Here is a 57,441-nt window from a genome sequence, read left to right as displayed (position 1 = left end):
CGCGGTAGCCGGCCGTCATATCGCGGATCGGCACATCGAGCAGCAGCCGGGAGTACGTACTGCCGCCACGGGAGATGAACTCGCGGGACTTGGGCCAGTTGACGATGCGGCCGCCGGGCACCCAGCGCGAACCGATCACCAGATCCGCCCCCTTGAGCGCGGTGAGCAGCCGGGGCAGCTCCTCGGGCTGGTGCGAGCCGTCGGCGTCCATCTCCACGAGGACGCCGTAGCCGTGCTCGATGCCCCAGCGGAAACCGGCCAGATAGGCGGCGCCGAGGCCCTCCTTGCCCTTGCGGTGCAGCACATGGACATGGTCGTCCTCGACCACGAGCTCGTCGGCGACCTTGCCCGTGCCGTCCGGGCTGTTGTCGTCCGCGACGAGGATGTGCGCGTCGGGCACGGACTCCCGGACCCGCCCGACGATCAGCTTGATGTTCTCCGCCTCGTTGTAGGTCGGGATGATCACCAAGGTCGTGCCGAGCGGACCGTACTTCCGCTGACCACCGTCGTCCTGGCTGGTGCGGCGCGGCTCCGGATCCATGCCCTCGGTGCCCGGCTGCTCAGCCTCGGTGCGCGGCTCCCCCGCCTCGCGTGCGTCGCTCACGGCTACTGCCCCTTCTCGTCCGTACGTCCCCGACGGCCGATCATGATCGCGGCCGCGCAGGACAGAACGCCCACCATAGCGAGCACCCACTCGGGGATCGCACCGACGCGGTCGGCGAGGGTCGTGCCGTCACGCAGCGGGATGCGCGCGGTGAGCACATCTTGCGTGAATTCTTTCGTCCGCTGCTCGATCGTGCCATCCGGCGAGACGACCGCGCTGATACCGCTCGTGGCCGCCGTGATCACCGGACGGCCGTGCTCGATCGCCCGCAGCCGGGACATGACCAGCTGCTGCTCGGGCTGGCCGCTGCGCCCGTAGGTGGCGTTGTTCGTCTGGACGACGATCGCGCGGGCGCCCGCGTTGACCGTGTCGCGGACGATCTCGTCGTACGCGACCTCGAAGCAGATCACATCGCCCAGCCGGGCCGGGCCGACCTTCAGCAGACCCGTGTGGTCGCCGGGGTAGAAGTCGCGCGGCACCCGCTGGAGCCGGGTGATGACCTTGCTGAGCTCCTGGCGGAACGGCACGTACTCGCCGAAGGGCACCGGGTGCTGCTTGGTGTACGAGGCGCCGGGTCCGCTCTTCGGGTCCCAGACGATGCCCTGGTTCTCCACATAGCCCTTCTTGGCGGGGTGGTCCACCAGGGCGCCGACCAGCACCGGGACGCCGAGTGCCTTCACGGCCCCGTCGATCCGGGCGTAGGCCTCCCGGTACTCGAAGGGATCCAGGTCGGAGGCGTTTTCCGGCCATATGACGAGGTCGGGCTTTTTGATCCGGCCCGCCTTGATGTCCTTCGCCAGGCCGAGGGTGGCGTCCACATGATTGTTGAGGATCTTCATGGGGCGGCCCAGAAAGTCCATACCGGCCTGCTGCACATTGCCCTGGACCACGGCGATGTCGACCGAGTCGTCGGCGGCGGTGGGGATGGGCACGGCGTACCCGGACACGGTCACGGCCGCGGCGGCGGCCACCGCCCCGGCGGCGGGCAGGGCGCCGCGCGGCGAGAGGCCCCCGGCGGCGCGCAGCCGCCACAGGGTGAGCGCGGCGGCGGCGAGCGCCCCGCCCGCGAGCGCGACGCCAAAGCTGACCAGCGGGGCGCCGCCGAGCGCCGCAAGCGGGGTGAAGGGCGACCCGGTGTTCGCGAAGGCCAGCCGCCCCCAGGGGAAGCCGCCGAAGGGCACCCGGTCGCGGGCCCACTCCTCGGCGACCCACAGACAGGCCGTCCACAGCGGCCACAGGGCCCGCACCGGCAGCCGGGAGACCAGGGCGAGACCGGCGCCCATCAGCGCGAGGAAGGCCGCCTCGATGACGGACAGGCCCACCACCGCGTCCCATCCGACGACGCTGAGCCACTTCAGCAGCAGGACGAAGAACGGCACCCCGAAGGCGAAGCCCGTCCAGGCGCCCTGGCGGGCGGTCCGGCCGTGGGTGAGCAGGGCGAGGGCGGCCACGGCCGGCAGGGACAGCGGCCACACCCCGAACGGCGGGAAGGCGAAGCCGAGCGCGAGACCGCTCACGGCCGCGAGCGCGCTGCGCCGCGCCTCACGGCAGGCCAGAGCGCCCAGGCGGCGCAGCCGGCCGGGCCGCTCCCCCTCGGGGGACGCGGGCGCGGCGGCGGGCCCGGACGCGGACCCCGCGGCCTCCCCGCCGCCGTCGCGGGGCGCGGCGGCGGGCCCTGGCCGGGCGGCCGGGCGGTCTGCGGCCGGCCGGCCTGCGTCCGGTCCGGACGAGGCGGCTTCGGCGGTGGTGTCGGAACCCGAGGGCACGGTGCGGCCTTCCTGCAAGTCGTGCTGTGGTGAGGTGACCGTATAACGCGGGCCCGAAGGTCCCGCCCCGAGGTGCGGAAAGTGGTCTCGGGGTGCGGAACGCTTCGGCCGTGGCGGGGGTTCCCGGACTCGGCGGCGCCGCACCCGCGACCGGGGGCGGTCCGCCGTGTGCGCGTGCGGAGTGGGGGCCCGACGCCCTTCGGGCCGACCTGGGACCCGCCGGCTGCGGGTCGACCGAGAGCCGTTGTCTACTGAGCGTCCGGGCCCCTCCCGGGTCGCACCTGCCGACCCGGCGATCCCTCCCTCGCCCCCGTGCGCTGGACCTGGCTCCCAGTGGTGGCGCACCGGTGTGGCGCGTCTCCCTCTGGCCCAGCGGCGTTCGACGACTGCGTGAAGACTCCCCGGTCGGGCGTCCAGTGGTGGACTCGGCCGAACCTACCGGCCACCGACCGCACCCTGTCAACAGCCGCATGACCTGCGCCGTTTCCTCAAATGACCAGGTCAGTACGGACGGTGTTCAGATGGCACAACAGGCCGGGGGATCATCGTTCGGCGGTACGAGGGACCCGCGCGTCACTCGTCCGGGCGGAGATGGACCGTACGCCCGGACACCACCGTGCGCACGCACACGGGCAGTTGACCGCCGGGGGTGAGGTCGGGCAGACCGGGCGTGCCCGAGCGCGGATCGGTCGACCATCCGGCGACGCGCGTGTCGGGGACCTGGACGACGAGCTCGCCGCTCCGCCAGATCGCGTAGTCGGCGGGCGCGCCGGGCACCAGCACACCCCCGTCGTCCCGTCCGATGGCCCGCCAGCCGCCGCGGGTGTGGGCGGTGAAGGCGGCGCGTACGGAGATCCGGTGCTCGGGGGTGCGGTGGAAGGCGGCGGCGCGCACAGTGCCCCAGGGGTCGAGCGGGGTGACGGGGCTGTCGGAGCCGAGCGCCAGGGGCACACCGGCGCGCAGCAGCGCCGCGTACGGGTTGAGGGTGCGGGCCCGCCCGGGGCCGAGCCGCTGGGCGTACATGCCCTGCCCGCCGCCCCAGGCGGCGTCGAAGGCGGGCTGCACGGAGGCGGTGAGGCCGAGTTCGGCGAAGGCCGCGATGGTCTCGGGTGTGAGCATCTCGGCGTGTTCGACGCGGTGCCGGGCGGCGCGGACGCGGCCGAGGCCGACCTTGTCGGCGGCGGCCCGTACGCCCTCGACGACGGCCGTGACGGCGGCGTCGCCGATGGCGTGGAACCCGGCCTGGACCCCTGCCTCGGTGCAGGCGGTGACATGGGCGGCGACGGCCGCGCGGTCGAGATAGGCGGTGCCGGTGTGCGGCGCGTCGGCGTACGGCTGGTGGAGACACGCCGTATGCGAGCCGAGCGCGCCGTCGGCGAAGAGGTCACCGGCCGCGCCGATGGCGCCGAGCGCGCGCACCTTGTCCAGGTCGGCGACGCTGCTCGCGGCCTCGGCCCAGTAGCCGTGGACCCGCGGGCCGGGCTCCTCGGCAGCGAGCCGCAGCAGCCCGGTGAGATCGTCCTCGGAGGAGATGTCGGGGCCCGCGCACTCATGGACGGAGCCGATGCCGAACGAGGCGGCGCGGGCGAGGGCGGCGCGCTGGGCGTCGGTGCGCTGGGTCGCGGTCACGCTCGCGTGGGCGGCGGCACGCACGGCGTGGTGGGCGGCGGCGGTCAGGGGCGCGTCGGGGCGGTAGCCGGCCAGGCCGGTCACGTCCAGGACGAGGTCGAGCAGCGCGGTGGTGACGACGGCGGAGTGCGCATCGGCCCGGCTGAGGTAGAGGGGCCGGCCGCCGGTGGCCTCGTCGAGCTCGGTACGGGACGGCGGGCGTCCCTCGGGCCAGCGGCTGGCGTCCCAGCCCTGGCCGAGCAGGATCCGGTCGGCGGGGCGGGCGGCGGCGTGGGCGCGCACCCGCGTGAGCGCGTCGGCGAGCGTACGGGCGTCCGAGAGGTCGAGGCCGGTGAGGGCGAGCCCGGTCGCGGTGGTGTGCACATGCGCATCGGTGAACGCGGGGGTCACCAGCGCCCCGTCCAGCTGGATCACCTCGTCCACGCCGTCCGCGAAACTGTCCGCGGCGCCCTCGGAGCCGACCCAGGCGATGGTGCCGCGCTCGACGACCATCGCGGTCGCGAACGGATCGGCGGGACTGTGAACCTCACCGCCGCGCAGCAGGACGGTACGGCCTTCGGCGGCGGCGGCCGGCTCGGGGTCGGGGGTCGGGTGGGTCACGGCGGGGGCCTCGCGGGGTCGGTTGTTCAGACGCGCGGCGGGCGCGCCTCGTAGGGGGTGGAGAGGACGACGGTGGTGCGGGTGGAGACGCCGGCCAGCGAGCGGATCCGGCTCAGCAGATGCTCCAGCTCCAGCGGCGTGGCGACCCGCACCTTGAGGATGTAGTTCTCATCGCCCGCGACGCTGTGGCACGCCTCGATCTCGGGCACCTCGGCGAGCCGCTCGGAGATGTCGTCGGGGGCACTGGGGTCGAAGGGTTTGACCGAGATGAAGGCGGTCAGGGGAAGCCCCACGGCCTCCGGGTCGACGACGGCGGCATAGCCGCGGATCACACCCCGCTGTTCCAGGCGGCGGACCCGCTGATGCACGGCCGATGTGGACAGGCCGGTGGCCTTGCCCAGGTCCGTGTAGCTCATCCGCCCGTCCTTGACGAGCAGCTCCACGATTTGTCTGTCCAACTCCTCCACAGCCGATCACCTTATGTGGTCGGGGGCCCTCCGGCACAGCGGGTGGCGCGCAACGGACAGAGGCCCCTGGTTCGGGCGCACCTGCGGCGGGCATGTGATGAACACCACATCTACTCACGAGTGTCCTGGCGGGTGCCACGATTACCTGTACGGCGCCGAGGGAAATGCTTGCTGTGGTCGAGGCCGACGCGCCTGGCCGGCTCACCCGAGGGGGAAACTCATGCCCTATCTTGAGCGCCTCGACGAAGGCGACATGGATACCGACGATAACGAGACCTATGAGATGTTCCGGGTCACCTGCCCGGACTGCGCGCGCCCCATCGCGCTCCTCGCGGACGAGGACGTTCTTCCGGAGCACGCCCTGTGCTCCTCCCCGTGGGATCCGTTCGGCCTCACGGTGTGTGCCGGCACCGGGCGCAAAGCGGCGGACGCCCTGCCCGCGGACGCGACGCTTGACGCCCATGAGCAGGACGCCGCGCTGCTGCTGACGCTGCCGGAGGGCCTGGACTGGCGGATGCAGCCGTTCTCGCACATCGGTGGCCCCGGGGCGCGCCCCCCGCGCCCTTTTTAGGGCTCGGTTCGCCTCCGGGGCACTTCAGCCCCTGTCGACAGTCGACCGTGCACGGCCACTCGTTCCTCGCGGCCTTCGCGCGCTCTCCTTTTCGACCGCGGCGCACCCCCTCGGCTCGCCCCCCAGCACCGCTGGGAGGCGCCCTCAGCCGGGGGGTGACCGATTCTGACCCTTAGCGGCTCTCCGGGCCCGCGATGCTGCGGGCGATGACGACGCGCTGGATCTGGTTGGTGCCCTCCACGATCTGCAGCACCTTGGCCTCACGCATATAGCGCTCGACCGGGAAGTCCACCGTGTAGCCGTATCCGCCCAGCAGTTGGACGGCGTCGGTGGTGATCCGCATCGCGGCGTCGGTGCAGAACAGCTTGGCCATCGCCGCCTGCTTGGAGAACGGCCGCCCCGCGTCCCGCAGCCGCGCCGCCGTCAGGTACAGCGCGCGCCCGGCCTCGATCTGGGTGGCCATGTCGGCGAGCGTGAAGCGCAGGCCCTGGAAGTCGGCTATCGGCCGGCCGAACTGCCGGCGCTGCGCGGTGTACGCGAGCGCCTCGTCCAGCGCCGCCTGGGCGACGCCGATGGCACAGGCCGCTATGCCCAGACGCCCCGCGTCGAGGGCGGACAGGGCGATCGCGAACCCCTGCCCCTCCTCGCCGAGCCGGCGGGCGTCGGGGATCCGGACGCCGTCGAGGTGGATCTGGGCGGTCGGCGAGCCGTTCATGCCCATCTTGTGCTCGGGTGTGGCGGCCGAGAGCCCGGGGGCGTCGCCGGGGACGAGGAAGGCGCTGATGCCACGGGTGCGCTCGGCGCCGGTGCGGGCGAGCACGGTGTAGAAGTCGGCGATGCCGCCGTGGGTGATCCACGCCTTGGTGCCCTCCAGCGTCCAGCCGTCGCCGTCCCGGGTGGCCCGGGTGGTGAGCCCGGCGGCGTCGGAGCCGGAGGAGGGCTCGGAGAGGCAGTACGCGCCGAGCAGTCCGCCGCCCAGCATCGCGGGAAGGTGCTCGGTCAGCTGCTCCTTGCTGCCGTAGCGCGCGAGCGCATGGCAGGCCAGGGTGTGGACGCTGACGCCGAGGCCGACGGTGAGGCGGGCCGCGGCGAGCTCCTCGAGGACCTGCAGATAGACCTCGTAGGGCTGGTCGCCGCCGCCGAACTCCTCGGGGTGGACGAGCCCCAGCAGCCCGGATTCGGACAGCAGGGTGAACAGCTCGCGGGGGAAGCGGCCGGCGGCCTCCTCCTCGGCGGCATGGGGCTTGATCTCCCGCTCGATCAGCTCGCGGACGAGCGAGATCAGGTCGCGGGCCTCCTCGGTGGGCAGCTCGCGTTCCACCGGCTGCGGGCCGTGGTCGGTCATGGCGGCGCTCTCCTCTCCCCTTGTCGGGCGCGGCGGCGGCGTACGCCGGGTTGTGGCGGCGCCGCCGGGTGGTGTCGCACCGCCGGTCCGCCCCCGTCGGGTCTCGAGCGGGTGGTGACCTGCACTGCGGCGGTTGGAGTATGCCCGATCGGGGGCCTTCCGTCACCGGTTGGTCGATCTTCAACCAACTTTGCGGGCGCGGAGCGCATTGGTCCGAACCATTGACCCCACTGGTCTAGTCCTTCTACCGTTTCCCCACCGTGCCCTGCGCGTTCATGTCAAGCTTTGATCAGGTCGTCGGGCACCTCACTCCCCTCACCCCCCACCGAGGAGATTCCATGCTCAGACCACGCGGACTGCTCGCCGCGCTCGCGGCGATCTGTACGGCGGTACTGGCCGCCACTCTGCTCGCGGGTTCGGCCGTGGCCGGTGAACCCCGCGGGGCCACGGCGAAGGCCGCCCCCAAGGCCGGAAAGGCCGCCACGCCGGGCACCAAGGCAGCCGGCAACAAAGTGGTCGGCTACTTCACCGAATGGGGCATATACCAGCGGAACTACCACGTCAAGAACATCGAGACCTCCGGGTCGGCCGCCAAGCTGACCCACATCAACTACGCCTTCGGCAATGTCACCGGCGGCAATTGCGCCATCGGCGACGCCTACGCCGACTACGACAAGGCGTACGACGCCGCGTCCAGCGTCGACGGCACGGCGGACACCTGGGACGCGGGCGCGCTGCGCGGCAACTTCAACCAGCTGCGCAAGCTGAAGAAGCTGCACCCGAACCTCAAGGTGCTGTGGTCCTTCGGCGGCTGGACCTGGTCGTCCGGGTTCGCCGAGGCCGCCAAGAACCCCACCGCCTTCGCCCAGTCCTGCTACGACCTGGTCGAGGACCCGCGCTGGGCGGATGTCTTCGACGGCATCGACATCGACTGGGAGTACCCCAACGCCTGCGGCAACACCTGCGACAGCAGCGGCCAGGACGCCTTCAAGAACCTGATGGCCGCGGTGCGCGCCAAGTTCGGTCAGTCCAACCTGGTGACCGCGGCGATCACCGCGGACGCCTCGTCCGGAGGCAAGATCGACGCCGCCGACTACGCGGGCGCGGCGCAGTACGTCGACTGGTACAACCCGATGACGTACGACTTCTTCGGCGCCTGGGCCGCACAGGGCCCGACCGCCCCGCACTCCCCGCTCACCTCCTACAGCGGCCTTCCGCAGCAGGGCTTCACCACCGACGCCGCCATCCAGAAGCTCAAGGGACTCGGCGTCCCCGCCTCGAAGCTGCTGCTGGGTATCGGCTTCTACGGGCGCGGCTGGACCGGCGTCACCCAGGACGCCCCCGGCGGCACGGCGACCGGCGCCGCCCCCGGCACCTACGAGGCGGGCATCGAGGACTACAAGGTGCTCAAGAGCGCCTGCCCGGCCACCGGCACGGTCGCCGGGACGGCGTACGCGCACTGCGGCAGCCAGTGGTGGAGCTACGACACCCCCTCCACCATCACCGGCAAGATGAGCTACAAGCAGCAGCAGGGCCTGGGCGGCACCTTCTTCTGGGAGCTCAGCGGCGACACCTCCAATGGTGAGCTGATCAAGTCCATCAGCTGACCGGACCCGTACGCCTCGGGCGGGGAGCCGCGATCCGGCTCCCCGCCCGACGGCATGACGGTGCGCGGCCGGTGCCCCGTGACTCCCTTCCGAGCGCGCGGGGGTATCGGTCGCGGAGGCCGTCCGGCTCCCGGCCGCGTCCCGGCGGACCGCCCGGTCCGGCTGCCGTCCGTGCTCGACGACGCCGTACGGGCCGCCGAGCGGCACGGTCACACCGCCGTGCACCTGCCGGTGGAGGCCCGCGCCGAGGCCGTCGTCGCCCTCGGCGACAGCCTCCGCTCCGGCGGCTACCGCACGATCGACCACCTCAGGCGGCTCGGACCCCGGCCCGTCCTCGCGAGCGGCCACAGTGAGGCCGCCGCCCGCTCCGTCGCCGAGCGGCCGGGCATCGCCGAGGCGCACGCCCGTATGACACCCGAGGGCAGGGCCCGCCTCGTACGGACAGCGCGCAGACCGCCGCGAGCACCGTGGCCCGCAGCCCCCGTAGCCCGTGGCCCGCAGCCCCCGTAGCCCGTGGCCCGCTTCCCTGACGCCCTCATGGCCGCACCCGCGCGGCGCGCGGCGACGCCGGGGGGAGCTCACGCGCCGTAAGCCCGCGTGAACGGGGGCCGACCGGGCCCCGTACCTGAACGCGGCTTGTTCTGACTATTGCGGGGCATCCGCCTCACAAGGAAATGTGGCGCACGGGCGGCCCACACCGCCCGGTGCGCATGAACCAAAGGATCGATCATGAGCTCCGAGCAGTGCCCGAGCTGTGGCGGCCAACTCGCCGTCAATCAGGACGGGTGGAAGATCTGTCACTCCTGCGGCTATGCCTCACCGCCCGGCGTCGCACCCGCCCCGTCCCCGCCCACCTGACCGACTCACCCGCCCCTCCGTACCGCTGAATGAGGACCCGTGGTCAATCCCTGGCTGGCGATGGTGTCCGGCGCCGACCCGGCGGAGCGCACCCGCGCCGTTCGCCGCGCCCATGAGGCGTTTCTGATCGAGGGCGCGGTGGGCCCGACGGTGCGCCCCGTGGTGGCGGAGTCCTGGCGGCGTTCGGTCGACGCACGGGTCGCACAGGAGTGCGTGGCGCCGATCGATCTGTCGGACGACGCGTTGGAGGCGTACCGGGCTGAGCATCCGCTGGCCCGGGTGATGCCGCTGTTCCGGGAGCTGCTGGGGACCATCGCGTACGAGGGGGCCCATCTGCTCGCGGTCTGCGACGAGCAGGGGCGCATGCTGTGGGTGGAGGGGCATACGGGGGTACGCGACCGGGCCGAGCGGATGAACTTCGTGGCCGGGGCGCGCTGGGACGAGTCCCACGCCGGCACCAACGCGCCCGGGACGGCCCTCACCGTGGACCATGCGGTGCAGATCTTCGCCACGGAGCACTTCAACCGCAGTGTGCAGCCGTGGACCTGCGCCGCCGCCCCCGTCCACGATCCGCACACCGGGCGGCTGCTGGGCGCGGTGGATCTGACCGGCGGCGACCATCTGGCCGCCCCGCACAGTCTGGCCCTGGTGCAGGCGACCGCGCGCGCCGCCGAGGCCCAGCTGGCCGCGGAGGCGCCGCGGGCGCGGGGGCCGCGGATCTGTCTGACGGCGCTGGGGCGCGATGAGGCGCTGCTGGTCACCGACGGCCGGCGGCTGCGGCTCGGGCGGCGGCACAGCGAGATCATGGTGCTGCTGGCGAGCCATCCGGAGGGGCTGACCGGAGACCGGCTGGCGCTGGAGCTGTACGGGCCCCGGGCGGACCGGCAGTCCCCGGTGACGCTGCGCGCCGAGCTGTCGCGGCTGCGCCGGCTGGTGGGTCCGCTGCTCGGGTCGCGTCCGTACCGGTTGCGCGAGTCCGTACGCACCGATATGGCGGCGGTGAGCGAGGAGTTGGCGGCCGGTGACGCGTATACGGCCCTGCGGGCGTATCCGGGGCCGCTGCTGCCGCTGTCGGAGGCGCCGGGGGTGTGCCGGACGCGCCGGGTGCTGGAGGACGGGGTGCGGCGGGCCGTGCTGTCCCGCGGCGATCCGGAGCTGCTGCGGCGGTGGGCGCAGACGCCGTGGGGCGAGGACGATCTGGAGGTGGCGGAGGCACTGCTGACCGCCCTTCCGCCGCACGCGCCCGACCGGGCCGCACCGGCGGCGCGGGTGCGGCGGCTGCGCGAGATGTACGGACTGGCCGGAGTCGCTCGCCGGGACGCAACGTCCGTGCAACGTAGCGGTGTCTAGCCTCGTCGTCGACAGGGACCAGTGAGGGACCACCACCACGAGAGGGCCGCCCATGACGCGTTACGCAAACCCGGGCTCCGAGGGCTCGGTCGTCAGCTATCAGCCACGCTACGACCACTGGATCGGTGGCGAGTACGTACCGCCCGCCCAGGGCCGCTACTTCGAGAACCCGACCCCCGTCAACGGGCAGCCGTTCACGGAGATCGCCCGGGGCACCGCCGAGGACGTAGAGCGGGCTCTGGACGCCGCCCACGCGGCCGCCCCCGCCTGGGGCCGTACCGCGCCCGCCGAGCGGGCAGCCGTGCTGAACCGGATCGCCGACCGGATGGAACAGCACCTCGAAGAGCTCGCGGTGGCGGAGAGCTGGGAGAACGGCAAGCCGGTGCGGGAGACGCTGGCCGCCGACATCCCGCTGGCCATCGATCACTTCCGCTACTTCGCGGGGGCGATCCGGGCCCAGGAGGGCAGCCTCTCCGAGATCGACGACGACACGGTCGCGTACCACTTCCATGAGCCGCTGGGCGTGGTCGCCCAGATCATCCCGTGGAACTTCCCGATCCTGATGGCCACCTGGAAGCTCGCCCCGGCGCTGGCCGCGGGCAACGCGGTGATCCTCAAGCCGGCCGAGCAGACGCCCGCCTCCATCCATGTCTGGATGAGCCTGGTCGCCGATCTGCTGCCGCCGGGCGTGGTCAACATCGTCAACGGCTTCGGGGTGGAAGCCGGAAAGCCGCTGGCCTCCAGCCCGCGCGTGTCGAAGGTCGCCTTCACCGGGGAGACCACGACCGGCCGGCTGATCATGCAGTACGCGAGCGAGAATCTGATCCCGGTCACGCTGGAACTCGGCGGCAAGAGCCCGAACATCTTCTTCGACGATGTCTCGGCCACCGACGACGACTTCCTGGACAAGGCTCTGGAAGGGTTCACGATGTTCGCCCTCAACCAGGGCGAAGTGTGCACGTGTCCCTCCCGCGCGCTGGTCCAAGAGGGCCACTACCAGGCGTTCATGGACGCGGCCGTGGCCCGTACGGAGAAGATCACCCAAGGCCATCCGCTGGACACCGACACCATGATCGGGGCCCAGGCGTCCAATGACCAGCTCGAGAAGATCCTCTCGTATCTGGACATCGGCAAGCAGGAGGGCGCCCGCATCCTGACCGGCGGGGCGCGCGCCGAGCTCGGCGGTGAGCTGGAGGGCGGCTACTACGTCCGGCCCACCATCTTCGAGGGCGGCAACCACATGCGGGTCTTCCAGGAGGAGATCTTCGGCCCGGTGGTGGCCGTGGCACGGTTCACGGACTTCGCCGACGCGATCAAGATCGCCAATGACACGCTGTACGGGCTCGGCGCGGGCGTGTGGACCCGGGACGGCACGACCGCGTACCGGGCCGGGCGCGCCATTCAGGCGGGCCGCGTGTGGACGAACTGCTACCACGCCTACCCGGCACACGCCGCCTTCGGCGGCTACAAGCAGTCCGGGATCGGCCGCGAGAACCACAAGATGATGCTCGACCACTACCAGCAGACGAAGAACCTGCTGGTCAGCTACTCCGCCCAGAAGCTCGGATTCTTCTGATGGGTGCCCGCGCCGCTGCCCGCACCCCACGCGTCCGGCTCACGCCGGCCGCCGAGGACATGGTGCGGCGGCTGACCGGGCAGCACGGGCCGGTGATGTTCCATCAGTCCGGCGGCTGCTGCGACGGCAGCGCACCGATGTGCTACCCACGCGGTGAGTTCCGGGTCGGCGGGGCCGATGTGCTGCTCGGCCGGGTGGCCGGTGATACGCCGTTCTGGATGAGTGCCGACCAGTACCGGTACTGGCAGCACACCTTCCTCACCGTCGACCTGGTCGCCGGCAGGGGCGGCGGGTTCTCTCTGGAAGCCCCCGAGGGCGTGCGGTTCCTGCTCAGGTCCCGGCTCCTCACCGAGGACGAACTGGAGCACATCACTGCCGAACCGCCGCTGCCGACGGGAGCCGACGTACCAGGATGACGAGCCGCCCTCCACAGGTGCTCAACGGCCACCGTTTGGCGCAGGCGGTGGCGGAGATGAGGCCGGACTGCCTACGGGGGTCCGGCCCCGTCCGTATGGAGGGGGTCCTTGCAACCCGGTGGGAAGTCAGGGCAGGCCAGGGTCTCCGTAGCGTCGGAGTTGACACAGAGCGTGTGTGAGCTCCGGGACCCCCCGGTGAGGAAGCCCGCCCGCTATGAACGCCAGGACTTGCCATCCGCCAGCGGGCCCCGGGAGAGAACGACCGGATCGCCGTCGTCCATGCGCGCCGCCTTGGACCTCGTAAGTCAATCGCTGGGTCATCATCACGACGCCCGGGGCCGATTGGTGGCATGGATATGACGCTCACTCAGCACTGGGGGCGGCCGACTGGTTACGAGCGCGTGGCGATGGTGCTAAGTACCCGTTCGGCGATCTCTTCGACCGGGCCTACGGCGTGGACCTTCACGTGGATCCCGATGTAGGAGTCGAGCAGGGGCGCGGTCTCGTCGCGATAGACCTGTTGGCGGTGCTTGATGACGTCTTCGGTGTCGTCGGGGCGGCCGCGGCCCAGCAGCCGGGCCACCACGATGTGCTCGGGGACGCTGAACTCCAGTACCGCGTTCAGCTCTGCGCCGTTCTCGGCGAGGATGTCCGAGAGCACGTCGACCTGTTGGATGGTGCGGGGGAAGCCGTCCAGGAGGAAGCCCTCGCGTGCGTCGTCTTCCGCGAGGCGGCGGCGGACCATGTCGTTGGTGATGTGGTCGGGTACGAGCTCGCCGGCGTCCAGGTAGCGCTCGGCCTCGCGGCCAAGTGGTGTCCGGTCGTTGATGTGTTGGCGGAAGAGGTCACCGGTGGAGATGTGAGGGACACCGAGCTCCCTGCTCAGCAGGGCTGCCTGGGTGCCTTTGCCCGCGCCAGGCGGGCCGACGAGGACGAGTCGCATCGGATGGTTGTGCCCTTCTGACTGCTGTGTGGTGAGTGGGGCGGGGGGGCTTCAGGAGGTGGTGTCCGCGTTGATCGAGTTCATGACGGAGGCGTCGGCGAGGGTGGTGACGTCGCCGATTTCCCGGTTTTCCGCTACGTCGCGGAGCAGTCGCCGCATGATCTTGCCGGAGCGGGTCTTCGGCAGCTCCGGAACGACCATGATCTGACGGGGCTTGGCGATCGGGCCGATCTCTCTGGCCACGTGCTCGCGCAGCGCCGCGGCGACGTCCGCCCCGCCTTCCGGAGCGCCGTCACGCAGGATGACGAAGGCGACGATGGCCTGTCCGGTTGTCGCGTCCGCCGCGCCGACGACGGCGGCCTCGGCCACGGTCGGGTGGGAGACCAGGGCCGACTCGACCTCGGCGGTGGAGATCCGGTGTCCGGAGACGTTCATGACGTCGTCCACCCGGCCCAGCAGCCAGATGTCGCCGTCCGCGTCGTACCGCGCACCGTCCCCGGCGAAGTAGTAGCCCTGCTGGGCGAAGCGGGACCAGTACGTGTCCCGGTAGCGCTCCTCGTCGCCCCAGATGCCGCGCAACATGGACGGCCAGGGCTGGTCCAGGACGAGGTAGCCGCTGCCGCCCCGGTCGACCGGCCGGCCCTGGTCGTCGACGACCAGGGCGGAGATGCCCGGCAGCGGGGTCCGGGCCGAGCCGGGCTTCGGGGGCTGGGCCGTGGTGCCCGTGGGGAGCGGCGAGATCATGACGGCGCCGGTCTCAGTCTGCCACCAGGTGTCGACGATCGGCGTACGGTTGCCGCCGATGTGCTCCCGGTACCAGAGCCACGCCTGCGGGTTGATCGGCTCGCCGACGCTGCCCAGCACCCGCAGCGAGGACAGGTCGTAGCGGGCCGGGATGTCATCGCCCCACTTCATGAAGGACCGGATCAGGGTCGGCGCGGTGTAGTAGATGGACACGCCGTACTTCTGCACGATCTCGAAGTGGCGCCCCTCGTGCGGGGTGTTGGGCGTCCCCTCGTACATGACGGAGGTGGCGCGGTTGGCCAGCGGCCCGTACACGATGTAGGAGTGGCCGGTGATCCAGCCGATGTCGGCGGTGCACCAGTACACGTCCTGGCCCGGGCGGTGGTCGAAGACGGCCCGGTGGGTGTACGCGGCCTGGGTCAGGTATCCGCCCGAGGTGTGCAGGATGCCCTTGGGCTTCCCCGTGGTCCCCGAGGTGTAGAGGATGAAGAGCGGGTGTTCGGAGTCGAACGGCTGCGGGGTGTGCTCCTCGGGCTGGGCGTCCACCAGGTCGTGCCACCACAGGTCCCGGCCCTCGGTCCAGGACACCTCCCCGCCGGTCCTCCTGACCACCAGGACATGGTCGATGCTGGGGGTCTTCCTGGTGGCCTCGTCGGTGCCGTCCTTCATCGCCACGGCCGAGCCCCGGCGGTACTGGCCGTCCGAGGTGATCAGCAGCTTCGCCTCGGCATCCTCGATTCGGGACTGCAGCGCGGCCGGGGAGAAGCCGCCGAACACCACGCTGTGCGGCAGCCCGAGGCGCGCGCAGGCCAGCATCGCGAAGACCGCTTCGGGGATCATCGGGAGCTGGATGGCGACCCGGTCGCCCGCGGTCAGGCCGAGCGAGAGCAGGGCGTTGGCCGTTCCGCAGACCTCGCGCCGGAGGTCGGCGTAGGTGATCGTACGGGTGTCGCCCGGCTCGCCCTCCCAGTGGAACGCGACCTGGTCGCCGTGGCCGTCCTCGACATGGCGGTCGACGCAGTTGTACGCCACGTTCAGTTTTCCGCCGCTGAACCACTGGGCGAACGGCGCGTCCGACCAGTCGAGCACCTCGATCCACTTGGTGTCCCAGTGCAGCCGTCCGGCCTCCTCGGCCCAGAAGGACTCCCGGTCGGCGTTCGCCTGCGCGTAGGGGTCGGCCGTCGCGCCGGCCTGCGGGGTCGATTCCTCAGCGGACGGGAACGTCATGTCGGGGCCTCCGGGAAAGTGCAAGTGGATGTGGATGGATATGGGTGGGTGTGGATGGGGGGATGGGTTCGGGTGATGGCAGGGCTTCACTGTGTGTGTGGTCGGGTGGGCTCAATGTGGCGTGCGGAGGTTGGTGGAAGGTTGGTGGGGCCCGTCTGCTCGCGCCGAGGACGTGGATGGTGATGTGGAGGGTGGCGTGGACGTGGATGTGGACGTGGACAGGGCGATTCGTGGGATGAGCGGTGCCGCGGTACGGCGGCGCAGGGCGCCGTGCCAGACGCCCCAGCCGTACGCGAGGTCGTCCAGGCGGCGGATCAGTACGTACTCCAGGGGATTCAGCCGGGGGCGGCAGCGTCGGTAGTCGATCAGTCCCTCGGCCAGCGCGCCCGCTAGGAGGATGCGCCGGGCGTGGCGGCTGGACGCTCCGAGGAGTACGGCGATGGGCCAGTGGTGCCGGGTCGCGCAGCGCAGCAGCTGCTCGCCGGTGCCGCGCAGCCCGGCCAGCGTCAGCAGCGTGCCCGCCCGGACCGGGGTGTCCGCGTCCGGCAGCCGGCGGACCAGCCGCGCCGCGGTCACCGCGGTGAGCGCCACCGCGGCGGCAGCCGGGGCGGCCGTGCCGCGGAGCGCCAGCGCGCAGGCGGCGAGTGACCACGGCGCGGCGTGCAGCGGCGGGACCTGACCGTGGTGGCGCAACGCCAGGTCGGCGGCGCCGGTGCCGTAACCGGCCCGCTGGGCAAGCCAGTTGCGCAGGTCGGTGCGGTGCCGGTGGCCCACCCTGGAGCCGGGGACGTAGCTCAGCCGCCAGCCCGCTTCGTGCAGCCGCATGCACAGGTCGACGTCCTCGGCGACGCGCAGGTGCGGGGCGAATCCGGTGCCGACGGCCTCCCGCCGGACCACCACCGTCGCGCTGGGCACATAGGCGAGCGCGGACAGCGGCACGATCGGGCCCTCCCGCGCGCCCATGTCCAGCGGTGACCTGACCTCTTCGTATCGGTCCAGCCGCCCCTGCCGGCGTGCCTGGGCCGAGACCACGCGCGGTGCGGCCAGCGCCACCGAGGGATCGGCGAACTGTGCCAACAGCGGTGCCATCCAGCCCGGTTCGGGCAGCACATCGGAGTCGAGGAAGGCCACGTACGGGGTGGTGGCGTGGCGCAGTCCGGTGTTGCGCGCGGCGGCGGGACCGAGGTTACGGGGATGGACGAGCAGCCGGGCTCCGTACCGGCGGACCGCCGCGGCCAGCTCCGCGGGGCGCGCGGAGCCGTCGTCGACCACCAGCACCGGCAGGTCCGCCGTCTGCGGGTCGGCGGCCAGCCGGGTGAGCAACTGGCGTACCAGGTCCGCCCGGTCGCGTACCGGGATTACCACCGTGGTCCCGCGCACCGGACCGGTGTCCGGGCGGGGATGGACGACGCCGATGTCCAGCAGCCGCCGGGCGAGGGTGCCGGTGGCCCGGTCCGTCACCGTGAACCGGCCGCGGCCGAGCAGGCCCGCGGCGGTCGCGCTCAGCCGCAGCACCCGGGGCGGCGAGCCGCCGAGCACCAGCCGGCCGTCGCGCGAGCGGTGGGCGTCGGGGGCGAGTTCGACGGTGAAGCCATGCGGCAGGCGGGTGTCGGGCGGCGCGGGGAGGGGGTCCGCGGTCATTCGGTGGTCCGCGGTCATCCGGTGAACCCCCCGTCCGCGTGCAGTACGGATCCCGTGACGGCGGCGGACTCGGGCGAGCATGCCCAGGCGACGGCGGCGGCCACCTCGTCCGGTTCCAGCAGCCGCCGTACGAGCTGGTTCTCGGCGAGCTTTTCGACGTCGTCCAGGTCGTAGAGGTCGGCGGTGGCGCGCAGCATGTCGGTCCTGGTGGACCCGGGGGAGACGGCGACCGCGTGCACACCCGTGCCTTGCAGATCGCAGGCGAGTCCGCGGACCAGGCCCAGTACGGCGTGCTTGGCGGCGCAGTAGCCGCCCAGGCCCCACAGCCCGCGGTGCGCGGCCGCCGAGGCGAGCGCGACGAACCGTCCCTGGCGGGGCCGAGGGCCGCGCAGCAGTGCGGGCACGGCGGCGCGGGCGAGATTCAGCACGCCGGTGACGTCCACGTCGAAGAGCGTTCGCCAGTCCGTCTCGGACTGTTCCCAGACCGGGCCGCCGCCGAGGATCACGGCGGCCGCCGCCACGGCCGCGTCCACATGGCCGAACTCCCGCTCGGCCAGCTCGACCGCTTCGGCGAGGGCCGCGGCGTCCCGTACGTCCGCCTGCACGGTACGCACGCGGGGCAACTCCCGTGCTAGGGAGGCCAGTTCATCCGGGCGGGCGAGCGGATACGGCACACCGGGGTCGTCCGTGCAGGAGTCCACCGCGACCACGGCCCAGCCGTCGGCGGCCAGCCGTCGTACGACAGCGGCTCCGATGCCTCGCGCGGCGCCGGTGACCACAGCGACCTGACGTCTCGTCACTGCTCCGCTCCCTGTGACGGCTTGACCCGGCCCGTCGCAGTGGCGCCGGAGCCGGTCGCGGGGGCGCCGAGTCGGCCCTGGTCGTTCACCCGCCAGGCGCGGATGTCCCCGGTGAGCCCGTCCGCCATGGTCTCCAGTAGGTGGCGCCCCTCCGCGGCGTCCGCACCGGCCGGGTCGCCGATGACTCCCGACGGGCTGACCTCCCGGAGGGAATCCGCGATCAGCCGCTCCATCAGGTGCTCGATCGGGTCGGTCGGCCCGGCAACCGCCTGCGCTGTGCGCACCGCCTCGGGCCGCAACCCCAGCATCATCGAGGTCTCGGCGCGCCCCGCGTGCGGGTCGGACCCGGGCGGGACGCAGGGCCACCAGGCGACGTCCCGGCCCTCGTAGCGCAGCCGGGCCACGGCCCTGGCCAGCGGGGCGACATTGCCGCCGTGCCCGTTGACCACCAGCAGCCGGCCCGCCCAGCGCAGCATCGAGCGCCCGGTCTCCAGGATCAGCAGGCCCAGCGCGGTCTGCCCGATGGAGACCGTGCCGGGGAAACCTTCGTGCTCGCCGCTGGCCCCGTACGGCTGGACCGGCGCGACCATCAGGTCCATCTCGTCCCCGAGCCGGGCCGCGGTCCGCCCGGCGACGGCCTCGGCCACCGAGGAGTCGGTGTCCAGCGGCAGGTGCGGACCGTGCTGCTCGCAGGAGCCGACCGGGAGGAGCACCAGCGGCCGCCGGGCCGTCAGTTCGGGCCAGGAGACGTCGGCGAGGCGGGCCGTCATGGCGTGCCGTCCTCGCCGAGGCAGCCGTGGCGGTGCAGATAGCCGAGGAGTTCCTCGACTGCCGCTTCCGGGGCGAGCGGGCCGACGACGGTGGGCGGGGTGCGCTCCACCAGCGCTCCGGTCAGCTCCAGCACCCTCAGGTGCGCCGTGCCGTGCGGGCCGGGGAGCGTACGGGGCCGGGGTCGGTACGGCTGTGCGCCGAGCACCCGCGGCGGCCGTACGCCCGTCGCCGTTGAAGCCGTGGTCACGGCGGTCGCTGTCATGGTCGGTACGTGGGCCTGCCGCCCCGCGAGCACCGCCCGAAGCCCCGCGCGCCGCAGCCGCACCCCTGCGGCCTCGACGGACACCACGGCGGGCCGGCGCACCCGCAGCACCTCGCGGCGGCCGCCGTCCAGCCGTCGCTGCACCCGCAGGGCGTCGGCGCCGTCCGGCTCGATGTGCACGACGCCCAGGGCCTGTTCGGCGTTCAGCTCGGCGGCGAGGAAGGCGGCGAAGGACCCGGTGGCGTCGTCGGCCGGGGCGTCCCCGCACAGCAGGAGGTCGGGCACCCCGTAGCACCGCCGCAGCGCCTCGGCGAGCGCGGCGGCCGACTCCTGGCCCCCGTCCACCATCCCGGACGGATCGGCGCTTCCGGCGCTTCCTGTGCCCGTGGCTCCGATGGCGCCCGTACTGCCCGTACTGCCCGTGCTTCCGGCGCCGGATACGGGCTCGACGCGTAGGACTTCGGCCGCCCCGGCCGCCAGCGCCTCCCGCAGCGTCGCATCGGCCTCGGGCGGGCCGATGGCGACCGCGACGACGCGTACGTCCCACCGTTCGGCGAGCCGCAGGGCCTGTTCCAGCGCCGCCAGGTCGCAGGGGTGGGGGCCGCGGTCGCGGGGCTCGGCGGTCACCGCCCCGGTGAGCGGGTCGACCTCGGTCGCCCGCGTGGACCGTCCCAGTACGCTGACGATCACGCCCATCGCCGCCTCACCCCTTCCGGAACGCGACGCCGTCGCCGCCGTCGGGGTAGGTCCAGCTGATCGCGCCCTCGGCGTTGCAGATCTGGTAGCAGGTACCGCACTCGAAGCACTGTTCGTAGTTGAACAGGATTCCGCCGTCCGCCGTGGGGGCGAACAGATCGGCCGGGCAGGCGTGGACGCACTCCTTGGTGGTGCACGAGCGGCACACCTCGGAGTCCACGGTGATGTGCGCCCGCTCGCCCACCCGGAAGTCGACGGTGGACATCCGGTCCTCGAAGGACACGTCGGGATATCGCATGGAGTCCGGGTACACCGCATCGGGATACCTCGCGGAATGGTTCATCTTTCCCTGCCTCCTCATCCAAAAGTCCGCAGCGATTTCAGACCGTCGCGTGCGAGATCCCGCAGCCGTACGTCGTTGCGACGGGCCGCGCGAAGGAACTCCGCGGCCATGCCCCGCTTGGGGCGCGGGTTGGTCACCGTGAACACTTGCTCGGCGAGGTCACAGACCAGGCCCGGGTACTGACGCTGCATCCGCTCGCCGAGCACCAGGTCAGGGGCGTCGCGCAGCCGCTTGTGGTCGGCGAGGACGAAGGAGTCCGCCAGCCGCCGCCGGTAGCCGGCCAGCCCGCGCGCCGACGTGTCGCCGGCCGCGATCGCCTCCGCCGCGGTCCGCCCGGCCGCCAGGCCCGCGCCGATCGCGAAGTTGACGCCCTCCAGCCACAGTCCGGCTGCCAGGCACATGGCCGCCGCGTCACCGGCGACCAGCATCCCGTCAATGGCCAGCTTCGGAATCGTCCGGTACCCGCCCTCCGGAATGAGATGCGCGGAGTACTCCTTCAACTGCGCGTCCCGCACGTACGGGGCGATGGCCGGATGCGCCTTGAGCCGAGCGATCAGCTCCTCCGGGCGGGTCTTCGCCTCGGCCAGTCCTTCGAGGCCGGCCACCACGCCGATGGAGACCGAGTCCTGGTTGGTGTAGAGGAAGCCGCCGCCCGGGATGCCCTCGGTGCAGCCGAGCATCTCGATGTCCATGCCATGGTCGCCGAGCAGCCCGAAGCGCTCGTCGATCACCGCACGCGGCAGGGCGAGGGTCTCCTTCACACCCAAGGTGGTGTGCTCGGGGCTGGTGCGCGGCAGCAGCCCGGCTTCCTTGGCGAGGAAGGAGTTCACACCGTCACAGGCGATCACCATGCGTGCTCTGATGTCCCCGTCGGGCCGGTCCGTCCGTACGCCCACGACCCGCCCCGCGGCATCCCACAGCAGGCTGCGGGCCACGGTGGAGGCGACGAGCTGCGCCCCGGCCTCGACCGCCTTGCCGGCCAGCCAGGAGTCGAAGTCGGCGCGGTAGGTGGTCATGCCGTTGTACGGCGGCCCGCCCCAGGCGGCGGTACGGAAGTCGACGGTGAGGGCCTGGGAGCCGGTCAGCACCATCGTGCTGCGGCGGGTCACCCAGCGCTGTACGGGCGCCTCTTCCCACCAGCGTGGAACGGCCTCGTCCAGGACCCTGGCGTACACCACTCCGCCGTAGACGTTTTTCGCACCGGGGTACGCGCCGCGTTCGAGGAGCACCACGCTGCGTCCGGCGCGGGCCAGTTCGAGCGCGGCGGCCGATCCGGCCGGGCCCGCGCCGACCACGACGGCGTCCACGGTCGTTGCTTCCTCAGGCATGTCAGCCATGGTTCTCACCCTTCGCCGCCGCTACGGCTTCCGCGGCCCGGTCCACGCCCAGCCGGCGGGCCAGTTCGCCGAGTACGGCGGGGGCGTCGGCCACGATGCCGAGGTCGGCCATGTCGGTCATCGGGCAGGACGGGTCGGTGTTCACGCTCACCACGTGCCGTGGCTGCCCGAGCCCGCCGATGTGCTGCGATGCGCCGGAGATACCGAACGCGATGTACAGGTCGGGGTCGACACTCACACCGGTGGTGCCGATCTGCCGGTCGTAGCCCGTCCACCCGGCGTCGGTGACCACGCGGGTGGCACCGGCGCTCGCGCCGAGCGCGGCCGCGACATCGGCCAGCAGCCGCATGGTGGAGAGCCCGTCCACCCCGGCGGGCACCAGCCCCGCGCCGCCGCCCAGGATCCGCGGCGCTTCGGCCAGGTCCATGGTGCTGGGCTCGGGCTGGAGCACCTCGATGGTCTCGGCGTCCCGCCGGATGTCCGGTGTGTTCAGGGGGAGTTCGGTGATCTCGGGCGGGCCCTGCGGTTCCGGTGCGCCGCGGACGCCGGGGAGCAGGGTCAGCACGGCCGGGCCGCCCAGCGCGACCCGTACCGACAGCCGGCCGTCCAGCCGGGACAGCTCGGCCTCGCCCGGTACGCAGCGCACCGCGCCGGCCAGCAGCGGGCGGCCCAGCTCCACGGCCAGCCGCGGCGCCAGGTCCCGACCGTCCGGCGAGGCGGGCAGCAACACACCACCCACGTCGGCCAGTTCGGGAGCAAGCGCGGCCGCGAGCCGGCCCGGCGCGACCGATTCGCTCTCGACGAGCCACACGCGGCGGGCCGCGCGCAGCGTCCCCGCGGCCTCCCGGGTGCCGGCCCCGGCGAGCAGCGCGAGGCCGCCCGCCTCGGCGACCGTCTCGTCGGCCCCCACGGGGAGTTCGCCGTCGCGCACGGTGATCACGGCGGCCATGCCCAGACCGCGTGGCAGGCTCACAGCGCCTCCCCGACCCGGTTGCCCTCGATCACGGCGGCGTGGGCGCGGCGCGGTGCCAGGCAGTCGCCGATCCGGTGCACTTCGGGCTTCGTGCCATGGCTCTCGCCGTTGCGCAGCTCATGCCACAGGCCGTCCTCGGGCGCCTGGTGGGTCGCGCAGACGACCCAGTCGCAGTGCCGCTCGGCCCCCTGACCGGTGGGGTGGTGGAGGAGGCTCAGCACCACCCCACCGGAGTTCTCGGCGGAGTGCCCACCGGAGTCCTCGGCGGTCTCGCTGCCCGGCCGGTTCGCCGCCGCCATCACCACCAGGTCGGTGGACTGGCGGATGCCCTTGGCGTGCGCACGCACGTTGAACGTCTCCATGTCGAGGGTGATGCCGAGGTCCTGGCCGACGACCATCCCGGCGGTGAGGATCTCCACCGCGCAGCCGCGGTCGGCGAGGACTTCGGCGACGCTGGTGGCCTGGTGGAAGCCGAGGTCGTCGACGACCACGACGTCACCGGCCGGCTGGACCCTGCCTTCGAGCACGTCGCGGACGTCCACGACGCGGGGGTGGCCGCCGGCCCAGTGCGGAGGCTGCGGGCGCGCGCCGGTGGCCAGCACCACGGCGTCCGGCGCCTCGTCCAGCAGCGTCCGCGCGTCGGCCTCGCAGCCCGTTCTGATCTCGACGCCGTGGCGCCGGCACTCGACCTGGAGATTGCGCACCACATCGAGGAATTCGGCACGGGAGGGCACCGACGCGGCCACCGCGACCTGGCCGCCGCTCCGCGGCGCGCGCTCGTACACGGTGACCCGGTGGCCGCGCCGGGCGGCCGTGGACGCGGCCTGGAGACCCGCCGGCCCGCCGCCGACGACGAGCACGCGCTTGCCCCTGCGTACGGGGGTGGGCAGCGGCACTGCGGCGGTGCCGGCACTGATCTCCCGGGTGGCGGCCGCGGGCCGCCGTGCGGCGATCCCGGCCTCCCGTCCCGCGGCCGGGTTCTCGATGCAGCCCAGCCACCGGTTCAGGCCCATCCGGCCCACGCACTCCTGGTTGCAGGACAGGCAGTTGCGGATGTCGCCGGACTGCCCGGCGCGGGCCTTGGCGGTGAAGTCGGGGTCGGCGATCTGCCCGCGCACCACGCCCACCAGGTCGCAGTGGCCCTCGGCCAGCGCCCGTTCGGCCTGTACGGGGTCCTTGATCCGGCCCACGCCGATCACCGGGATGTTCACGGCCTGGCGCATGGCGTTGGCGATGAACAGCGCGTACCCGGCGGGGACGGCCATGGACGCCTCGATCATGAACAGCGTCGCGGTGGCGACCCCGATCGAGGTGTTGATGTAGTCGACCTTCCCGGTGGCCTCCACCAGCCGCGCGACCTCGACGGCCTCGTCCAGCGTGGTGCCGCCCTCGATCAGCTCGTCCCCGCAGATCCGTACGCCCAGCGCCCGGCCGGGGCCGATGGCCTCGCACACCGCGTCGATGATCTCCAGCAGGATCCTGGCCCGGTTGCGCAGCGTGCCGCCGTACGCGTCGGTGCGCTTGTTGGTGGCGGGGGAGAGGAAGCCGCGCACGATGGAGGAGTGCGAGCACTGGAGCTCCACACCGTCGAACCCGCCCTCGGCGCAGTGCCCGGCGACGAGGCCGTACCCCGCGACGATCTCGGCGATCTCGTGCTGCTCGACGGCCTTGGGGACCTCGCGGAACATCGGGTCCGGCACGGGGCTCGGCGCCCACACCGGGAGCCGGGAGAACATCGAGGACGCCTGGCCGCCGTTGTGGTTGAGCTGGGCGAAGATCGGTGCGCCGTGCCGGTGCACCGCTTCGGTGATCCTGCGGTAGCCGGGAATCACCGACCGGTGGAAGCCATGGATCAGCTTCTCGTACGGCCAGTCCGTGGGGTGGGTCGAGTGCTCCTCGGTGATGATCAGCCCGGCCCCGCCCGCGGCGCGCGCCTCGTAGTACGCGGCGTGCTGCTCGCTCGGCAGGCCGTCCTGGGCGTAGTTGGTCAAGTGCGCGGAGAAGACGATCCTGTTGCGTACCGCGACCGGTCCGACCCGCAGCGGGGAGAACAAGTAACGGTACGGCCCGGTCCCGCTCATCGGACGCCTCCTGCCACGGTCAGGGTGTGCAGACCGCCCCGCACACCGGGGCGCTCGCCCGCCGCGCCGACGGCGAGGGCCACCCGGCGCGCCTCCAGCACCGCTTCGTGCACGGTGCGCGGCGCGGTGCAGTCACCGGCGCGCGGCGTGCCGGGCCGGTGCAGATACAGTTCCTCGTCGGGCAGCCGGTGCCCGCAGTGGACGACGAACGCGCAGTCCACGGTGCGGCGTTCACCGGTCCACCGGTCCTCCAGCACCACATGGTCCGCGGCCGCCGCGCGCAGCAGACTGCGCGTCTCCCGTACGACTCCGGCCCGTTGCAGCCGCGCGTTTGCGTCCGCCAGATCACCGGTGATGGCCAGCTGGGTGCCCGCGATCTGGTCCTGTGTGACCAGGGAGGCCGCCCAGCCGCGCGCGGCGAGCAGCTCCGCGACGCCGACCCCCACGGGCCCGCCGACCGGGTCGTACACCACGGCCCGGCCCGTACGCCGCTCCTCCGAGAGCCCGGAACCCACCAGTTCGACCAGCTCGGCGGCCTCGATGACCTGCGCGTCCGCGGCGATCTCGTACTCGCGCGGTCCTGCCACCGATCCGGTGGCCAGGACCACCTGCCGGCCCTCGGCCAGCGCGGCGTCCATCCCGGCCGCCGTGACCTCGTGCCCGAGCCGTACGGACACGCCCAGGCGGAGCAGCTCCTGCCGCCACCACTCCACCGTCAGGCCGAGCCGTTCCCGGCCGTGCACCAGCGCGGCGGTGGCGAGCATGCCGCCCAGCTGCGGCCCGCGTTCGGCCAGTTCCACGCGGTGGCCCCGCTGGGCCAGCACGCGTGCGGTCTCCATACCGGCGGGCCCGCCGCCGACGATGAGGACGTCGTGCCGGACCCGGTCGTTCCCGCCGACCTCGGGGTCCTGCGTCTCGTGTCCGCTGCGCGGCTCCACGACACAGGTGACGACGGGGTTGCGGTTGTCCCGTACGGCGCACGTCTGGTTGCACAGCATGCAGGGGCGGACCCGGTGCGCCTGTCCGCCGCGACATTGCGCCACCAGATCCGGGTCGGCGAGCTGCGCCCTGGTCATCTCCACCAGGTCGGCCACGCCGCCCGTCAGCCAGTGTTGTGCCTGGTCGGGGTCGGTGACGGAGCCCTGGAGCACGACGGGGGCGGTGCCGCCGACGGCGTCCCGGATACGGCCGCACAGCTCCGCGTTGAACCCGGGCCCGGTGTGCAGATCGGGCCTGGTGGCCGGGACCGAGTAGATCGAACCGCGGACCACCACGAGGTAGTCGACCAGCCCGGCGAGCCGCCGCGCCTGCTCGGCGGCGAGGTCCGGGGTGACCCCGGCCCATGGCGCCAGCTCGTCGCAGCACAGCCGCAGTCCCAGTACCCGGTCCTCGCCGACTCTCTCCCGTACGGCCCGCAGCACCTGCTCGGTCAGCGCGAGCTTGTCCTCGCCGTAGCGGTCCTCGCGCAGATTGGTCAGCCCGGAGTGGAACTGCCGCAGCAGGGAGTGCTGACCGGCGTTGATCTCCACGCCGTCCAGGCCATCCGCGCCATCCGCGCCATCCGCGCCGCAGCGCACCGCCAGCGCGGCGGCCGAGGCGAACCCCTCGACCAGCGCGTCGATTTCCGGCTGCTCCATCTCCATGGGCAACTCGCGCGACCCGGCGTCCGGCACCCGCGAGGGCGCCCACAGCACGCTCTGCGAGTACGCGGATGACCCCTGCATCCCGGCATGGCCGAGCGAGGCCACCACCAGCGCCCCGTGCGGGCGGCAGGCGGCGGCCACCTCCGCCCAGCCGGGCCCGCACTCGGCGGCCAGCGGGGCGCGCTCGTAGGGCCAGTCCGACGCGTGCACACTCGCGGTCTCGGTGACGATCAGGCCCGCACCGCCGGCCGCCCGGCGGGCGTAATAGGCCGCGTGCCGGCCGGAGAACGACCGCCCGTCCCCCAGGTTGGTCTCGTGCGGGCCGAACATCACCCGGCTCGGCGCCGGCCGGCCGGCCAGCGTGATCGGATCGGTGATCGCGGTCATGCGCCACCGGCCAGCGGGCTCGCATCGCAGGGCTTCGCCGGGACGCGCAGCGACGGCATGCCCAGCGGCACCGTACGGTGCGAGTGGTCCTTGCCCTGCGGCGGCAGCCGACGGTCCACCGCGCTCAGCGCGGCGGCGCCGTGCCCCTTGACGCACTCGGGGTCCGGGCCGTCCAGCGGCAGTCCGGTGAAGAACTTCGCGGCCATGCAGCCGCCCTGGCAGACATCGAACGCCGAGCAGGAGGTGCAGGCCCCGGAGGACTGCTCGCCGCGCAGCTCCTGGAAGAGCGGCGAGGTCCGCCACACCTCGTCGAACCCGCCGGGCGTACGGATATTGCCCGCCTTGAACGCGTCATGGATGGCGAACGGGCAGGCGTAGACATCGCCCACCGGGTCGATCAGGCAGACCACCCGCCCGGCCCCGCACAGGTTCAGACCCGGGATCGGCGTCGAGCCCAGGGCGTTGAGGTGGAAGAACGAATCGCCCGTCAGCACCCGCTCGCCGTTGCCGACCAGCCAGTGGTACAGCTCCTGCTGCTGCTCGGCGGTGGGGTGCAGGTCGTCCCACACATCCGCGCCGCGCCCCGACGGGCGGAGCCGGGTGATGCGCAGCTGGGCGCCGAACCGGTCGGCGATGGCGGCGAAGTCGTCCAGCTGAGGGACGTTCTCGCGGGTCATGACGACCGAGATCTTGAAGTCCTCGAAGCCCGCGTCGGACAGGTTCTCCATGGCGCGCACCGCCATGTCGTACGAGCCGTGCCCGCGCACCGCGTCATTGACCTCGCGGGTCGCGCCGTCCAGCGAGATCTGTACGTCGATGTAGTCGGTGGCGGCCAGCTGCCGGGCACGCTCGGGGGTCAGCCGCAGGCCGTTGGTGGAGAACTTCACGCCCACCTGGTGCGCCACCGCGTAGTCCAGCAGCTCCCAGAAGTCCGGGCGTACGGTCGGCTCGCCGCCGCCGACGTTGACGTAGAACACCTGCATCCGCTGCAGCTCGTCGATCACCGACTTGATCTCGTCGGTGGTGAGCTCAAACGGGTCACGCCGGCCCGATGAGGACAGGCAGTGGGCGCAGGACAGGTTGCACGCGTACGTCCACTCCCACGTCAGGCAGATGGGGGCGAGCAGGCCGCCCTTGAATTGCTCGACGAGGGCCGGGACGGGCTCGGCGTGCGAGGGTTCGCAGGTGGTGGTCATCACCGGACTCGCTTCCGCTTCACTGAGGAATGATCATGTCGGCGGCGGCCAAAGAGGCCAGTGCGCGCAGGGAGGCGTCGCGCCGGCGGCCGGGAACCTCGGCCAGGGCCTCGGTCACACTGAGGTGCCGCTCGAGCCCGGAGACGAGCTCGACGAGTTCCGGTGCCTTCAGGAACGACAGCCGCCGGTTGCCGAAGTGGTACGCGAGCGCCCCGAAGGGCTCGGGGCGCAGCGCGACACTGGGATTCAGCCGGTAGGGCCGTTCGGCGTCGAACGGGGGGATCACGGTGATCGCCCTTAGTAGACGCCGCACATGCCGTCGATGGAGACCTCTTCCACGAGAAGCTCCTCGACGATCTCGGCGGGGATCGCCGTGGTGTCGGTGGTGACGTCGGCGTCCTGCTGGGCGGTACGGACTTCCTCGGACATCTCGATCCCTCTCTGACGGTGTTCGGTCGTGCTCCTGGACCGGAGCGGTCGTGCTCCTGAACCGAAGTTAGGGGGGCGGTGCGGCGCGTTTCGCCGTGCTTTTGGCTGCCCTCTACCTGTCCGGACGCACAGGTAGGGCCCCGTACCGAGCCCCCGTGGCCGTCGCCGCCGCCCGTACCCCGCCCGCACCCTGTCCGATCGGACAGGTCCGGGGCCGTCCGTTCGTATCGAGCGGCTGCCCGGGTGATCGGGATCGGCCCCGCACGGGTTCCGCGGGGCGGACCGGGCCGCTTACGTTCTCGGCGTCCGAGCTCCACACCGGACAGCTGCGCCGCCGGCAAAGGAGCAGTCGCCGCAGAACACGCGCCGAGTGCGCGGAGAGGAAAAGTGGCCCATGCAGGTCGATGAACTTCTCAAGCCCTTCCCGATCAAGGAGTTCCACCCGTTCCCGCGGGCGCTCCTCGGCCCCGGCGCCCACGAGCTGATCGGCCCCGAGGCGAAGAAACTGGGCTTCAAGCGGACGCTCGTGATGACCACGGGACTCCGCGGCAGCGACACCGTGCACAAGATCGTCGAGTCGATGAAGTACCACGGCCTGGAGGTCGTGCTGTACGACAAGGTCGAGTCCAACCCCAAGGACTACAACGTCATGGACGCCGTGGCGCTGTACCAGGAGAACAAGTGCGACTCCTTCGTGTCGATCGGCGGCGGCTCCTCGCACGACGCGTGCAAGGGAGCGCGGATCTCGGTGGCCCACGACGGCCGCAGCGTCAATGAGTTCGAGGGCTTCAACAAGTCGGAGAACCCCAAGAACCCGCCGCACATCGCGGTGTCCACCACTGCGGGCACCGGCTCGGAGACCTCGTGGGCGTATGTCATCACCGACACCACGACCGACCCGGACAACCCGCACAAGTACGTGGCCTTCGACGACGCCTCTGTGGCCAGCCTGGCGGTTGACGACCCCACGCTCTACTACGACTGCCCGCTGGACTACACCGCGCAGTGCGGCTTCGACGTGCTCGCGCACGCCTCGGAGCCGTACATCTCGCGGCTGAACTTCCAGCCGTCGCTGGGCAATTCGCTGCACGCCATCAAGCTGACCGCCCAGCACCTGCGGCAGGCGGTGTGGAACGGCCAGGACCTGGCGGGCCGTGAAGGCATGATGTACGCCCAGTACATCGCGGCGCAGGCGTTCAACTCCGGTGGCCTGGGCATCGTCCACTCCATCTCGCACGCTGTCAGCGCCTTCTACGACACCCATCACGGGCTGAACAACGCCATCGCCCTGCCGCGCGTATGGGCCTTCAACATGCCCGCGGCCTACGAGCGGTTCGCGGACATCGCCGAGGCGATGGGCGTGGACACGCATGGCATGACCAAGGTGAAGGCCGCCGAGGCGGCGCTGGAGGCGTCTGTCCGGCTGCTGCGCGACGTGGGTATCCCGGAGCGGTTCGTCGATGTCACGCAGGAGTCCTACTCCAAGAACCGGCTCGGCACGGGCCCGACGAAGTACTACGAGCAGGCGTCGGTGATCAAGGGCGATGCCGCTGACGTCGACCGCATCACCCACCATGTCCTCGGCGACGCCTGCACCCCGGGCAACGCCAAGGAGTGCACGTTCGACACGGTCCGGCCGGTCGTCGAGCACTGCATGACCGGTGACCTGGACGACCTGCTCAGCTGAGCGACAGCCGCGGAGGCGGGGCCGGCGTGCGCCGACCCCGCCTCCGCCACCCGGACGGAGGAGCCGTGCCCGATACACCCGATCACCACGCAGCAGCACAAGGGGAGTTCAGCTCGGTCGACGACGTGACCGCACGGTTCGCCGACCACGGCTATATCGCCGACCGCCGGCTGGCGACGACCGTGTTCCTGCTGTCCCGGATGGACAAACCGGTCCTGCTGGAAGGGCCGGCCGGGGTCGGCAAGACCGAACTCGCCAAGACCCTCGCCGCCGCCACCGGCCGACGGCTGCTGCGGCTCCAGTGCTACGAGGGCCAGGACGAGAGCAAGGCGCTCTACGAGTGGGACTACGGCAAGCAGCTGCTGTACACGCAGATGCTCCGGGACAAGATCGGCGAGATCACCGCCGCCGCGCCCGACCTGGCCACCGCGATGCAGCGCATCAGCGAACAGGACAGCGCGTTCTTCTCCGACCGCTTCCTCGCGCCCCGCCCGCTGCTGGACGCGGTACGCGGCGAAGAGCCCGCCGTCCTGCTGATCGACGAAGTCGACCGCGCAGACGAGGCGTTGGAGGCGGTGCTGCTGGAGTGCCTGGCGGAGTTCCAGGTGTCGGTGCCCGAGATCGGTACGTACACCGCGAAGATCCCGCCGTACATGGTGCTCACCTCCAACAACACCCGCGACCTCTCCGCCGCGCTCAAGCGGCGCTGTCTGCACCTGTTCCTGGACTACCCGGACGCCGAGCGGGAGCTGGCGATCCTCAAGGCCAAAAACACCGGGCTGCCGGACGCCGCGGCCGGGCATCTGGTGGAGGTGGTGCGCGGACTGCGCGAGCTGGAGCTGCGCAAGAGCCCCAGCATCTCCGAGACCATCGACTGGGCCCGCACCCTCGCCGTACTCGGCGTACAGGAACTCAACCCCGCGGTGCTCGCCGAGACGGCCAACGTGGTCCTCAAGTACGAACGGGACATGGACCGCGCGCTGGGCGTACTGCCCCGGCTGGTCGACCCCAACGCGGAACTGCCGGAGGCGGGCCACCACGCCCACGGGCACGGCCACGGACACAGCCATGGTCCCGGGCAAGGACACAGCCATGGCCCAGGCCATGTGCACCGGGACCCGGGCCAGGACCCGGACGGCGACGAACCCGACGGCCAGGCCGTCCGCACGGCCAAGGACCTTCCGGGGCGGCACGACGAGGGCTACTACGGAGCGCCGGGGGCCGGCCCGACCCGCCGCATCGCACCTGGCGAGGGCCAGGGCGCCAGGGCGTTCGCCGCGATCACCCGTCGGCGACCGTGAAGGCGGGGTGAGGCGACAGTGGAGACCGGCCTGCACCGGTTCGTGCGCATCCTGCGCCTGTTCGGCCTGCGGGTCTCGGTGTCGGAGGCCATGGACGCGATGCGCTGCGCGGCCCAGCCCGGCGTGCTCGCCGAGAAGGAAACGCTGCGCGAGGCACTGCGCCTGGCGCTGATCAAGGACCGGCGGGACGACGAGCCGTTCGACGAGCTGTTCACGGCGTTCTTCTCGCTGCGTCGGGTGGGCGGCACGGCGGACGAGCACGGCCACAGCCATGAGCACGACGACCTGACCGACACCGGCGAGCTGGAGTCGTTCACCGTCTCCGAGGAGCCGTCGCAGACCCCGCAGCAGGGTCACAGCCACGGCAAGCCGGCCGACATCCGGGACTACTTCGACCAGCAGGACCTGGCCCAGCAGTACAACCTGCACCAGGAGGCCAACAAGATCGACCTGGCCTCGATGACCGATGAGATCGTGCTGTCCAAGGACAGCACGAGCAGCGGCGGCGACAGCGTCCCGACCGTGCAACTGGAGACCGAGCGGCTGCACGGCGCCGGGGCGCCCGGCCAGCTGGCCCCGTCCACCGGCAACCGGATCGACACCGAGCTGACCGTCGCCCAGCAGGACGCCCTTTTCGGGTGGTTCGCCGACGACGCCGAGGACGCCGACGAGCAGCAGCTGGACGCGCTGCGCCGCCGGCTCGCCGGAACCATCGAGAACCTCCCCGAACTCCTCAAGCGGCACCTCGACCGGCTCGCCGAACTGGAGTCGGTCGCTGTGGAGTCACGGATCGCCGCACAGGCCCGTACCGAACGGGTCGGCGAGGACGAGCGCGCCCAGCTGGAGGAGGCGCTGCACCGCGTGGCGCGCTCCCTGCACGGCGCGCTGACCAGCCGCAAGCTCAACACCCCGAACGGCCGCGTGCATGCGGGCCGCACGATGCGCAAGAACATGCGCTACGACGGCGTGCCCTTTCGCCCGGTCACCGTCAGCCGCGCCGAGGACAAACCTCGCCTCGTGGTGCTCGTCGACGTATCACTGTCGGTACGGGCCACCGCGCGGTTCACGCTGCACCTGGTGCACGGGCTGCAGTCGCTGTTCGCGCAGGTGCGGTCGTTCGCCTTCGTCGACGAGCCCATGGAGATCACCGAGCTGTTCGCCGAGCATCCGATGGAGCGCGCGCTCGGCCTGGTCTTCGACGGGCTGCCGGCGGGCGGGCTGCTGGACACCGACGCCAACTCCGACTACGGGCGCACCTTCGAGCTGCTGCGCTCCGAGCACGATTCGGCGTTCAACCGCCGCACCACCCTTCTCGTGCTGGGCGACGGCCGCGGCAACGGCAATGACCCGCGGACCGAGGCCTTCGAAGAGCTCACCCGCAGGGTCCGCCAGACCATCTGGCTGACCCCCGAACCGCGCTACTCCTGGGGCCTGGGCGCCTGCGACCTGCCGCAGTACTCGGAACTGTGCGACCGCGTCCAGGTCGTCGCCGACCTCGCCGGACTGCGGCGCACCGCCGATCGGATCTCCTCGGAGGTGACGGGACGATGAGCGCCCCCGACCGGCTCCGCCTCGCCGCCACCTCCATCGACCCGCTCGCCCCGAACCGGCCGGGCCACTACGCGGATCATGTGGTGCGCGTCGTGCGGGAGGCCCCCTGCGCGGGCGCGTGCGGGCCGAGCACACCGATCGTACGGACCGAGCACTTCTGCCTGCGCCGCCGCGGCCAACGAGTGGAGGTGGGCCACTGGCTGGCCCCGGAAGCGCTGGACAACGACCTGGCCGGGCTGCTCGCCGAGGAACTCTTCGCGCCCGGCTGGCTGTCGGGACCCGACATCTTCGAGCGGGTCTTCACCGGGGTGGTGCGCTCCTGCGTGAACGGGCCCGTGCGGTCCTGGGACAGGTTCTACGTCAACACGCTCGCCCGGATCCGGGAGTGCTGGCAGGACCCGTCCCCGGCCGGCCATTCGTCCATCGCCGGATTCGCCCCGGTGTACCGCAGGACGCTCGAACTGGTCGCCCCCGGCGCCGTACTCGACATGGGCGCCTGCTTCGGATTCCTGGCCCTGCTGCTGGCCGAGCGGGGGCGCAACACGGTGATCGCCTCCGATCTCGCGGCCGGCACCATGCGGCTGCTCGCGGCCGTGGCCGACGCCCGGCGGCTGCCGGTGGAGACCATGACCTGCGACGCGGCGCGGGTGCCGCTGCCGGACCGCTCGGTGGACACCGTGACCGCCATCCACCTGCTCGAACACGTGGACCCGAGCTACGGCGCCGCCGTCGTACGGGAAGCGCTGCGGCTGACCCGGCGGCGGGTGGTGGTGGCCGTGCCGTTCGAGGACGAGCCGACAGCCGCGTACGGACATGTGCGGTGCTTCGACCGCGGCCAGCTCGTCAATCTCGGCCGGGGCACCGGGCTCCCGTTCACGGTCACCGAATTCCACGGCGGCTGGCTGGTCCTCGACCTCCCCTGACGCCGGCCTCCCCGCCGGCGGCTGCCGCTCCGCGGTGACCGGGTCCGCAGATCTCCGGACCCGGTCACCGCCGTTCCCGGATCACGCCCGTTCTCAGATCACGCCCAACTTGCTGGCCTCGTACACCGCCTCCGCGCGGCTGGCCGCGTCCAGCTTCCGCATGATGTTCCGTACGTGGAACTTCACCGTGGTCTCCGAGATGTACAGACGGGAGCCGATGTCGCGGTTGCTCAGCCCGCGGGCCAGCAGCTCCAGCACCTTCAACTCCCGTTCGGTGAAAGAAGGCTGATCGGTGGGCAGGCGCATGGACCGCGCCATCGCGGCGGCCGAGCGGGAGTCGAAGGCACTTTCGTTGCGGGCCACCGCGCGGATCGAGCGCAGCAGTTCGGTGGTGTCCACGTCCTTGACCACATAGCCACGGGCGCCGTGCTGGATCGCGCCCACCACCAGGGAATCGTCCAGGAAGGTGGTGAGGACCAGCACCGCCGGGCCCGGACAGCGCTCGGTGAGCTGGGAGCACAGCTCCAGGCCCTCGGCATCGGCTCCCGTGGACAGCTTCAGGTCCAGCAGCACGATGTCGGGGCGGGCGCGCTCGGTGACGGCCAGCGCCTCGGCGGCCGTGCTGGCCTCTCCGACGATCTCCAGATCCGGTTCGCGCTCCAGAATGGACCGCAGCCCCTGCCGGACGATCGCGTGGTCGTCGACCAGTACGACCCGTACGGCAGACGTGGGGAGCGGCTCGTGCTGCTCAGCAGTCATCCGGGTCCTCCTGATCGACGCTCACCGGCAGCGGGATCTCCACCCGCAGCTGGATGCCTCCCATCCGCGACCGGCGGATGGACAGTGTGCCGCCCAGCTCCTCCGCCCTGGCCAGCATGTTGGCCAGCCCGCGGTGGCGTCCGGACAGGTCGGTGGCCCGGCACAGGCGCAGCGTGCGGCGCAGCTGGGCCGGGTCGCCGGTGCCGTCGTCGGACACGCTCAGTACGACGCTGCCGGGCCGGTAGCGCAGCAGCACCAGCGCCCGGGAGGCGTGGCCGTGCGAGGCGGAGTTGAACAGCGCTTCGCCGGCCAGCCGCAGGATCGACTGCTCGGCCTGCGGCGGGAGCGGCACCGGGCTGCCCTCCACCCGTACCCGCACCTCCAGTTCCGTCTGCAGGTGCACCGAGGACAGCCGCTCCAGCATCACCGGCAGCGGTCCCGACGGTTCCTTCGAGGAGTGGTGCAGTGCGTAGATCGCGGCACGCAGCCGTTCCACGGCCTGCCGGTTAAGGTCCTTGGCGGAGGAGAGCCGCTCGGCGATCTCACCGACGGGCCCGCCCAGCCCTTCCAGCTCGGCGCGGCACACCTCCATCGTCATCCCCGCACTGAGGACGTACTGCGTGACGCTGTCATGCAACTCGCGGGCGATCCGGTGCCGTTCGTCGTCCAGCGCCTGCCGCTGCATCGCCTCGACCAGCCGCCGCTGTGTCTCGGCGAGCTCGGCGCTGCGCGCGGCGAGGTCCCGGGCCTGGCGCTCGGCGGCCTCGGACAGCTGCTCGGTGCGGCCGCGCAGCCGGGTGGCGGCGTGGAAGAGGAAGGAGTTGTGCAGCGCGACGGCCGCCTGGTTGGCCAGCACCCGCAGGATCGCGAGGTCCGTGTCGGCCACTTCCAGCCCGGCACCGGGATGGGCCGCGATCCCGCCGACCGGCTCGTCGTCCAGGGTCATCGGGGCGCGGACCCAGCCGTCGGCGCCGGGGGAGGAGGCGGCTTCCCACGGCCGGGTGCGCAGCACGTCCAGGTGCACGCGTACCTCGGCGGGCAGCCTGGTCTCGTCGTCGATCAGGACGTCGTCGGCGAGCAGCAGAAACCGGGGCCGGGCCGCGCGCAGCGCGCCGTCTGCCACGGCCAGCAGCAGCCAGCGCGCCTGGAGATGCTCGGCCGCGGCCCGCACGACCGCCTCGACCAGGGCTCGCGGTCCCTCTGCCGTACGGACCAGGGCGCGCGAGATGCCGTCGAGCGCTTCCACCGCGCGCTCCAACCGCTCGTTGGAGCGTATATATGCGGGATAGAACGACCGCTTGCCCGAGCGCAGGCCGGTGAGCTCGCCCAAGTTGGCTGCGGCGCGCGGATCGTGACGGGGGACGCTCACCGGGATCGCCTCACAGCGCCGCGCGGAACAATGTCTCGATGTCCAGGAGACCGGCGTCCCTGGGATTGGTGGCCAGGCAGGCGTCCTTGAGTGTCGTGCGCGACAGCCGCGGGACGTCGGCCTCGGTGACCCCGAGGGAGGCCAGGCCCCCGGGGACGCCGACGTCGTCCGCCAGCGCACGGACCCGCTCGGCGAGCATCAGGGCGACCTCGTCGGGCGCCACGCCCTCGGTCGCGATGCCCGCAGCGTCGGCCAGGGCGACGAACCGGCCGGGCTGGATCTGCGCGTTGAAGCGGATGACGTGCGGCAGCAGTACGCCGTTCACCACCCCGTGCGGCGCGTCCAGCAGGCCGCCGACCTGGTGGCTCATCGCGTGCGTCGCGCCGAGGATGGCGTTGGTGAACGCCATGCCCGCCTCCAGAGACCCCTGCGCCATCGCCAGCCGCGGGCTGACCTCCTTCGGCCGGGCCTGGGTGCCCACGAGGTGGCCGGTGATGAGTTTTACGGCGTGCAGCGCGAGGTTGTCCGTAAGGGGATTGTGCGCCCGGGAGACGAACGACTCGATGGCGTGCGTCAGCGCGTCCAGGCCGGTGGCGGCGTTCAGCCAGTCCGGCATGGTGGTCAGCAGGCGCGGATCGATCACCGAGATCTCGGGTACGAGCGTGCGGCTGATGATGGTGATCTTGACCTGCCCGGCCGTGTCGGTGACCACCGCGAACTGGGACACATCCGCGCCCGTGCCCGAGGTGGACGGCACCATCACGGTAGGCGGGATCGGCGCCGCGACCTGGTCCACGCCCTCGAAGTCGAGGATGCGGCCGCCGTTGCTGGCCAGGATCGCCACGCCCTTGGCCGCGTCGATACACGAACCGCCGCCCAGCGCGATGATCACGTCGCTGCCGCTCTCAGCGTACCGCTGGAAACCGGCCTCGACCTCATGGTCCTTGGGGTTCGGCGTCACGTCGTGCCACACCACGGGGCGCAGCCCGGCCAGCCGCAGATAGCCGACCGCCTCCTCCACCCAGCCCGCCTCGATCAGCCCCGGATCGGTGACGAGAAAGGGGCGGCGACCGCCGACGCGCAGCGCGCAGTGTCCCAGCTCGGCGAGCGAGCCGGGGCCGAAGACGACCTCGGGGGCGTGGAACTTGGCCAGGTGGGCCGGCTGGCGGGCCGCGCGGGCGTCCACCCGCTGCGGGCCGGTCAGCTCGCTGTTGCCTGCCTCGCCGCTCCAGTCAGCATCTGGCTCGTCACTGCTGGTCACCACGGCGCCTTGTGGGAGCGGCATGCGGCCTCCTGAGCGGTGAAGTCCGTGAACGGCACGCGGCACGATTGTCGGCCGCTTCATAGATCAATAACACCCCCGTTACATCAGCACAATGCTGGGCGGGCAGGAGCTTCGGCACAGTACCGTCCCTTCGGGACGTCCCCACCTGGTCGATCGGGTAGGTGCGCAGGACGGTGTCCTACGGGACGATTGATGGCTGGACCCTGCTGAGCGACGACGAGGTCGGGAAAGGTCATGACGGTGAAAGGTGACCTCAGGCAGCGCAGAGCCGCACTGGAGGACGAGTGGACCCGCTGGGTGCCGGAGCTGCGAGCGGCCCGGCGGTCACTGGAGGACGACGCGGGGCTGCGCCGTGAGGTGACCGACTCCTGGGTCCGCTCCCTGCATACGGTCGACCCCGGTCTCGGCAGCGCCCCGGTGACCGACGGCGGCGAGGTCAGCCCCCGGTGGGCCGGCTCGCCGCTGCGCCGGCCGGTCAGCGACCTGGCCGAGGAACTGAACAGCATCGCCGACGACGCCGGGTTCATCGCCGCCGTCACCGACGAGTCCGGGACCATCCTGTGGACCTGCGGCGGCCGCGTCATGCGGCGGCGGGCCGAGCGGGTCAACTTCGCCCCCGGCGGCCGGTGGGACGAGCAGGCCATGGGCACCAACGCGCTCTCCCTCGCGCTGCGCACCGGCCGCCCGAGCGCCATCTTCTCCGCCGAGCACCTGGTGGCCGCGCTGCACGGCTGGGCCTGCTACTGCGCCCCGATCCACGACCCCAGCGGCCGGATCCTGGGCGTACTGGACCTCTCCACCACCTGGGACCGCTCGCACCCGCTGGCCATGTCGACCGTACGCAGCCTGGTGTCCACCATCGAGACCCGGCTGCGCGCCGAACTGCCGCGCCAGGAGCGGCGCGGACCGGACGGCTCCGGGGTGCGGCTGACCTGTCTGGGCACCGAGGAGGCGGCCCTGGACGGCCTGCCGCTGCGGCTGCGGCCCCGCCAGATGGAGATCCTCACCCTGCTCGCCCTGGAACCGGAGGGGTACCCGCCCGAGCGGCTGCGGGACGCCCTCTACGGCGAGCGGCCGGTGACCGCTTCGACATTCAAGGCGGAGGTCTCCCACCTGCGGCGCGCGCTCGGCGGCCAGGTCGCCACCCGCAGATACGCGCTCACCACGCCGGTCTCCTGCGACGCGGCCGACGTGCTGCGCGCGCTGGCGGAGGGCGACACGGCCGGGGCCCTCAGCCGGTACCGCGGTCCGCTCCTGCCTCACTCGGAGGCGCCGGGCATCGTGGCCTGGCGCGAACACCTGGAGGTCGCCGTACGGGAGGCCGTACTGACCAGTACGTGTCCGGAACACGCGCTCAGCTACGGCGAGCGCGCGCCGTACGACGCCGAAATCCATGAGCACGCCCTGCGCGTACTGGATCCCTCCGACGCCCGCCGGGCGATCGCCGCGGGCCGATTGAACACGGCACTGCGCGACTGAGAACCGGCCCGTGCGACGGGAGAACCGCAGGTCCGGTGCGGGTGTGCGGCCTCGGCGCGGGCCTGCGGTGCGGGTGGCGGGTCCACGCCAACCTTTCGCCAACCTCGACGGGTGACAGTGACCCGCATCACGACGGCTTCGAGCCGTCGGGCACCCGCATCCGTACCCCCCGAGGAGCGCCACAATGGTTTACGCGCAGCCAGGCACCGCAGGCAGCATCGTCGACTTCGCCCCGCGCTACGACAACTTCATCGGCGGCGACTGGGTCGCGCCCGTGAACGGGCAGTACTTCGACAACCCGTCGCCGGTGAACGGGCAGACGTTCACCCAGGTCGCCAGGTCCTCCGCGGCGGACGTCGAACTCGCCCTGGACGCCGCCCACGCGGCGGCCCCCAAGTGGAGCCGCACCTCCGCCACGGAGCGGGCGAACATCCTCAACAAGATCGCCGACCGGATCGAGGAGAACCTCGAGAAGCTCGCCGTCGCCGAGACCTGGGAGAACGGCAAGCCGGTCCGCGAGACCCTGGCCGCGGACCTGCCGCTGGCGGTGGACCACTTCCGTTACTTCGCCGGTGCGGTCCGTGGCCAGGAAGGTTCCGTCTCCGAGATCGACGCCGACACGGTCGCCTACCACTTCCACGAGCCGCTCGGAGTGGTCGGCCAGATCATCCCGTGGAACTTCCCCATCCTGATGGCCACCTGGAAGCTTGCGCCCGCGCTGGCGGCCGGCAACTGCGTGGTGATCAAGCCGGCCGAGCAGACCCCGGTCAGCCTGCTGTTCATGATCGAGCTGATCGCCGACCTGCTTCCGCCGGGCGTGGTCAATGTCGTCAGCGGCTTCGGCGTGGAGGCCGGCAAGCCGCTGGCGTCCAACTCGCGGGTGGCGAAGGTGGCGTTCACCGGTGAGACAACCACCGGGCGGCTGATCATGCAGTACGCCAGCGAGAACATCATCCCCGTCACGCTGGAACTGGGCGGCAAGAGCCCCAACATCTTCCTGCCCGACGTCATGGCCGCCGATGACGACTACCTGGACAAGGCCGTCGAGGGCTTCGTGATGTTCGCCCTCAACCAGGGCGAGGTGTGTACCTGCCCGTCCCGCGCGCTCGTCCACTCCTCCATCTACGACGAGTTCATGGCGCGCTGCGTCGAGCGCACCAAGGCCATCACCAGCGGCAACCCGCTGAACCCGGCCACCATGATCGGCGCCCAGGCCAGCAACGACCAGTACGAGAAGATCCTTTCGTACATCGACATCGGCAAGAAGGAAGGCGCCGACCTGCTCACCGGCGGCGGCTCCCGCACCGTCCCCGGCTACGAGGGCGGTTACTACATCGAGCCGACCATCTTCCGCGGCACCAACGACATGCGGATCTTCCAGGAGGAGATCTTCGGCCCGGTGGTCTCGGTGACCACCTACGACTCGGTCGACGAGGCCCTGAAGATCGCCAACGACACGCTCTACGGCCTCGGCGCCGGTGTCTGGACGCGGGACGGCAACACCGCCTACCGGCTCGGCCGCGAGATCAAGGCGGGCCGGGTGTGGACCAATTGCTACCACGCCTACCCGGCGCACGCCGCGTTCGGCGGTTACAAGAACTCCGGCATCGGCCGCGAGAACCACAAGATGATGCTGGACCACTATCAGCAGACGAAGAACATTCTTTGTTCTTACAGCCCTCAGAAACTTGGCTTCTTCTAAAGCCTGAAGTTGGGTTGCCTGGAGGCATCGTTACGCTCCAGGCAACCCGACACGGCAGGCACCCGCTGTAATCAATTGGGTTCTTCGAGTTACTGCCTGACATCTAAGGGAGTTCCCGCCGGACCAAATAGCGCCAAAGGACATCACCCCACGAGCCGCCCGCTCACGAGCGCAGCGACCCGCCGATACCCGTAAGCAGTGCCCGAACCGCCGGCCGCACTGGGAGAGCTCTTCGACCTCATGGCCGCCCTGAACGAATCCGCATCGCGAGGGAAGGCTCCTCGCGGCGAGAACGGGCCTGCCGACGTCCACGAGCTGCCGAAGACCACGAAGAGGACAGCAGCCCGGAAAGGGCCGGGCGAGAAGGCCGCCGTGAGGAAGCCCGCGCCCAAGATCCTGACTGAACAAGGCCATTGTCAGTGCCGCGTGCGATCCTCGCCCCGGAAGCGTGCACTGCAGAAGGAGGCCGGGTGGCGACGGGACGTCCGCGGAAAGATCCACGCGATCCGGTGCTGATTATGCGGGATGCCGGGCTCGAACCACTGGAGCCCTATCCAGGAAGTGATAAGCCCTGGCGCTGCCGCCATGAAGCGTGCGGGAGAGAAGTGTCACCGTGGCTGGGCAACATTGCTGCGGGCCGGCAGGGCGGCTGCCGGTACTGCTCAGGCACGGCTCCGATTCCTCCGGAGGAGGCGGTGGCGTTGATGCGCTCAGTGACGTTTTCTCAGCGCTGATCATTTCCAGATTCCGTTGAGGACGAGGGCGGCGCGAGCGATGTCGGCGATCCTGCTGGGGCTGATGGTGACGTGCTGCAGGGTCCGCCAGCGCTGCTTGAGTTCGGCGGCGGCCCGTTCGCCGAGTGCACGGATGCCTCTGATCAGGCTGTTCGTGGTTTGCGTGTCCGTGTGCAGGGCCCGCTCGGACCGGCCCTTCGGGCGGCGGACCGGGACGAGAATGCCGATCCCGGCGCCGATGTAGCCCTTGTCGGCCAGGGTGGGCAGGCCGTCGGCCGCGGCTTTGTACAGCGCGGGCAGGGCGTGGATGCGGGCGGGGGTGATGTCGGGGGTGGAGCCGGGCTCCACGTCGGAAACCCATAGCGGGGTGCCGTCCAAGCATCGCAACGCCGTTGTAGCGGGGGCCGGTGTCACCGCCGTAGGCGTCGCCTTCGCCGCCCAGGAGGGCAGCAGTACACCCGGGCGACCGCGACGGCATTGACACCATCCCCCCGGACTCAGAAATACTCCGGGGAATCGATATCGTGCCCCGCTCGCACCTTCCAGCCAAGGGCGCGGTCGGCGGTGGCACAGCAGGTGCACCACACGCCGGACAGGGACTTCGCGCACACGGTAGCCAGACAGAGAGCCTCGTGGCAGACAGACAACTGCTCTGGTCCCACTTCGGTGACAGGCTCACCGATCGGTGATGACCTGCTGCATCAGCTCCTGCAGGTGAAGGCCGCGGGCCGCGTCGACCCCGGTGCCGGTACCGGTGCGTACGGCAGTGCCGAACTCGTTCCGGAGGATGGGCCAGCATTCCTCGTGGTCGATGTCCGCCGTGTCGTAGACGAGTTCATCGGACGGACCGAAGAGCTCGACGCGCGTTCTGGCACGGGGCAGGTTGACGCTTCCGGACAGTGAGGCCTGGCTGACGGCGCCGTTGGTGTGTTCGCAGGTCAGCTCGATCCAACGGCGCGGGTCGCCCATGCCGCGTACGGAGACGATCGGCGCGACAGCGCTGTCCAGCAGGTCCAGCAGGTGCGGGCCGAGGTCGAGCAGCGCGCCGTGCTCCAGCCGCCAGGATGTCGCGAACTCCCCGCCGAGGAAGGCGCCGTGCAGATAGCAGGATCGAGCGCCGACAACCTCACGGGTTGCAGCCTCGGCAAGGAACTCCCGGGTGGCCGGGTGGTACCGCTTGGTGAGGACAAGTTGCGAGATGACGCCGTGCTCGGCGACCGCGTCGGCAACGGCGCGTGCGGCGGCGAGGTCCGCTCCCAGTGGCTTTTCCAGGAGTAGCGCCCGTCCGGCGGCTGCCGCGCGAACGGCGAGGGCGGCCTGAACAGTGGGCGGCACGGCGAAAGCGATCGCCTCGCATTGATCGAGCAGTTCCTCGAAGGAACCGGCAGCGTGGGCCCCGTAGGCATTCGCCACCTCGGCGGCCGCTTCCGGGCGCCGGGCCCAGACGGCGGTCAGGGTGGTTTCCGGGCCGGCGGCCAGCATCCGGGCGTGCATCGCGCGGGCCCACGGTCCCGCGCCGACCAGGCCGACGCGGACCGGAGGGTAGGTCCAGAGGCCTTGAGGCAGGCCTGCTATTCGGGACATGGACTCTCCGTAGGTGTGCGGACAGAGGTCAGCCGACATCGTCACTGCGGGCGAGTGCAGCGAGCCGGGCGTCTGCCTTGTCGGGGGCGTAGAGGTGGTCGATGACCATGGCGGCAGCCCCGACCAGGGCCGCGCGGTCGCCGAGGGAGGAGATGGTCACAGAGAGATGGGCGGTGGTTCGAGGCAGCGCTCGCTGGTAGAGGAGTTCCCGTACGCCGGTGAGAAAGGGAGTGCCCGCAAGGTCCCCGCCGAGCATCAGGACGCCAGGGTTGAGCAGTGTCACCACCGTGACAAGTACTTCGCCGATGCGCTGCCCGGCCTCGCGGGCGAGCCGCACGGCGTCGGGCTGTCCAGCGGCGAGATGGTCGCGCACATCGGATCCCGAGGTGGTGGGGACGCCGGCCGCTGTCAGTTGTTCGGCGATGGAGCGGCCACTGGCCACAGCTGCCAGGCAGCCGTAGGAGCCGCACATGCAGAGTGCGTCTGGACGGTCGTGGAGCCGGATGTGGCCGATGTCGCCCGCTCCCCCGTCGATTCCGCGGTAGACCTCACCACCGACGACGACTCCGGCGCCGATTCCGGTCGATGCCTTCACCAGGAGGAAGGCGCCGCAGTCGGGGTGGTTCTCGCGCTGCTCGGCCAGTGCCATCAGGTTGGCGTCGTTGTCGACGAAGACTGGCAGGGGTCCTGCGGTGGACGGCGGGCCGACGTGCTCCGCGAAGGCGTCGCGCAGCCGTTCCCGTACCGGGAACCGGTCCCAGCCGGGCATGATCGGCGGCTGCACGATCTGCGCCGACTCCCAGTCGACCGGCCCGGGTACGGAGAGGCCGACCCCGCAGACCCGGTCAGGCCCGACGCCCGCCTCGTCGAGGAGCGGGCCGAACCAGCGTGCGAGCCGGTCCAGGACCACATCGGGGCCGTCCGCGATCACCAGGTCACCGGTACGTTCGGCAAGGATGGTGCCGGCAAGGTCGAGCACGGCGGCGCGACCGTGCCGGGTCTCCAGGTCGGCTACGAGCACCACGGCATGGGTCGGGTCGAACTCCAGCCGTGCGGAGGGGCGTCCACCGGTGGAGGCACCGGCGGCACCGCGCAGCCAGCCGGCTCCGAAGAGCTGATCGAGGCGGTGCCCGACAGTCGACCGGGACAGTCCCGTCGCTTGCTGCAACTCCCCGCGCGTGGTGGCCTCGCCGCTGCGGATGAGTCGCAGCAGGTGTCCCGCGCTCGCCTGGTTTCCTGCCATTCCTGCCGTCCTCGTCCTGTTCGTCCGTGCCGGGAAGCCGCTTGTGGCGCCGCGCCGACGACCTCGTCGCTCCTGATCGGGTGTCAGCCCTTGTCCGCGCCGCTGGTCAGCCCCTCGGTGAGAAGGCGTTCGGCTGCGAAGAACAGCAGTACCACGGGGATGGTGAGGATCACGGACCCGGCCATCAGAACGGTCTTCGACACCTCGATGCCGTTGGCCAACTGCTGAAGTCCGAGCGAGACCGTCCACTTGCCCGGGTCTGCTGCCAGGAAGAGGAGGGCGAAGAGGAATTCGTTCCAGGCGATCATGAAGACGTAAAGTCCGGTGGCCATCAGCGTCGGCAGCGCGAGGGGCAGGATGATCCTGCGCACGGTCTGCAGCCGGGAGGCGCCGTCGATCGCGGCAGCCTCCTCGATAGTGAAGGGGATGGTCACGAAGTAGTTCTTCAGCATGTAGATCGACACCGGCACGGTCTGCGCGATGTAGACGATGGCCAGGCCGGCGAGACTGCCCGAGAGACCCATCTTCGCGAACATCACGAAGAGCGGGACGGCGAGCAGGGTGGCCGGGAAGAGGTAGACGGCCAGGAAGAGCGCGCTGACATGCCGGCTGCCGAAGAATTTCAGGCGGCTGACGGCGTAGGCGCCGGGCACCGCGGCTACCAGGGTGAGCAGCACCGTGGCAACGGCGACAAGTGCCGAGTTGAGCAGCATGCCGAGGAAGCCCTGACCGCCCTCGGAGGTGGGTGTGAGAACACTCTCGTAGGTGGCGAGGGTGAAGTCCTTGGCCGTGACCCAGAGGTTGCCAGGATTCAGCAGCAGCGCGTCGATGGGCTTCACCGACAGCATCAGCATGTAGGAGAAGGGCACGATCGTGATCGCAGCCAGGAACGCGATCACGACCCAGCGCAGAATCCCGAAGAACCGCTCCTCGAACTGGGCGCGGCTCAGGGTCCGGCGGCGCTGCGGCTGCGCGGTGGGGCGAGGGGCCAGGGTGGGCCGGGTGGGTGCCACGGGGGTCGTGGGCGGGGCGCTGCTCATGCCGACTCCTCCTGAACCTTCTTGCCGAAGAACTTGAAGTAGATGCCGAGCAGGGCCATGAGCACGACGGCGAGGACGAGGGCCTGGGCGGACGCGGCTCCGACGTCGAAGCGGGACGTGAGGAAGTCGTAGACGCGGACAGCGACGACGTCTGTACCCGAACCGCCACCGGTGAGGAGATAGATGTCATCGAATTTGTTGAACGTCATGATGAAGCGCAGGACGGACAGCAGGGCGATGACGGGCATCAGCTGCGGCAGCAGAATGTGCCGGAAGCGCTGCGAAATGGTGGCTCCGTCGACCTCGGCGGCCTCCTCCAGACTGCCGGGGACCGCTTGGAGGCGGGCGAGCATGAAGAGGAAGGCGAAGGGGAAGTACCGCCAGGTCTCGAAGGCGATGACCGTGAGCAGCGCCAGCGGGATGTCGAAATGGACGCCGAACAGGCCGACTTCGTACGACCGGGTGGAGAGGAAGGCGATCGGGTCGTCCCAACCGAAGAGCCGGCGACCCCATTCGTTGACGATTCCGTACTGCGGGCTGAGCGCGACCTCCCAGACGAAGGAGACGGCGACGACCGGCGCGACGTACGGGAGGAGCATCGCGGCTCGCAGGGCGCCGCGGCCGCGGAACGGCCGCCGCAGTGCGAGGGCTGCGACGAGGCCGAGGATCACGGAGCCTGCGGTGGCTCCGATCGTGTAGAGCAGTGTGGTGCCAAGGCTGCTCCAGAAGCCGGGCGAGCCGAAAGCACGGCGCGCAGGACCACGTCCGCGACCTTCTCCGGCGGATAGTCGCGCAGCCTGCGCCGCCGCGCGGGCCGGTCACCCCCGGCGCGGGCGAAGCCGGGGCAGATCACCGAGACTCCGATGTCCCGGCCCGCCAGCTCGGCGCGGAGGGATTCGCTGAGCGCCAGCACGGCGGCCTTGGACGCGCCGTATGCGGCCGGCACCTTGGACGGGTGGAAGGCCGCGGCCGACGCGGTGTTGACGATGTGTCCGCCCTGCCCGCGCTCGGCCATCTGCCGACCGAAGGTCCGGCAGCTGTGGATGACGCCCCAGAGGTTGATGTCGAGCACCCTGCGCCACTGGTCCGCCGAGGTGTCCAGAAAGCCGCCGGTGAGCCCCGCCTCGGCGTCGTTGACCAGCACATCCACCACGCCGTATTCCTCGGCGACCTTGAGGGCGAGCTTCTCCACCGCCTGCTCGTCCGAGACGTCCGCCGCCTCGGCCCACGCCTGGGGCGCCCCCGCGGCCCGGGCCAGCGACGCCGTGCGCGCCGCGCCCGCCGCGTCCTGGTCCACCGCGACCACCCGGGCGCCCGCCGCCGCGAAGGCGAGGCAGATGGCCCGGCCGATGGTGCCCGCCGCGCCCGTCACCAGCACCAGCCGGCCGCCGAACCGCTGTGCGTACGGACCGGACGAGTCCGCCCCGGGGCGCGGGGCGCCCTCCTCGACCGAGGTGATGAACTCACCGATCCACGCGGTGAGCTGATCGGGCCGGGAGAGCGGCATCCCGTGCCGGGCGGCCAGGGTACGGCGGGTCAGCTCCGGCACCCACGTCTCCAGATCGTCGTACAGCCGCTGAGAGATGAAGGGGTCCTTGGTCGGGACGATCAGCTGGACCGGGACGTGGGCATAGGGGTCCGCCCGGGGCCGGCGGAACCTCTCCCGCACATTGTCCCGGTAGAGCCAGGCCCCATGGGCGGCGTCATTGGGCAGCGAGGCGGTCGGATAGCCCTCGCTCGACACCCGCTCGGCGCGCTCCAGAATCCTTGGCCAGTACCGGCCGAGCGGCCCGCGCCACAGCGCCTCCGGGACCTTGGGCGTATGCAGCGCCCCCACATACCAGGACCGGGCGGACTGGCCGAGGACCTGCGCCACCCGGCGCGGGGTGGGCCGGGTCAGCCGCTTCCTGAGCCAGTGACCGTAGTGGTCCAGGGACGGGCCCGACAGCGAGGTGAAGGAGGCGATCCGCCCCTGGGTGCGCCCGACCGTGACGAACTCCCACGACTGCACCGACCCCCAGTCGTGCCCGACCAGATGCACCGGCCGGTCCGGGCTGACCGCGTCGGCCACGGCCAGGAAGTCATCGGTCAGCTTCTCCAGGGTGAAGCCGCCGCGCAGCGGGCTCGGGGCGGTCGACCGGCCCGAGCCGCGCACGTCGTACAGGACGACATGGAATCCTCCGTGCCCGGCGAGGCGCGTCGCGACCTTCGCCCACACCTCCTTGCTGTCCGGATAGCCGTGCACCAGCATCACCCGTCGGCCGCGCCGGGTCACCGAGCTCGGCGACGCACAACTCCACCTGGCCCGTACGGATCCTGCGCTCGGTCGCTCCCGCGATCCCGTCCGTCACTCTGTCCTCCCCTTCCGGGCGCGAACCCGGCGAGTCATGCCCACTCGACCATGCTCAGCGTTCGAAATTCCCGTCAAGAGGGCCTCCCCGCCCTGTGGATACTCGGGGTAACACCTCCGACGGGACCCCTTCCCCCTACGGGCGCGTCAGACCCGAGGACGAGAGAAATCCCGTCGTCCGGACTGACGTCCGAGGTGGCTCACACCACTACCGTCGAACATGTGACTGTGATCGCCACCGAAAGTCTGAGCAAGCGGTTCCCCCGGGTCACCGCGCTCGACCGGCTCTCCGTCGACATCGCACCAGGCGTCACCGGCCTGGTGGGTGCCAACGGCGCCGGCAAGTCGACCCTGATCAAGATCCTGCTCGGGCTGTCCCCCGCCAGCGAGGGCCGCGCCACCGTTCTCGGCCTCGATGTGGCCAAGGACGGCAGCGCCATCCGCGAGAGCGTGGGCTATATGCCCGAGCACGACTGTCTGCCGCCCGATGTCTCGGCGACCGAGTTCGTCGTCCATATGGCGCGCATGTCCGGGCTGCCCCCGTCGGCCGCCCGTGAGCGGACGGCCGACACCCTGCGCCACGTCGGGCTGTACGAGGAGCGATATCGCCCCATCGGCGGCTATTCGACCGGTATGAAGCAACGCGTCAAGCTCGCCCAGGCCCTGGTGCACGATCCGCGTCTGGTCCTGCTGGACGAGCCGACCAACGGCCTCGACCCGGTCGGCCGCGATGAGATGCTCGGTCTGATCCGCCGTGTCCACACCGACTTCGGCATCTCGGTGCTGGTCACCTCACATCTCCTCGGCGAGCTGGAGCGCACCTGTGACCACGTCGTGGTCATCGACGGCGGCAAGCTGCTGCGCTCCAGCTCCACGAGCGACTTCACCCAGGCCACCGGCTCGCTCGCGGTCGAGGTGACCGACACCGCCGAGCATCCGGACGGCACCGGGATGCTGCGCGCCGCGCTCGACCGGGCCGGGCTCACCGTCCAGCCGGCCGGCCGCGGCGCCGACGGGGCGCCCGCCTCCGACCATCTGCTGCTCGTGGATGTCGAGGGCGAGGAGACGTACGACACGGTCCGGGACGCTATCGCCGGTCTCGGCCTCGGCCTGGTCCGCATGGAGCAGCGCCGCCACCGCATCGCGGAGATCTTCCGCACCGAGGCCGAGCCGGAGTCCGCGGACGACGACATGGGCCCCGGTGACCAGGGAAGCGGACAGGGGAACGGAGGTGCCGTCGATGCCGCCTGAGACCGTGACCCAGCAGCGTGCCGACGTCATTCACAACATCGGCTACCGCCACTACGAGGGCCCGCGCCTCGGCCGCGCCTACGCCCGCCGCTCGCTCTTCTCGCAGAGCCTGCGCGGCGCCTACGGCCTCGGCCGCTCCGCGAAGTCCAAGATCGCGCCGATGCTGATGCTCGCCGTGATGTGCCTGCCCGCCGCGATCATCGTCGCGGTCGCCGTCGCCACCAACGCCAACAAGCTCCCGGTCGAGTACACCCGCTACGCGATCATGCTCCAGGCGGTCATCGGCCTCTACACCGCCGCCCAGGCACCGCAGTCCGTCTCCCGCGATCTGCGCTTCAAGACGATCCCGCTCTACTTCTCCCGCCCCATCGAAACGGTGGACTATGTGGTGGCCAAGTTCACCGCCATGGCCTCCGCTCTCTTCTTCCTCACTGCCACGCCCCTGCTGATCCTGTACGTCGGGGCGCTGCTCGCCAAGCTCGACTTCGCCGACCAGACGAAGGGCTTCGCGCAAGGACTGGTTTCCGTGGTTCTGCTCTCGCTCCTCTTCGCCGGCATCAGCCTGGTCATCGCCGCGGCCACGCCCCGGCGCGGCTTCGGCGTCGCCGCCGTCATCGCCGTACTGACCATCTCCTACGGCGCGGTGTCCACCGTTCAGGCCATCGCGTACGAGCAGGGCAACACCGGTGCGGTCAGCTGGTTCGGCCTCTTCTCGCCGGTCACCATCATCGACGGGGTGCAGACCGCGTTCCTCGGCGCCACCTCCGCCTTCCCCGGCGAGTACGGCCCCGACACCGGCACCGGGCTCGTCTATCTCCTCGTCCTCCTCGGCCTGATCGCCGGCTCGTACGGGCTGCTGATGCGCCGCTACCGAAAGGTCGGGCTGTGACCACGATCGCCATCGACAATGTCTCCCGCTGGTTCGGGAACGTCGTGGCCGTCAACGACGTGACCATGACCATCGGCCCCGGCGTCACCGGCCTCCTCGGCCCCAACGGCGCCGGCAAGTCGACCCTCATCAACATGATGGGCGGCTTCCTGGCCCCCTCCACCGGGACCGTCACTCTCGACGGCGCCACCATCTGGCGCAATGAGCAGGCGTACCGCCATATCGGGCTGGTCCCCGAGCGCGAGGCGATGTATGACTTCCTGACCGGCCGGGAGTTCGTCATCGCCAACGCCGAGCTGCACGGGCTGCCCGATCCGCGCGCCGCCGCCCGTAAGGCTCTCGACACGGTCGAGATGGACTTCGCGGGGTCGCGGCAGATCTCCACGTACAGCAAGGGCATGCGCCAGCGCGTGAAGATGGCCTCCGCCCTTGTCCACGAGCCGTCGGTGCTGCTTCTGGACGAGCCGTTCAACGGCATGGACCCGCGCCAGCGCATGCAGCTCATGGAGTTGCTGCGGCGCATGGGCGCCGAGGGCCGTACGGTCCTGTTCTCCTCGCACATCCTCGAGGAGGTCGAACAGCTCGCCGCGCATATCGAGGTGATCGTCGCGGGCCGGCACGCCGCCTCCGGCGACTTCCGTAAGATCCGCCGGCTGATGACGGACCGTCCGCACCGCTATCTCGTACGGTCCAGCGACGACCGCGCGCTCGCGGCCGCCCTGATCGCCGATCCGTCGACCGCCGGTATCGAGGTCGACGCGAGCGGCGGCGCCGACGGCGGGCTGCACATTCAGGCGGTCGACTTCGCCCGCTTCACCGAACTGCTGCCTCGCGTCGCCCGTGACCAGGGCATCCGGCTCCTCACGGTCTCGCCCTCCGACGAGTCCCTGGAGAGCGTCTTCTCCTACCTCGTCGCGGCCTGAAAGGAGCCCACAGCGATGCCCTCGCTCTACCACCCCACCGTTGCCCGGCTCACCTACCGGGCCCTGCTCGGCCGCCGCCGTGCGCTGATCCTCTTCATGCTCCCCGGTCTGCTGCTGATCATCTCGCTCGCCGTACGGCTGCTGACCGGCGCCGACGACGATACGGCCGACGCCATCCTCGGCGGCTTCGCGATCGCCACCATGGTGCCGCTGATCGGCGTGATCGCCGGCACGGGCGCGATCGGCCCGGAGATCGACGACGGCTCGGTCATCTATCTGCTGGCCAAGCCGGTGAAGCGGCCGACGATCATCATCACCAAGCTGATCGTCGCGATCGGCGTCACCGCTGCCTTCTCCGCGATTCCCACCCTGCTGGCGGGCTTTCTGCTCAACGGCAACGCCCACCGGATGGCGGTCGCCTACGCCGTCGCCGCCGCCGTGGCCTCGGTCGCCTACAGCGCGATGTTCCTGCTGCTGGGCACCGTCACCCGGCACGCGGTGGTCGCGGGCCTGGTCTACGCCCTGGTGTGGGAGACGCTGTTCGGCAGCCTGGTGTCCGGGGCCCGGACGCTCAGCGTCCAGCAGTGGTCGCTCGCGCTCGCCCAGAAGGTCGCGGGCGGCGATGTGATCACCTCGGACGTGGGCCTGCCGACCGCCGTCGTCCTGCTGGTCGCCGTGACCGCGGCCGCGACCTGGTACGCGGGCCGCAGGCTGCGCTCGCTGACCCTCGCGGGCGAGGAGTGATCGGCGGGAGATGACGTGCCACTCCCGGAGACAGCGCGACGGCGGTCGTCATGGACGACCGCCGTCGGGCTGTGCCCCCGGGAGCAGTGAAGCCTCAGGAGCGGTGTTTCACGTGAAACGTGCGCCTCAGGAGAGGATCTTGCGGTCACGCCCCGCGCCGAGGCCGAGCAGCGCCACCGCCGCGCAAACCGCCAGCATCACCGCGATCGGCAGCGTCCAGCCGCCGGTGGCCTGGTGCAACGCGCCGAGCGCCAACGGGCCGGCGGCGGCGAGCAGATAGCCCCACGTCTGCGCCATGCCGGAAAGCCGCGCGGAGGTGTGCGCGTCCCCGGTCCGCAGCACCATCATGGTCAGCGCCAGCCCCACGGACCCGCCCTGTCCGATGCCGATCAGCGCGGCCCACACCCACGCCCCGGCCGCGGGAGCCACCAGCAGCCCGGCGATCCCGGACGCCATCAGCGCGGCGACCACGACGCCCAGCAGCCGCTGGGCGCGCATCCGCCCGGCCAGCGTGGGCACCACGAACGAACCGACCATCTGCAGCAGATTGCTGAACGCGAAGACCAGCCCGGCCGTGCTCTTGCTCATGCCGTGGTCGATGAGGATCGTCGGCAGCCAGGCGATGGTGACGTACGCGATCACCGACTGCAGGCCCATGAAGAGCGTGACCTGCCAGGCCAGCGGCGAGCGGGCCAGCCTCGGCTCCGCGTCGGCCCGTACTACAGGCGTCGCCGCCGCCTCGCCGTGGTGGGTGCCGCGGCGCGCGAGCACCGTCTGCGGTATCCAGACCAGCGCCGCGATCGCGGCCAGCAGCGACCAGGAGGCGAGCGAGCCCTGCCAACCGCCGAGCGCGTTCTCCAGCGGCACCGCCGCCGCGGCCGAGACCGTCGCCCCGCCGATCATGGCGGTCGTGTAGAGGGCGGTCATGCCGGCCGCCCGGTGTGGGAAGTCACGCTTGACCAGGCCCGGCATCAGGACGTTGAGCAGCGCGATCCCGCTGCCGACGAGGGCGCAGCCGACGAACAGGGCGACCAGGGCCGGTGCGACGCGCAGCAGCACGCCGCCGCACAGCAGTACCAGCGCCGCCAGCAGCACCGCCTCGGTGCCCCAGCGCCGGGCGAGCCGGGATGCGAGCGGTGAGGTCAGCCCCATGAAGACCAGGGGAATGGTCGTCACCAGGCTGCCGGTGGTCGCGTTCAGGCCGAAGTGGCCGCTGATCTCGCCGAGGAGGGGGGAGACCCCGGCGAGTGCGGCGCGCATGTTGAGTGACGCCAGCACGATGCCGACGAGGACGAGGGCCGGATGGGCGCGCAGCCTGCGCCGCGCGGCGGCCACCTCGGGGGTCGGCCGCAGATCGGTCTCGGCGTCCACGAGCAGCGGCTCGGCCTCGGGGGCGGGGGTGTGCGGGCGTGACAAAAGGAGCGCTCCGTTCCGTCTCGTGGTGTTCCGTTTCGCGCTGTCGGTGTCCGGCGTCGGTGTCCGGCGTCGGTGCCGACTTCGGCGTCGGCGTGGGCTCAGCGGGCGGCGAGCAGCGCCTCGACGGCCCGTTTCGGCGTCTCCAGCAGCGTCCGCGCGGCCGCCTCGGCCACCGCCGCGTCGCCCGACGCGATGGCGTCGATGACGGCGTGGTGGTCGCCGGGCACGATGCGCGGCATCTCACGGTCGCCGAGGTAGGCCACCAGCGACTCGCGCACCGAGCTGCTCAGCCAGCCGTATGTCGCGCTCAGCGCGGCGTTGTGCGCGGCGTCGACCACAGCGGTATGGAACTCGACGTCGTGGGCCGCGTACAGCTCATGGCTGCCGGACTCCGGCTGCCCCTCGGCGTTCTCGATGGCCGCCTGCGAGGCCAGCGCCGTCCGCATCCGCTCCAGATCGGCGGGTTGGTGGCGGAGCGCCGCCAGTCGCGCGCCCTCCGCCTCCAGTGCGATCCGCAGCTCCAGCACATCCCGGATCCCGGCGCGCCGTAGGCCTCGCATGACCTCGGCGGGGTCGGTCGTGGAGACCACGAACGTGCCCTCGCCCTGCCTGGACTGGAGCATTCCGGCGTGCACGAGGACGCGTACCGCCTCGCGCACCGTGTTCCGTCCGACCTGGAGCTGCTCGGCGAGCGCATGCTCGGTCGGCACGCGTTCGCCGACCTTCCACTCGCCGCCGGCGAGCTGTGCCCGCAGCTGCTCCACCACGGTGTCGACAAGCGACTGCCGTCCCGCGGCCCGCAGCGCCATAGCCATTCGCTCCTGAACTCGGCTTTCCTCGATACGCCCGGTTGTCCAATCATCCTACAACATATAGATGGTTATGCCAACTATCCATGTCCCGTCCGGAGGAAACCCGGGCCGGAACCTCACGAGGGGCCGGGCGGAGAGCCCCGCCCCACGTGCGTCGCGTCGCACACGCGGCGGCGCGGGTACGGGGCGTGGCCGACGACAGCGGAACCGTCCCGGCCCGGGCCGCCGGACAGGCGGCCGAGGCCATCGGTGGCGGCCACGCCGACGCGGTGATCGCCGCCGCCCCGACGGGCCGGACGGACGCGGCCCGGGCCCTGGTGCACGAGTCGTTCGCGACCGGTCTCGACCGGATCTGCGTGATCTCCGGGCCACGGCACTGGTGGGCCACTCCGAGGTGGCCTTCGCAGGTGCGACCACCGGGCCGAACAATCTGCCGGCGACCGTGGTGTGCGCCGATGTCCCGGCCCGCTACGCCTATCTGACGACGCGGATCGCCGGGCTGCCCGCCGTAACGGCATCTGGAGGCCTCCCCGATGATCCGTCGGATCAAGGGCCCGGGGCCGCTGTCGGCCCCGCCGCGCGGTGTGCTGCGGCGAACCTCCTGAATTGGCCCGGAAACAGGCCGAGTTGGAGGAACATCCGAACCTTTGTTGGTGGAAGTCTGTTCATCTCCACGTCTGTCCAGATCTTGACGGTTGTCAGGGACCTGTCCAACTCTTGGCGTGCGCTGGATCTCACCACGCCGCTCCCTCGTCGCCCCACAGGCGTTGAGGGGGCGTCAAGTGAAAACGGAGGGCACCCGAATGCGTCGCCTTGCCACGAGCCTCGCCGCCACCGCGGTTACCGCAGCCGCCACCGTCGCCCTGGCCGCACCCGCCCAGGCGGCCCCCGCGGACAAGCCGCAGGTCCTCGCCAACTGGACCCAGACCAGCGCCGACAGCTACGACGCCTGGCTCTCGGCACGCAACAACCAGGGCGCCTGGGCCGCCTACGCCTTCGACTGGTCGACCGACTACTGCAGCACGTCGCCCGACAACCCGTTCGGCTTTCCCTTCCAGACCTCCTGCGCCCGGCACGACTTCGGGTACCGCAACTACAAGGCCATGGGGGCGTTCGACGCGAACAAGTCCCGCCTCGACAGCGCCTTCTACGAGGACCTCAAGCGGGTGTGCGCCGGCTACAGCGGTGCCACCAAGACATCGTGCAACAGCACGGCGTGGACGTACTACCAGGCGGTGAAGGTCTTCGGCTGAGCCCCGGAACTCAGCTGAGCCCGGATGCCGGGCGGCCTCGGTGGGCCGCCCGGCATCCGCTCGGTCCGTCAGCCCGCGGCCGGGAAGAGCCGCTCCAGCACGATGGCGACGCCGTCCTCCACATGGGATGCGGTGATCTCGTCGGCGACGGCCTTGAGGTCGTCGTGCGCGTTGGCCATAGCGACACCGTGCCGCGCCCAGCCGAACATCGGGATGTCATTGGGCATATCGCCGAAGGCGATCGTGTCGGCGGCCGTCAGCCCCAGCCGGCGCGCGGCCAGCGACAGGCCCGTCGCCTTGGTCAGCCCCAGCGGCAGCAGCTCCACCAGCCCGGCACCGGCCATCGTGACCCCGACCAGACCCCCGGCGGCCGCCATCGCGGCGTCCGCGAGCGCGTCGTCGCCCAGCTCGGCGTGTTGGATGTAGAGCTTGCTGATGGGCGCGGACCACAGCGCGGCCGGGTCCGTGAAGGGCACCAGGGGCATCTCCCCGTGACCCATCAGGTAGCCCTCGCCGAAGAGCACCTCGCCGTCGAGCCCGTCGCGGGCCGCGGCCAGCGTCAGCGGGCCGATCTCCGCCTCGATCTTCTCCAGCGCCAGCAGGGCCACCTGCCGGTCCAGCGTGACGGAGGTCAGCAGCCGGTGCTCGCCCGCGTGGTAGAGCTGGGCGCCCTGTCCGCACACCGCGAGCCCCCGGTAATCGAGGTCGTCGAGTATGTGCCGGGCCGCCGGGACGGTCCGCCCGGTGACGACGATATGGGCGGCACCGGCCGCGGTGGCCACCGTGAGCGCGTCACGCGTACGGGTGGAGACCGAGTGGTCGGGGCGCAGCAGCGTCCCGTCGAGGTCGGTCGCGACCAGACGGTACGGCAGATCTTCCGCCGTACCGGCTTCGGTATGCGTCACCGTGCGACCGGTTCCAGGACCTCGCGCCCGCCCAGGAACGGCCGCAGTACCTCGGGCACTCGCACCGAGCCGTCGGCCTGCTGGTGGTTCTCCAGGATCGCGACGATGGTCCGGGTCACCGCGCACAGCGTGCCGTTGAGCGTCGCCAGCGGACGGACCCGCTTGCCCTCGCGCATCCGGATCGACAGCCGGCGCGACTGGAACTCGGTGGTATTGGAGGTCGAGGTCAGCTCGCGGTACTTGCCCTGGGTCGGGATCCACGCCTCGCAGTCGAACTTCCGCGTCGCCGACGAGCCCAGGTCACCCGAGGCCAGGTCGACCACCCGGAACGGCAGCTCCAGCGAGGTCAGCCACTGCTTCTCCCACTCCAGCAGCCGCTGGTGCTCGGCCTCGGCGTCCTCCGGCGTCGTGTAGACGAACATCTCGACCTTGTCGAACTGGTGCACCCGGAAGATGCCCCGGGTGTCCTTGCCGTACGACCCGGCCTCGCGGCGGAAGCAGGAGGAGAATCCGGCGTAGCGCCGCGGCAGCTCGCCCGCGTCCAGGATCTCGTCCATGTGGTATGCGGCCAGCGGCACCTCGGAGGTGCCGACCAAGTACAGGTCGTCCTTGTCGAGGTGGTAGACGTCGTCCGCGGCCTGGCCGAGGAAGCCGGTGCCCTCCATGGCCTTCGGCTTGACCAGCGCCGGGGTGAGCACCGGGGTGAAGCCCGCCGCGGTGGCCTGCGCCATCGCCGCGTTCACCAATGCGAACTCCAGCAGCGCGCCGACGCCCGTCAGATAGTAGAAGCGCGAGCCGGAGACCTTGGCGCCGCGCTCGGTGTCGATCGCCCCGAGCAGCTCGCCGAGCTCCAGATGGTCCTTGGGAGTGATGCCCTCGGCCGCGAAGTCGCGCGGGGTGCCGACGGTCTCCAGGACGGCGAAGTCGTCCTCGCCGCCTACGGGTACATCGGGGTGGACGAGGTTGCCGAGCCGGCGCAGCAGCCGCTGGGTCTCCTCGGCGGCCTCGTCCTGCTCGGCGTCGGCCGCCTTGACGGCAGCGGACAGCTCGCCCGCCTTCTTCAGCAGCTCGGCCTTCTCGTCGCCGGCGGCCTTGGGGATGAGCTTGCCGAGCGCCTTTTGTTCGGCGCGCAGCTCGTCGAAGCGGACACTGGAGGACCTGCGCCGCTCGTCGGCGGTCAGGAGCGCGTCGACGATGCCGACGTCTTCTCCACGGGCGCGCTGGGAGGCGCGCACACGATCGGGGTCCTCACGGAGCAGGCGAAGGTCAATCACACCACCAGGTTACCGGTGTGACCTCGGGCCCTCGACACGATATTCCTTTCCGTCCTGATTTGCACCTTTTGGTGGTGTGGATAAACCAAGGAATTCCGGTGACGGGCGCCGTCAAGGAATGCGTGCGCAGTCCCCGAAGGGGCGTAGGGGCGGGGTCGGGATGACCGGTTTCCCTTGCGGGAGGGGGAAGTTGGGCGTCGGTTGTCCACAGGGGCCGGACAGGCGCGGTCGAGTTATCCACAGGCTGTGTGAGATCTGTGGATGTCGCGATGATCATTTAGTCCGGCGAGTGCTCGGCGATGGATTCCCCTATCAAACCTCGTTCACACGCTCTTCGAGAGGGGAATCCCTCACTCCAGAGAGTTGAGCGAGGTAATTGCGGTGACGAGACCGCTATGGGCGGTGATGGCACGAGGTGGGGCACCTGGGGCGTTGTGTCGACCATGTCGGTTTGAGTGTGTCGACTTATCCCCAGCGCCATCCCTTGGCCTGTGGATAACTTTTTCGTAGCGATCCGGGTTGTCCCCAGCGGTACCGGCCCGGGCCGTGCCTCAGGCCCGGCCGTCCTGGCAGCGGGCCAGCCACTCCGCGGCCGCCGTGAACGCCTCGTCCGACGTCCCGTGCCGCAGCGGCGACATGTTCGCCGCCTCCACACCCGCCCGCGGATACGAGCCCAGGAACCGCACATTCGGGCAGATCCGCTTC

General features: G+C 71.3%; 50 protein-coding genes and 2 pseudogenes (2 of these 52 only partly in view). 19 read left to right on the top strand and 33 right to left on the bottom strand.

What is annotated here, in order from left to right; genetic code table 11:
• The 4 genes from ABZS71_RS10755 to ABZS71_RS10740 all read right to left on the bottom strand — a co-directional run.
• Positions 1-541, bottom strand: the 5' portion of a protein-coding gene (locus ABZS71_RS10755) for a polyprenol monophosphomannose synthase (RefSeq protein WP_356208862.1). The gene continues 254 nt to the left of window position 1, outside the view; only the first 541 of its 795 coding nucleotides appear in the window; its start codon is at positions 539-541; the stop codon falls past the left edge of the window.
• 65 nt (positions 542-606) lie between these two features.
• On the bottom strand, positions 607-2,370 hold the full coding sequence (gene lnt / locus ABZS71_RS10750) for an apolipoprotein N-acyltransferase (protein WP_356208849.1): 1,764 nt from the start codon (positions 2,368-2,370) through the stop codon (positions 607-609).
• Between the two features lie 573 nt (positions 2,371-2,943).
• Complete coding sequence (locus tag ABZS71_RS10745; protein ID WP_356208848.1) at positions 2,944-4,599, bottom strand: amidohydrolase; 1,656 nt, start codon at positions 4,597-4,599, stop codon at positions 2,944-2,946.
• 26 nt (positions 4,600-4,625) lie between these two features.
• Positions 4,626-5,066, bottom strand: a complete 441-nt coding sequence (locus ABZS71_RS10740; protein WP_020866923.1) for an Lrp/AsnC family transcriptional regulator — start codon at positions 5,064-5,066, stop codon at positions 4,626-4,628.
• 220 nt (positions 5,067-5,286) lie between these two features.
• On the opposite strand from ABZS71_RS10740, the gene ABZS71_RS10735 reads away from it, so the two are divergent.
• Positions 5,287-5,637: a hypothetical protein gene (locus tag ABZS71_RS10735; RefSeq protein WP_355848415.1), complete on the top strand. Its 351-nt coding sequence runs from the start codon at positions 5,287-5,289 to the stop codon at positions 5,635-5,637.
• Between the two features lie 172 nt (positions 5,638-5,809).
• Here ABZS71_RS10735 and ABZS71_RS10730 read toward each other — a convergent pair whose 3' ends face one another.
• Positions 5,810-6,982 carry an acyl-CoA dehydrogenase family protein gene (locus tag ABZS71_RS10730; RefSeq protein WP_356208847.1) on the bottom strand — a complete coding sequence of 391 codons (1,173 nt, stop codon included), beginning with the start codon at positions 6,980-6,982 and terminating at the stop codon, positions 5,810-5,812.
• Between the two features lie 338 nt (positions 6,983-7,320).
• On the opposite strand from ABZS71_RS10730, the gene ABZS71_RS10725 reads away from it, so the two are divergent.
• The 6 genes from ABZS71_RS10725 (at position 7,321) to ABZS71_RS10700 (ending at position 12,789) form a co-directional block, all read left to right on the top strand.
• A complete protein-coding gene (locus ABZS71_RS10725) occupies positions 7,321-8,589 on the top strand; it encodes a glycoside hydrolase family 18 protein (RefSeq protein WP_355848409.1) in 1,269 nt (422 codons plus the stop codon).
• 171 nt (positions 8,590-8,760) lie between these two features.
• Positions 8,761-9,099 (top strand): hypothetical protein, encoded by a 339-nt coding sequence (locus ABZS71_RS10720; RefSeq protein WP_355848406.1) that lies wholly within the window; start codon positions 8,761-8,763, stop codon positions 9,097-9,099.
• 219 nt (positions 9,100-9,318) lie between these two features.
• Positions 9,319-9,447: a hypothetical protein gene (locus tag ABZS71_RS10715; protein ID WP_355848403.1), complete on the top strand. Its 129-nt coding sequence runs from the start codon at positions 9,319-9,321 to the stop codon at positions 9,445-9,447.
• Positions 9,448-9,486: 39 nt separating this feature from the next.
• On the top strand, positions 9,487-10,797 hold the full coding sequence (locus ABZS71_RS10710; protein WP_356208846.1) for a GAF domain-containing protein: 1,311 nt from the start codon (positions 9,487-9,489) through the stop codon (positions 10,795-10,797).
• Positions 10,798-10,849: 52 nt separating this feature from the next.
• A complete protein-coding gene (locus ABZS71_RS10705; RefSeq protein WP_355848397.1) occupies positions 10,850-12,373 on the top strand; it encodes an aldehyde dehydrogenase family protein in 1,524 nt (507 codons plus the stop codon).
• A complete protein-coding gene (locus tag ABZS71_RS10700) occupies positions 12,373-12,789 on the top strand; it encodes a DUF779 domain-containing protein (RefSeq protein ID WP_355848394.1) in 417 nt (138 codons plus the stop codon). The genes ABZS71_RS10705 and ABZS71_RS10700 overlap by 1 nt, the downstream gene beginning before the upstream one ends.
• A gap of 391 nt (positions 12,790-13,180) precedes the next feature.
• Here the strand turns inward: ABZS71_RS10700 and ABZS71_RS10695 are convergent, their stop codons facing one another.
• The 14 genes from ABZS71_RS10695 to mftA all read right to left on the bottom strand — a co-directional run bounded on the left by ABZS71_RS10695 (position 13,181) and on the right by mftA (position 28,262).
• The gene (locus ABZS71_RS10695; RefSeq protein ID WP_356208845.1) at positions 13,181-13,732 is read right to left on the bottom strand and encodes an adenylate kinase; all 552 of its coding nucleotides are present in this window, start codon (positions 13,730-13,732) and stop codon (positions 13,181-13,183) included.
• Between the two features lie 51 nt (positions 13,733-13,783).
• Positions 13,784-15,703, bottom strand: a complete 1,920-nt coding sequence (gene acs / locus ABZS71_RS10690) for an acetate--CoA ligase (RefSeq protein WP_356208844.1) — start codon at positions 15,701-15,703, stop codon at positions 13,784-13,786.
• A gap of 111 nt (positions 15,704-15,814) precedes the next feature.
• A complete protein-coding gene (gene mftF, locus ABZS71_RS10685; protein ID WP_356208843.1) occupies positions 15,815-17,344 on the bottom strand; it encodes a mycofactocin biosynthesis glycosyltransferase MftF in 1,530 nt (509 codons plus the stop codon).
• Positions 17,345-17,358: 14 nt separating this feature from the next.
• A complete protein-coding gene (locus ABZS71_RS10680; RefSeq protein WP_356208842.1) occupies positions 17,359-18,144 on the bottom strand; it encodes a mycofactocin-coupled SDR family oxidoreductase in 786 nt (261 codons plus the stop codon).
• Complete coding sequence (gene mftE, locus ABZS71_RS10675) at positions 18,141-18,914, bottom strand: mycofactocin biosynthesis peptidyl-dipeptidase MftE (protein ID WP_355854888.1); 774 nt, start codon at positions 18,912-18,914, stop codon at positions 18,141-18,143. The genes ABZS71_RS10680 and mftE overlap by 4 nt, the downstream gene beginning before the upstream one ends.
• Positions 18,911-19,873, bottom strand: a complete 963-nt coding sequence (locus ABZS71_RS10670; RefSeq protein ID WP_356208841.1) for a mycofactocin-associated electron transfer flavoprotein beta subunit — start codon at positions 19,871-19,873, stop codon at positions 18,911-18,913. Before ABZS71_RS10670 ends, mftE begins: the two co-directional genes overlap by 4 nt.
• Positions 19,874-19,880: 7 nt before the next feature.
• On the bottom strand, positions 19,881-20,171 hold the full coding sequence (locus ABZS71_RS10665; protein WP_355854894.1) for a 4Fe-4S dicluster domain-containing protein: 291 nt from the start codon (positions 20,169-20,171) through the stop codon (positions 19,881-19,883).
• 59 nt (positions 20,172-20,230) lie between these two features.
• Positions 20,231-21,553: an FAD-dependent oxidoreductase gene (locus tag ABZS71_RS10660; RefSeq protein WP_356208839.1), complete on the bottom strand. Its 1,323-nt coding sequence runs from the start codon at positions 21,551-21,553 to the stop codon at positions 20,231-20,233.
• Positions 21,546-22,526 (bottom strand): mycofactocin-associated electron transfer flavoprotein alpha subunit, encoded by a 981-nt coding sequence (locus ABZS71_RS10655; protein WP_355854900.1) that lies wholly within the window; start codon positions 22,524-22,526, stop codon positions 21,546-21,548. Before ABZS71_RS10655 ends, ABZS71_RS10660 begins: the two co-directional genes overlap by 8 nt.
• On the bottom strand, positions 22,523-24,607 hold the full coding sequence (locus tag ABZS71_RS10650; RefSeq protein ID WP_356208837.1) for a mycofactocin system FadH/OYE family oxidoreductase 2: 2,085 nt from the start codon (positions 24,605-24,607) through the stop codon (positions 22,523-22,525). The genes ABZS71_RS10655 and ABZS71_RS10650 overlap by 4 nt, the downstream gene beginning before the upstream one ends.
• Positions 24,604-26,637: a mycofactocin system FadH/OYE family oxidoreductase 1 gene (locus ABZS71_RS10645; protein ID WP_356208835.1), complete on the bottom strand. Its 2,034-nt coding sequence runs from the start codon at positions 26,635-26,637 to the stop codon at positions 24,604-24,606. Before ABZS71_RS10645 ends, ABZS71_RS10650 begins: the two co-directional genes overlap by 4 nt.
• The gene (gene mftC, locus ABZS71_RS10640) at positions 26,634-27,833 is read right to left on the bottom strand and encodes a mycofactocin radical SAM maturase (RefSeq protein WP_355854909.1); all 1,200 of its coding nucleotides are present in this window, start codon (positions 27,831-27,833) and stop codon (positions 26,634-26,636) included. Before mftC ends, ABZS71_RS10645 begins: the two co-directional genes overlap by 4 nt.
• Before the next feature lie 19 nt (positions 27,834-27,852).
• A complete protein-coding gene (gene mftB / locus ABZS71_RS10635) occupies positions 27,853-28,119 on the bottom strand; it encodes a mycofactocin biosynthesis chaperone MftB (protein ID WP_356208833.1) in 267 nt (88 codons plus the stop codon).
• Between the two features lie 11 nt (positions 28,120-28,130).
• Entirely contained in the window at positions 28,131-28,262 is a 132-nt protein-coding gene (gene mftA, locus ABZS71_RS10630) for a mycofactocin precursor MftA (protein ID WP_355854915.1), read from the bottom strand.
• Between the two features lie 394 nt (positions 28,263-28,656).
• Between mftA and mdo the strand changes: the two genes are divergently transcribed.
• The 4 genes from mdo to mftM all read left to right on the top strand — a co-directional run bounded on the left by mdo (position 28,657) and on the right by mftM (position 33,724).
• A complete protein-coding gene (mdo, locus tag ABZS71_RS10625) occupies positions 28,657-29,949 on the top strand; it encodes an NDMA-dependent methanol dehydrogenase (RefSeq protein ID WP_355854918.1) in 1,293 nt (430 codons plus the stop codon).
• Between the two features lie 65 nt (positions 29,950-30,014).
• Positions 30,015-31,250 carry a MoxR family ATPase gene (locus ABZS71_RS10620; RefSeq protein WP_356208831.1) on the top strand — a complete coding sequence of 412 codons (1,236 nt, stop codon included), beginning with the start codon at positions 30,015-30,017 and terminating at the stop codon, positions 31,248-31,250.
• Positions 31,251-31,268: 18 nt separating this feature from the next.
• Complete coding sequence (locus ABZS71_RS10615) at positions 31,269-32,801, top strand: VWA domain-containing protein (RefSeq protein ID WP_356208830.1); 1,533 nt, start codon at positions 31,269-31,271, stop codon at positions 32,799-32,801.
• Positions 32,798-33,724 (top strand): mycofactocin oligosaccharide methyltransferase MftM, encoded by a 927-nt coding sequence (mftM, locus tag ABZS71_RS10610; RefSeq protein WP_355854926.1) that lies wholly within the window; start codon positions 32,798-32,800, stop codon positions 33,722-33,724. The genes ABZS71_RS10615 and mftM overlap by 4 nt, the downstream gene beginning before the upstream one ends.
• Positions 33,725-33,817: 93 nt before the next feature.
• Here mftM and ABZS71_RS10605 read toward each other — a convergent pair whose 3' ends face one another.
• Genes ABZS71_RS10605 through ABZS71_RS10595 form a run of 3 tightly spaced genes read right to left on the bottom strand, consistent with a single transcriptional unit; the run spans position 33,818 to position 37,137 of the window.
• Entirely contained in the window at positions 33,818-34,483 is a 666-nt protein-coding gene (locus ABZS71_RS10605; RefSeq protein WP_355854929.1) for a response regulator transcription factor, read from the bottom strand.
• Positions 34,473-35,852 (bottom strand): histidine kinase, encoded by a 1,380-nt coding sequence (locus tag ABZS71_RS10600; protein ID WP_356208829.1) that lies wholly within the window; start codon positions 35,850-35,852, stop codon positions 34,473-34,475. The genes ABZS71_RS10605 and ABZS71_RS10600 overlap by 11 nt, the downstream gene beginning before the upstream one ends.
• Before the next feature lie 10 nt (positions 35,853-35,862).
• Positions 35,863-37,137: an iron-containing alcohol dehydrogenase gene (locus ABZS71_RS10595; protein ID WP_355854935.1), complete on the bottom strand. Its 1,275-nt coding sequence runs from the start codon at positions 37,135-37,137 to the stop codon at positions 35,863-35,865.
• Positions 37,138-37,371: 234 nt separating this feature from the next.
• Between ABZS71_RS10595 and ABZS71_RS10590 the strand changes: the two genes are divergently transcribed.
• Together ABZS71_RS10590 and adh are read left to right on the top strand one after the other, a co-directional pair.
• Positions 37,372-38,616 (top strand): GAF domain-containing protein, encoded by a 1,245-nt coding sequence (locus tag ABZS71_RS10590; RefSeq protein WP_355854938.1) that lies wholly within the window; start codon positions 37,372-37,374, stop codon positions 38,614-38,616.
• Between the two features lie 184 nt (positions 38,617-38,800).
• Complete coding sequence (gene adh, locus ABZS71_RS10585) at positions 38,801-40,318, top strand: aldehyde dehydrogenase (protein WP_356208828.1); 1,518 nt, start codon at positions 38,801-38,803, stop codon at positions 40,316-40,318.
• A gap of 734 nt (positions 40,319-41,052) precedes the next feature.
• Here the strand turns inward: adh and ABZS71_RS10580 are convergent.
• The 6 genes and pseudogenes from ABZS71_RS10580 to ABZS71_RS10555 form a co-directional block, all read right to left on the bottom strand.
• Positions 41,053-41,466 carry a transposase family protein gene (locus ABZS71_RS10580; protein WP_356208827.1) on the bottom strand — a complete coding sequence of 138 codons (414 nt, stop codon included), beginning with the start codon at positions 41,464-41,466 and terminating at the stop codon, positions 41,053-41,055.
• Positions 41,467-41,727: 261 nt separating this feature from the next.
• Positions 41,728-42,636, bottom strand: a complete 909-nt coding sequence (locus ABZS71_RS10575; protein WP_356208825.1) for a Gfo/Idh/MocA family oxidoreductase — start codon at positions 42,634-42,636, stop codon at positions 41,728-41,730.
• 28 nt (positions 42,637-42,664) lie between these two features.
• Positions 42,665-43,879 carry an ROK family transcriptional regulator gene (locus ABZS71_RS10570; RefSeq protein WP_356208823.1) on the bottom strand — a complete coding sequence of 405 codons (1,215 nt, stop codon included), beginning with the start codon at positions 43,877-43,879 and terminating at the stop codon, positions 42,665-42,667.
• Between the two features lie 83 nt (positions 43,880-43,962).
• Positions 43,963-44,829, bottom strand: a complete 867-nt coding sequence (locus ABZS71_RS10565) for a carbohydrate ABC transporter permease (RefSeq protein ID WP_356208861.1) — start codon at positions 44,827-44,829, stop codon at positions 43,963-43,965.
• A gap of 86 nt (positions 44,830-44,915) precedes the next feature.
• Positions 44,916-45,650 (bottom strand): annotated as a pseudogene (locus ABZS71_RS10560) (sugar ABC transporter permease); the annotation flags it as partial.
• 11 nt (positions 45,651-45,661) lie between these two features.
• A pseudogene (locus ABZS71_RS10555) lies at positions 45,662-47,258 on the bottom strand (SDR family oxidoreductase); the annotation flags it as partial.
• 206 nt (positions 47,259-47,464) lie between these two features.
• On the opposite strand from ABZS71_RS10555, the gene ABZS71_RS10550 reads away from it, so the two are divergent.
• Genes ABZS71_RS10550 through ABZS71_RS10535 form a run of 4 tightly spaced genes read left to right on the top strand, consistent with a single transcriptional unit; the run spans position 47,465 to position 51,076 of the window.
• Positions 47,465-48,520 (top strand): ABC transporter ATP-binding protein, encoded by a 1,056-nt coding sequence (locus tag ABZS71_RS10550; protein WP_356208822.1) that lies wholly within the window; start codon positions 47,465-47,467, stop codon positions 48,518-48,520.
• Positions 48,510-49,409: an ABC transporter permease gene (locus ABZS71_RS10545; protein ID WP_355849500.1), complete on the top strand. Its 900-nt coding sequence runs from the start codon at positions 48,510-48,512 to the stop codon at positions 49,407-49,409. Before ABZS71_RS10550 ends, ABZS71_RS10545 begins: the two co-directional genes overlap by 11 nt.
• On the top strand, positions 49,406-50,332 hold the full coding sequence (locus tag ABZS71_RS10540; RefSeq protein WP_355849497.1) for an ABC transporter ATP-binding protein: 927 nt from the start codon (positions 49,406-49,408) through the stop codon (positions 50,330-50,332). The genes ABZS71_RS10545 and ABZS71_RS10540 overlap by 4 nt, the downstream gene beginning before the upstream one ends.
• Before the next feature lie 15 nt (positions 50,333-50,347).
• Positions 50,348-51,076, top strand: a complete 729-nt coding sequence (locus ABZS71_RS10535; RefSeq protein WP_355849494.1) for an ABC transporter permease — start codon at positions 50,348-50,350, stop codon at positions 51,074-51,076.
• Positions 51,077-51,202: 126 nt separating this feature from the next.
• Here the strand turns inward: ABZS71_RS10535 and ABZS71_RS10530 are convergent, their stop codons facing one another.
• Both ABZS71_RS10530 and ABZS71_RS10525 read right to left on the bottom strand, forming a co-directional pair.
• A complete protein-coding gene (locus tag ABZS71_RS10530) occupies positions 51,203-52,492 on the bottom strand; it encodes an MFS transporter (RefSeq protein ID WP_355849490.1) in 1,290 nt (429 codons plus the stop codon).
• Positions 52,493-52,590: 98 nt separating this feature from the next.
• A complete protein-coding gene (locus ABZS71_RS10525) occupies positions 52,591-53,301 on the bottom strand; it encodes a FadR/GntR family transcriptional regulator (RefSeq protein WP_355849487.1) in 711 nt (236 codons plus the stop codon).
• 152 nt (positions 53,302-53,453) lie between these two features.
• On the opposite strand from ABZS71_RS10525, the gene ABZS71_RS10520 reads away from it, so the two are divergent.
• Together ABZS71_RS10520 and ABZS71_RS10515 are read left to right on the top strand one after the other, a co-directional pair.
• The gene (locus ABZS71_RS10520) at positions 53,454-53,786 is read left to right on the top strand and encodes a hypothetical protein (protein WP_356208820.1); all 333 of its coding nucleotides are present in this window, start codon (positions 53,454-53,456) and stop codon (positions 53,784-53,786) included.
• Positions 53,787-54,107: 321 nt separating this feature from the next.
• Positions 54,108-54,557, top strand: coding sequence for a phospholipase (locus ABZS71_RS10515; RefSeq protein WP_355849478.1), 450 nt, complete (start codon positions 54,108-54,110; stop codon positions 54,555-54,557).
• A 68-nt stretch (positions 54,558-54,625) separates the two neighbouring features.
• On the opposite strand, the gene ABZS71_RS10510 is transcribed toward ABZS71_RS10515, so the two are convergent.
• The 3 genes from ABZS71_RS10510 to pheA form a co-directional block, all read right to left on the bottom strand.
• Positions 54,626-55,462, bottom strand: coding sequence for an HAD-IIB family hydrolase (locus tag ABZS71_RS10510; RefSeq protein WP_356208819.1), 837 nt, complete (start codon positions 55,460-55,462; stop codon positions 54,626-54,628).
• Positions 55,459-56,736 carry a serine--tRNA ligase gene (gene serS, locus ABZS71_RS10505; protein WP_355849472.1) on the bottom strand — a complete coding sequence of 426 codons (1,278 nt, stop codon included), beginning with the start codon at positions 56,734-56,736 and terminating at the stop codon, positions 55,459-55,461. Before serS ends, ABZS71_RS10510 begins: the two co-directional genes overlap by 4 nt.
• A 551-nt stretch (positions 56,737-57,287) precedes the next feature.
• Positions 57,288-57,441: the 3' portion of a prephenate dehydratase gene (gene pheA / locus ABZS71_RS10500; protein ID WP_355849469.1), read on the bottom strand. Its footprint extends 782 nt past the window's final position; 154 of the gene's 936 nt are visible here — the last part of the coding sequence; the start codon falls outside the window, past its right edge; it ends in the stop codon at positions 57,288-57,290.

The organism is Streptomyces sp. NPDC005393, assembly GCF_040606675.1.
GTDB lineage: Bacteria > Actinomycetota > Actinomycetes > Streptomycetales > Streptomycetaceae > Streptomyces.
Note: the sequence above shows the minus strand (reverse complement) of the source record. Positions and strands in the feature narration are given on the sequence as shown.

Excerpts from the sequence above, each read along its gene's own strand:
- ABZS71_RS10735 (WP_355848415.1), top strand. The coding sequence starts at position 5,287 with ATGCCCTATCTTGAGCGCCTCGACGAAGGCGACATGGATACCGACGAT.
- ABZS71_RS10730 (WP_356208847.1), bottom strand. The coding sequence starts at position 6,982 with ATGACCGACCACGGCCCGCAGCCGGTGGAACGCGAGCTGCCCACCGAG.
- ABZS71_RS10725 (WP_355848409.1), top strand. The coding sequence starts at position 7,321 with ATGCTCAGACCACGCGGACTGCTCGCCGCGCTCGCGGCGATCTGTACG.
- ABZS71_RS10715 (WP_355848403.1), top strand. The coding sequence starts at position 9,319 with ATGAGCTCCGAGCAGTGCCCGAGCTGTGGCGGCCAACTCGCCGTCAAT.
- ABZS71_RS10705 (WP_355848397.1), top strand. The coding sequence starts at position 10,850 with ATGACGCGTTACGCAAACCCGGGCTCCGAGGGCTCGGTCGTCAGCTAT.
- ABZS71_RS10700 (WP_355848394.1), top strand. The coding sequence starts at position 12,373 with ATGGGTGCCCGCGCCGCTGCCCGCACCCCACGCGTCCGGCTCACGCCG.
- ABZS71_RS10695 (WP_356208845.1), bottom strand. The coding sequence starts at position 13,732 with ATGCGACTCGTCCTCGTCGGCCCGCCTGGCGCGGGCAAAGGCACCCAG.
- acs (WP_356208844.1), bottom strand. The coding sequence starts at position 15,703 with ATGACGTTCCCGTCCGCTGAGGAATCGACCCCGCAGGCCGGCGCGACG.
- mftF (WP_356208843.1), bottom strand. The coding sequence starts at position 17,344 with ATGACCGCGGACCCCCTCCCCGCGCCGCCCGACACCCGCCTGCCGCAT.
- mftE (WP_355854888.1), bottom strand. The coding sequence starts at position 18,914 with ATGACGGCCCGCCTCGCCGACGTCTCCTGGCCCGAACTGACGGCCCGG.
- ABZS71_RS10670 (WP_356208841.1), bottom strand. The coding sequence starts at position 19,873 with ATGGGCGTGATCGTCAGCGTACTGGGACGGTCCACGCGGGCGACCGAG.
- ABZS71_RS10665 (WP_355854894.1), bottom strand. The coding sequence starts at position 20,171 with ATGCGATATCCCGACGTGTCCTTCGAGGACCGGATGTCCACCGTCGAC.
- ABZS71_RS10660 (WP_356208839.1), bottom strand. The coding sequence starts at position 21,553 with ATGGCTGACATGCCTGAGGAAGCAACGACCGTGGACGCCGTCGTGGTC.
- ABZS71_RS10650 (WP_356208837.1), bottom strand. The coding sequence starts at position 24,607 with ATGAGCGGGACCGGGCCGTACCGTTACTTGTTCTCCCCGCTGCGGGTC.
- ABZS71_RS10645 (WP_356208835.1), bottom strand. The coding sequence starts at position 26,637 with ATGACCGCGATCACCGATCCGATCACGCTGGCCGGCCGGCCGGCGCCG.
- mftC (WP_355854909.1), bottom strand. The coding sequence starts at position 27,833 with ATGACCACCACCTGCGAACCCTCGCACGCCGAGCCCGTCCCGGCCCTC.
- mftA (WP_355854915.1), bottom strand. The coding sequence starts at position 28,262 with ATGTCCGAGGAAGTCCGTACCGCCCAGCAGGACGCCGACGTCACCACC.
- mdo (WP_355854918.1), top strand. The coding sequence starts at position 28,657 with ATGCAGGTCGATGAACTTCTCAAGCCCTTCCCGATCAAGGAGTTCCAC.
- mftM (WP_355854926.1), top strand. The coding sequence starts at position 32,798 with ATGAGCGCCCCCGACCGGCTCCGCCTCGCCGCCACCTCCATCGACCCG.
- ABZS71_RS10605 (WP_355854929.1), bottom strand. The coding sequence starts at position 34,483 with ATGACTGCTGAGCAGCACGAGCCGCTCCCCACGTCTGCCGTACGGGTC.
- ABZS71_RS10595 (WP_355854935.1), bottom strand. The coding sequence starts at position 37,137 with ATGCCGCTCCCACAAGGCGCCGTGGTGACCAGCAGTGACGAGCCAGAT.
- ABZS71_RS10590 (WP_355854938.1), top strand. The coding sequence starts at position 37,372 with ATGACGGTGAAAGGTGACCTCAGGCAGCGCAGAGCCGCACTGGAGGAC.
- adh (WP_356208828.1), top strand. The coding sequence starts at position 38,801 with ATGGTTTACGCGCAGCCAGGCACCGCAGGCAGCATCGTCGACTTCGCC.
- ABZS71_RS10575 (WP_356208825.1), bottom strand. The coding sequence starts at position 42,636 with ATGTCCCGAATAGCAGGCCTGCCTCAAGGCCTCTGGACCTACCCTCCG.
- ABZS71_RS10570 (WP_356208823.1), bottom strand. The coding sequence starts at position 43,879 with ATGGCAGGAAACCAGGCGAGCGCGGGACACCTGCTGCGACTCATCCGC.
- ABZS71_RS10545 (WP_355849500.1), top strand. The coding sequence starts at position 48,510 with ATGCCGCCTGAGACCGTGACCCAGCAGCGTGCCGACGTCATTCACAAC.
- ABZS71_RS10535 (WP_355849494.1), top strand. The coding sequence starts at position 50,348 with ATGCCCTCGCTCTACCACCCCACCGTTGCCCGGCTCACCTACCGGGCC.
- ABZS71_RS10525 (WP_355849487.1), bottom strand. The coding sequence starts at position 53,301 with ATGGCGCTGCGGGCCGCGGGACGGCAGTCGCTTGTCGACACCGTGGTG.
- ABZS71_RS10515 (WP_355849478.1), top strand. The coding sequence starts at position 54,108 with ATGCGTCGCCTTGCCACGAGCCTCGCCGCCACCGCGGTTACCGCAGCC.